Origin of the sequence: Victivallis vadensis (assembly GCF_003096415.1) — a bacterium.
Lineage (GTDB): Bacteria > Verrucomicrobiota > Lentisphaeria > Victivallales > Victivallaceae > Victivallis > Victivallis vadensis.
The window spans coordinates 1-43,324 of the sequence record NZ_QEKH01000038.1; the positions used below are offsets into that span (position 1 = coordinate 1).

Consider the following 43,324-nt stretch of genomic DNA (forward strand, 5'->3'; position numbering starts at 1 on the left):
AACCGCTTGATTTCGGCGACCGCGCCGAACGGCGTGACCACGAAATACGTGTATGACGAGGCCGGGCGCATCGCGAAAATGGCGCGTCTCGACGGTGAAGAGCTGCTGAGCAGCCTCGAAATCGCGTACAATGCGCAGGGGCTTCCGGCGCAGTACCGCGACCACAAGGGGCGGGTCAAGTCCGCTGAATACAACGAGTTGGGCAAGGTGGTCAAGGAGTTCCTGCCGAACGAAACCAGCGTCGAATATCTGTACGACAGCATCGGCCAGCTTGCGAAGGTGCTGGACCAGAACCGCCACGAGATCAACTTCAACTACAACGGCTTCGGACTCGCCGCCAAACGCACCGCCGAGAACCAGCTCACCAGTTACCTGCACGACAAAAACGGGATGCTGAGCGCGGTGATTTCGCGTTTCGCGGATCAGAAGCAGGCCGACCGCAAGATCGGTTACGAATACGACGACTGCGACCGGCTGGTCAAGGCGGACTACGGCAAAGGACAGGTCGAAACCTTCCAGTACAACAGCTGGGGCAAGCTGATCGCGAGCAGCAAGGTTGATGCAAGCACCAAGCGCAGCGCTACTTACGCCTACGATTACTTCGGCAGGATGACTGAAAAAGTCGAAACCGCCGTCGAAAACGGCAAGGAGAGCAAGACGGTCAGCCGCTATGCGTACAACAACTACGGCCAGCGCATCGGCCGCGTGACCACCGCCGACGGCGTGACCTTCAGCGAAAAGCGCGAATACGACGAGTTCGGCAGGCTTGCGAAGATCGTATCCGGTTCCGATATCGTGACTTATGCGTACAACACCAAGAACCAGCTCGTGACCCGCACCACCAACGGCATCGCCGTCCGGTACAGCTACACCAAGCTCGGACAGCTCGCCGCCAAGAGCATCGCGGGCATGGAGGATGCCGCGAATCTGAAATATTTCTACGACAAGGACGGCACGATCAGCGGCCGCGAAGTCGGCGGCGTAAAGCAGAGCTACCGCTACGACAAGATCGGCCAGCTGCTCGCGGTGGTTGATCCGGCGGGCAAGGAGGTCGAGAAATATGTGTACGATCCGGCGGGCAATATCCTGAGCAAGACTGTCGCGGGCAAAACCACAACCTACACCTACGACAAGGCGAACCAGCTGGTCAGCAGCAAGAACGCCGACGGCAAAGTCACGAAATACGAATACGACGCGGCAGGCCGCATGGTCAAGGAGGGCGAAAAGACCTTTGCCTACGGCTGGCTGGACAAAGTGATGCAGGTCGCCGAAAACGGCAAGACCACGCAGAGTTACAGCTACGACATCAGCGGCCAGCTCGCGACCGCCGACTACGGCGACAGCAAGGAAACCTTCCTGTGGGACGGCCTCGCGCTGTTGAGCCGCAACAATCTCAAATACGTGAACGAACCCGCCGTAACCGGAGGCAATCCGATCCTCGCCGGGGACAAGATGCTCTTCGACGACATGCTCGGCAACACCCTCGGCGTCAAGGATGGAGAGAAGTTCAGCGCCATCGACCGCGACGCCTTCGGAGAGCTGAAACCCGGCGAAAAGCCCAACCTCGCCGTAAACTTCTTCACCGGCAAGCCCGAAGTCGACGGCTTAGGGTACAGCTTCCTGTTCCGCAACTATCGCGCCGATCTCGGCAAGTGGCAGACCACCGACCCGCTCGGTTATCCCGATGGATGGAACAATCTGGCGTATGTCAACAACTGCGTGACCATGAAAGAGCCGGGAAAGGCGAAATGCCTTTCCCTCCGGGTAGGGGGAGCCCTGATGGAGACAGGCATGGTTGTACAGGAGCGGCACACCGCTCCGGTCGGTGACCGCGTCGGCTTTTTTGCCGACGCCGGGCACTCCCTACGCCTGCTGCCGCCGGAGTTCACGCGCGGAACGACCAGATGCTGACCGGATGATGTGAAGTTACCCTTATGGAGGCTGAACTCTCCCCTGCCTTTTCATGCAGGCAAGGTTCAGTAAGGCTCGTACTCAAAGATATGCTTGCCTGTGATATGGCAATTGTATTGTTGCCTGACCTCGCTTTGCATATATCGGCAGATAAACTCTTATCAGCCTCCATCAGAATATCTGTCTATTATCTTGTCAGCATCTGGAGGTTCCGCGCGTGATCTCCGGCGGCAGCAGGCGCAGGGAGTGCCTAAAGCCTGCAAAAAAGCAGGCTTTGCGCCGACCGGAGCGGTGTGCCGCTCCTGTACAACCATGCCTGTCTCTACCGGAGCCTCCCCCTCCCGGAGGGGAAACCGGAACGGTTTTCCCGGCTCTAAGTATTCGGCGCCGGCACCTTGCCGGTCGGGTTCCAAGGGCGAAGCGCCTTGGTCGCTCCGAAAGGAGCGAAATCCCCCATGCCGTTAAGGGGGGAGGTTTTAGAATTGAAGTCCGTAAACCATCAATGGTGCGCCGGAAAGCGTCAGGGTGACCTTGCCGTCGACCGCTTTGACCTGGGGGGCGCGTCCGATCGGATCAATGACCGTCACTTCGTCGGAGATGGCGGGGAGGGTCACTTCGCGGTGGGTTTTCCAGTGATCGACCCACGGTTCCAGATGGATGAAACCGGGAGATTTTTGGGACTGCACCATGCCGTCGGTACGGTCGTAGACCACAGCCAGCGGGCCGCGCGGCGTGTCGAAGCCGACGCCCTTTACCTGCGGATCCTTGAAGGTCAGGTACTTGCGGAATTTCGCGCCGTCGAGTTGCTCCGCGACTGCCGCATAGGCCAGCAGCGAGGGTTTGACGGCGCCGTCGCGCCGCAGCAGGCCGTAACTGTATTCGCTGTCCTTGTGGTTGACGCCGCCGATGTCGTGCCAGACCGCATCGTGAAGCTGGTAGAACTGGATTGACGCGACGCCTTCGGCGAGGCCGAGCGCGTAGGTCAGCACCACGTTTTCAGCGGCTTGCCGCTCGGAATCCTTCCACCAGTCGTTCGCGTGGGTGGCGGCGTAGACTTCGGAGAGATGGATCGGCTTTTCCCCGAGTTCGCCCATCACCTTTTTGAAACGGCGGATTGAACCAAGGTAGGACCACTGGTTTTTCTCGTAGTCGGGAGTGAAGTTGCCGCGCCCCGGATGCATCGCAATCCCGCCGTCGAAATACTCCCACGCTCCCGCCGCCGCGAGGGCGCGCACGAATTTCGGATCGTCTCCGGCGATGCCCATGCCGATGATTTTGATGTCGGAATTGCGCTCCTTGCAGAGCTGGCGGAACTGGCGGAGCAGCTTCGCATAACGCTCGGCGTACTTCCGGTGGAATTCCGGTTTGAGGCCCATGTTCCACTCGTTGCAGAATTCGATTTCCGGGTTCTCGAATTCCATCGCGCGCTTGAGAATCTGGTCGAGCCGCGCCTTGTCTTTGGACGGGGCCTGTGCTTTGGGGACATTGGCGTGGTCGAGGGCGAGCAGGCCGTATTTCGCGCATTCGCGGTTGTCGCCGTGGCGGAGGATACGCACGCCGATGCGCCGCATCAGCTTGTAGACCGACTCCATATCGGGAACGGGGAAGTAGGCGGACATGCCGAATCTGCTGTTCTCCCGGTCCTGAAACTCATGGGGCGGCAGCACCGCGAGACTGGTACGGGTGAACAGCAGCTCCTTCCCCCCCTGTTTGACGGAGGCTTCCGCGAACCAGATCATCCGCTCCGCTTCCGGCAACTGGAATTTCAGCGTTTCGGATTGGTGCGGAGCGAGCGTGAGAAGGCGTTTCTCATTCAGCACGCTCCTGCCGTCGTAGTCGCGGGCGGTGACGGCAAGTTCGACGCCGCTTTGCGTTTGGCTGCCGGGATTGGTGATGTTCACGGTAAATTCCGGCACGCCGGAGTCCCACAGGTTGAACGGCTTTCCCGTCGCCAGCGTCAGCGTCAGCGGGCGGTTGCGGAGCAGGGCCGCAGCTTCGGCGCCGGTCGCCCCCGGAGGGGTGAGCTGGAAAACGCAGGAAGCGGACTGCTTCCCGGATTCATTCTTTTTGTAGCTGAGATGCTCCGCCCAGCTGCTGGTATAGTTGGCGTTGCCGCCGAGCTGCAGCCAGACCGAAGCATGCTTGCCATGAAAACCGCGGAAGTAGCCGTCGCGTACCTCGTAAGGCACGCCGCCGTTGGCGTCGCGGGTCCAGAGCCCGGATTTGAAAAGCTCCGGCTGTTTTTTGACGCCGACTGGCTGAAGCTCCTGCATGATGCCGCCGGTTTTCATCCCTTCGGGGGCGGTCAGTTCATAGTCGGCGAAGATCGTTCCCTCCGGCGTGGCGCGGAAGGTGGCGGAAAGGGCGACCTGCCCGGACTTGTCCTTGTCGATGCGGTAATCGACCTTCAATGTGTCGGGGGCGATTTGGGTGACGGTTTCCGGATAGGCGACCGGAGGGGCCCAGCTGCAGAGCTGGCGGCCGATTTTCAGCAGCCGGCTGCCGGAGCCGTCCTTGATGACCAGTCCGCCTTTGTCGGCTTCCAGCGAATAACCGGGATAGGCGATCGCGGCTTTTTCGGCTGCGAAAATTCCGGCGGCGCAGAAAGCTGCGAGAGTGAGTGTCAGTTTTTTGAACATATACGGTTGGATCTTTTCAGTTGGCGGGAGCGTTTCCGGCTTCCGGCTGCGCGGCTTCTACCTTGCTGTCGAAGAGTGCGCCGACGGCCTCGCCGGTGACTTCGGGAGGCGCGAAACGGAACTCCAACGTGGTTTTGTATTCATCGCCGGACTTGCGGAATCCGGCGTGTTCCGCCCAACTGCTGGTCCAGTTGGGATTGCCTGGCAATGCCAGATAGTAGGTTCCGCGCCCTTCCTTGGTGAAGGGGCGCAGTTTTTTGCCGTTCGCCTTGAGCAGGTCGCCCTTGCCGCCCTTTTTGAATCTGGACCAGCAGTTGAATTCGATCATCGCCCCATCCGGCTTGTACTCCGGCGAGGTCAACGTGTATTCGATCTTCGCGCCGGCGTCGGTGGCGGTGCAGAGCGCGGTCAGTTTGATCGCCTCAATGCTCTTTTTCAACGCTTCGGCCTTTTCCGGGGTGTCCTTCGGATTGGCTTTCACGTCGATCTTGTAGTCGACTTTGAACGAATCAGGTGTAAGCTGTTCCGCGCCGATCGGCGTCGCGAAGTGCGGGGAACGGATGAACATGACCTTGCGGATCACCACCTCGTCCTGCCACTTCGGATTGGAGAGGACGATCTTGTCCTTTGCGAACCGAAGTACGAAATCCTTTGTCCTGACCGATGCCTTTTCCGCCGCGAAACTGATCGAACCGATGCAGAACGCCGCACACAAACCAAGTTCTTTCCACATGATGAATTCTCCGGAATTATTGATACTAAGGGGCGTAGTAGGTGGACCACAGCGGAGCCGCCCAGGAGTTGCTGGAGGTAGTGGGATAATACCAGCCCTTCAAGGCATTGAAGTTGATCTGATTGGGATTGCTGCCGTATTTCAGGGATTCCACATGGCCGTCCAGCGTGGCGAAATTGGAGGCCAGGCCGGAATGATCCCGCCGTTTTTTGTGTTCGCTCTGAAAGCGGCTCAGGCTCTTGTTGATATGCCACATGGAAGTTTCAGTGAAATTCGGGCTGGCGTATTCCATTACCATGATGCTGGTCGAGGGAGAATCGGCACGGCTGATTTTCCCTCTGATGCCTTTTACCCCGTTTTTGGTTGCATCGAGCAGCCAGCCGTTCAACGAATAATTGGTTGTGTTCGCTCCGTATTGGTCGCCTCCGAAACCGAGTCCCTGAATATATCCGGGAGTTGAGGTCGTATTGAATACCTCCGGATTGCCGGCGCAGTACCAGAGTTTATTTCCCAAAGAGTAATTATTGCGCAGGGTCTGCATCCAGTAGAGACTGTTCCAGACCGGCCCGGTTTTTCCGGGATGAAACGGCAGGGTGTCAGCCGAGTCTCCCGAATAGAGCAGCAAGCCCTGCGCCATGCTTTTCATATTGCCTTTGCAGGTCGCAACACGGGCTGTGGCACGTGCCTTGTTCAGCGCGGGCAGAAGCATTGCGGCGAGAATCGCGATGATCGCGATCACGACGAGCAGCTCGATTAAGGTAAAACAACGATTGGAAAAGTGTTTCATGGTTGAATTATTTCCTGTTTTATATGAAATTGGGGTAAAGAGTACATTATGAAATAACGCCGGAAAGGGATACCGGTTCGGCCCTGCGTATTTTTTTGTTTCTGACTGCGGACATTTTCACGGAGTTGCCCGGAATCAGTTCCAGCGGCAATACGATTTTGTAGGGCTGGTCTTCGATCTGCCGGGTGAAAATCTGCTGGTAAACCCGCTGGGCGGCTTTGATGCCGAGCTGGCGCGGATAGGTGCGCAGATGGGTGAAACTGATGTCGCCGGGGATGTTTTCGGGATTGTCGAAGGTCACGATGCTGCAATCCTGCGGGCAGTTCAGGCCGAGTTCTTTCAGGACCTCGACGGCGAGATAGGCCGCCATCGGATGGGTGGTGATCAGGGCCTCGGGACGGTCCGGCGAGGTGAACAGCTCCTGGAGCGCGGCTTTCACATCCTCATTGTCGCTGGTGGCGGAAACGCGGCTTACAAAACTTTCCGGGCCGAGTTCCTGCAAAGTTTCGATCATCGCGCCGTTCAGGCGGGCCCGGAACGAGTGGACCTTGGCGGAGCCGGACAGGAAACCGATCTTTTTGAATCCGTTCCGGATCAGGTGCCGCGCGGCGATCACGCCGCCGGTGAAATTGTCCGCCTCCACCGAATTGATTGAAATATCGTCGCGGTCGCTGGAGATCAGCACCGGCTTCATGCGGCTGGCGACCAGGCGGTCGACCACGTCGCAGGTCGGATTGCCGATCACGATGATGCCGTCGGCGGAGAGCAGACGGTTGAAAATCTGGTCGTTCTCCTCACTGTAGCCGGCCGGATCCCAGGTGCAGATATTCATCATCATATTGCCGTGGCGGCTGAAATAGGACTGGATGCCGCGCAGCATTTCGTCGAAATAATCCAGCATCAGCATGTTCTTCTGCTCCGCCAGCGGGCAGAGCAGCAGTTCCACCCGGTAAAGTTTGTTGTCCGCCTGTGAAATCGCGGCGGCTTTGCGCGCGATGGAACTGGCGTCGTAGCCGAGTTCATCGACGGTGTCGAGCACGCGCAGCTTGGTCTGCTCGTCGACCTGCCCGCGCCGGTTCAGCACCCGCGAGACCGTGGCGATCGAAACTCCGGCGGCTTCCGCCACCTGAGTCAGGGTCACCGGCTGCCTGACTGTTGTTTTCTTAATCATGGTTTTTCAGCTTTTTCATTGGAATTGCTGTAAATTTACATTTGTTTTCTGTAAATATTATGATCTATCTTACAGCAAAAGTCAAGTGGAAATCCCAAAAAAGTGGAAAAATATGGAAAAAAAGGGTGGAGCAGGATTTTTGCGGATTGCATTTTGCAACGGATGATGAAGGGGACGCGAAGCCGCGAAGCACTGTTCCGCCGTGCGCGATGGGGAAGGAGTTATCTTGGCACGAAGTTTGCTATAAAACACAAAAAACGGCAAAATCGTCGGAATCGGGCCTGCTTCGGAGTGGCGGCACTTGCGGAAAAGGCGATCCGGGCGTATAATTGGTAAGGGATATATTATGGAGAGACGACAATGCTGAATATACTTGTGATCGATGACGAGGCGAATATCCGCAAGACACTGGCGCTGTGGCTGAAATCCCACGGGCGGCAGGTCTGTCAGGCGGGAGACGTTCAGGCGGCGCTGGCGGAGAGCCGGGCGCGCATGTTCGAGATGGCTTTTCTGGACCTGCGGCTCGGCGCCGACAACGGGCTGGAGCTGATTCCGAAGCTGCTGGCGGATTCGCCTTGGATGAAAATCGTGGTGATGACGGCCTATTCCTCCATCGATACGGCGGTGCAGGCGATGCGGCTCGGGGCGTTCGACTACATCGCCAAGCCGTTCAATCCCGAACAGATCGAGCTGGTGGTCGGCCGGGTCGAGGCGATGCTGGCGATGCAGAACCGGATCGACTGCCTGAAAGCTGATTTGCAAAGCCTGCACCCGGAGGCGGTGTTCTCCTCCGCGAATCCGAAAATGCAGCGCACATTGGAGATGGCGCGGCAGGTCGCGGATTCCGAAGCCGTCGTTTTGCTGCGGGGCGAAAGCGGCACCGGTAAAACCATGCTGGCGCGGGCGATCCACAACTGGAGCCGCCGGGCGGAATTTCCGCTGGGGATCATCTCCTGCCCGACCCTGACGCCGGAGCTGCTGAGCAGCGAATTGTTCGGCCACATGAAGGGGGCGTTCACCGGGGCGGTCAGGGACAGTGCCGGGCGGGTGGCGGCCTGCGATCACGGCACGCTTTTTCTGGATGAGATCGGCGACCTGCCGCCGGCGATCCAGCCGCAGCTGCTGCGCTTCATTCAGGATCACGAATACGAACGGGTCGGGGGAACCGAAACTCTCCGCGCCGACGTGCGGATCATCGCCGCGACCAACATGGATCTGGAGGAGGCGGTGCGGCAGAAAAAATTCCGCGAGGATCTCTTCTACCGGTTGAACGTGTTTCAGTTGGAGATTCCGCCGCTGCGGGAGCGCCCGGAAGATATCGAAACGCTCGCGCTGGATATGCTGCTCTTTTTCGCGAAAAGCAATCACAAGGTGCTGAACGGCTTTTCGCCGGAGGCGATGGCGGCGATGCGCAGCTACGGATGGCCCGGAAATTTGCGCGAACTGCGTAACGCAGTCGAACGCGGCGCGATCCTCGCCACGGGGGAAACGGTTGAACTGGCACATTTGCCGGAGGCGCTGAAACAGGAGTCCGGCCCGCTGAGTTTCCGGGAAAACCTGACGCTGGAGGAGGTGGAGGAACGGTATATCCGGCATGTGGTGGCGACCGCCCCCTCTTTGCAGCAGGCCGCGGAAATTCTCGGAATCGACCAGGCGACGCTGTGGAGGAAGCGCAAAGCCTACGGAATCTGAATAGTAGGCCAAGTGGCCATTTACGCGGCGCCCAATAAGCGCGTGCGGCAAGGTGCCGCTGCCGGGTGCGCCTGCCAATGCCCCTTCGGGGGGCGTGCGGCGGCTGGTACATGCGAGCATTGGTTGGCCTCCATGACCATTTACGCGGCGCACAACAAGCGCGGTCAGCGCCGCGAACGAATGTGAGGGAATTATTTTGCGGCAGCAAAATAACGAGGAACAATAGTGACGAAGCCGAACGTAGAGAGCGAAGCCTCCCTGGCGTAGTGAGCGTAGCGAACGTTGAAGGGTTGGCCGCCGCAGGCGGACAAGTAAGCGGCGAAGCCGCGCCCGCGAGCGGAAGTGCTCCGCAACCAGACCGGCCTCTGCCACCGGCGAGGGGGGCCGGGGGACGTGCGCGACGTCCCCCGGAGCCATCCGCAGGCTGAAGGCGCGGTGCTCACTACCCTCCGGGCGGCTTGCCGGGTCTCTTGCGCCTAAGAAAAGCCGTACCTCCGGGCGGCCCCGCTTGTTCTTGTTACAATGTAAAGCCGGGTATAAACTGACGTGCGACTTGAAAGCGGAGCTGAAGCTTTCTCCCGCTCTGCGGGAGCAAGCCCTTCGGGCTCCGCACTCCAAAGTTGCCGATCGGACTGCGGGGGTATTGCAAAATACAATGCGGCGTAATTCGCCGAATATTGCATTTTGCAATGAAATAAGATGAAGGACGCCTTGATATTGAGGTTGACAGACGGCTGGCATGTATTTTGCTGAAAGTGTATAGAAAACAGAGTTAAGAGCTTATCCCTGAATAAGCTCTAAGGAGAAATGCGGATGCTGGATATTCGGAAAAAATTTCTGATCAGTTTCGGGGTGCTGGTAGTGCTGATTGCGACGGTCGGGGCTGTGATGATGAGGCAGGTGGACCGCCTTGGAGCGGCGATTGATGTGATTTTAAGGGAGAATTACCGGAGCGTGGTGATCTGCCGGAAGGTGGACGATATTCTGGAGGAGGTGAACGGCGGTTTGCTGCGCTCTTTCCGGGACGGGACGGCGGAGGAAAACGGCGACTGGAAGGAGGCGGTTCGGGAACTGCGGGCCGCATGGGATGCCGAGTTGCGGAATGTGACGGTGAAAGGGGAGCTTGAGCGGGCGGAACGGGTCAACCGGCTGCTGAAGGAGTATATCGCACTGCTGCCGGAGCTGGCGCAACCCCGGAAAGCGGAAACGGAACGCCGGACGCTTTACGATGAACGCATGGAGCCGCTGTTCCGGGAGATCAAAGAACTGACCGGCGAAATTCAGGCGTTGAACCAGCAGAATATGATTGACGCGAACAACCGGGCGCGGCAGGAGGCGGAGACGTTGCACCGGCGGGTGCTGATGATCCTGATCGGCTGCTGTCTGTTCGCGGTGATCCTGACGCTTCTGCTCAAGAATTGGATTCTGAATCCGATTGCCAGACTGCTGGCACTGACCAATGAGATCAGCAACGGCAATCTGGATATCGTGCTGGATGCGAAATCCGGTGACGAGATCGGGCAGTTGTCGCGCTCTTTCAATGCGATGGCCGCGGCGCTGCGGGAGGCGCGCCGGAATGAACGGATCAAACTGGAACGTTCCGAGCGGACCAACCGCGACGTGTTCAGCGAATTGCCGACGCCGATCGCCGTTTTCGACGCCCGCAGCGGTCGCGTGGAGATTGCCACGCGCAGCGCGGAACAGTATTTCGGCTTCCGGATCGGAGCCGAAGTCGGGGCGGTGAACGCGGTCTGGCTGCGGGAGATTTACGACCGGGTGCTGGCCGGGGGCGGCGTCTGTACCTGCCGGCAGAATGACGGGGTGATCCAGCACTTCATCGATAACAAGGAGTATTTTTTCCAGCCGACGGCGCTTCCGATTCCGGCGGACGCCCCGGCTGACCGTATTTCGGCGGTGGCGGTGATCCTGAAGGATGTGACCATGGCCCATGAACAGCAGGAGCTGAAGCGCAGCGTGATTTCGACGGTTTCGCACCAGTTGAAGACGCCGCTGACCTCGCTGCGCATGTCGATTTATCTGCTGCTGGATGAGAAGATCGGGCCGCTGAATCCGGGGCAGCTCGACCTGGTGATGTCGATGCGGGACGATGGCGACCGGCTGGCCGATATCATGAGCGACCTGCTGGACCTGAACCGGGTCTCCGGCCGGAACAATCTGCAACTGGAGCCGCGGCGTCCCGCCGATCTGATCCGGGCCGCCGAGGAGCGGTTCCGGGCGAAGTGCCTCGACCGCGAGATCAGGCTGGAAACGCAGGTCGCTCCCGACGTCCCCGACGTGCTGGTCGCGGTGAACCGGATCGACTATGTGTTCGACAATCTGATCGGCAATGCGTTGCGCTTTACCCCGGCGGGAGGCTCGATCACGGTTTCGGCGGTGCGGCGGGAGGATGCGGTGGAATTCACGGTGCGCGATACCGGCTGCGGAATGCCGCCGGAGGTGCAGGCCCATTTGTTCGAGCAGTTTTACCGCGCTCCGGGGCAGGAGCCGAACAGCGGCGTCGGCCTCGGATTGTCCATCGCCAAGGAGATCGTCACGGCGCTGGGCGGATCGATCCGGGTGGAGAGCGCGGCAGGGCAGGGGAGCTCTTTCATCTTTTCGATTCCGGTGACGGGGGCGAAGGAAAATCAGGAGAAGAACTCCGCGCAATGGGTGTGACCGGGCGGAGCCGGAAAGAAGGTGTGAAATGGAGATCGAACGTGCTGACCGTTTTCTGCGGCTGATCCGCAACTCCCGGCGCGGCAGGCTGAAGATTTATCTCGGATATTGCGCGGGAGTCGGCAAGACTACCCAGATGCTGAAGGAGGCGCAGCGGCTGAAGCACAGCGAAGGAGTGGATGTCGCGGTCGGATTGCTGGAAACGCATGGCCGGGCCGAAACCGCCGCCTGCCTGGGCGACTTGGAGGTGATTCCCTGCCGGGTGATGCGGCACCGGAACATCGAAATCGCCGAAATGGACGTGCCGGCCATTCTCGCCCGGCGGCCGCAGGTGGTGCTGGTGGACGAACTGGCGCATACCAACGTCCCCGGTTCGAAGCATGAGAAACGGTATCAGGATGTGGAGGAGATTCTCGATGCCGGAATCCATGTGATTTCGACGCTGAACATTCAGCATCTGGAAAGCCTGTACGAAATCGTTGAGAAAAGCACCGGCGTGAAGGTCCGGGAACGGATTCCGGACTGGGTGGTCACGGGAGCCGACGAGGTGGTCAACGTCGATGTTTCGGTGGACGACCTGCGCGAACGGATTCGCACCGGCCGGGTTTATCCTGCCGAACGGATCGGGAGCGCGCTCGACAATTTTTTTCGTGCGGGCAATCTTCAGCAGCTGCGGGAACTGACGCTGCGGGAACTTGCCGCGCAGCTCGACACCCGTTACCGGGAGAAAAACGAAGCCGGCGGGGATTCGGGCGACAGCGTCAGCCCCGATCAGGTGATGGTCTGCATGAGTTCGCTCAGCCCCAATGCCGACGCGCTGCTGCGTTACGGTTCGCGGCTCGCCGGGCGGCTGAACCGCAACTGGTATGTACTCTATGTGCAGACCTCCCGGGAGAGCGCGCTCAGGATCGACGCCGCGACCCAGCGGCGGCTCGCGGATACCCTCGAACTGGCCCGTCAGGTCGGAGCAAAGGTGTTCACCTATCAGGGGGATGACGTGGTCAAGACCATTCTGCAGTTTGCCCGGGAACACCGGGTCGGCCATATCATCATGGGCCCTTCCGGACGGCGCATCCCTTTCTGGCGGCGGCTCTTCGGCGAAACCAGCCTGTTGGAACGGCTCACCGTCAGCAACTATGATTTCAAGATTGTGGTGACTGAAAAGCGCCGCCCCGAATGAAGCTCCTACGCTTCGGCGAGGCGGGCCTGCAGGCCGGAGGCGCGGCGGGTGCGGCGCTCCAGCATCAGGCGCGTGACGGCGGGCGTGCTCCAGAGCACCACCTCCTTTGAGGCGCGGGTGATGCCGGTGTACAGGAGTTCGCGGGTCAGAACCGGTGAATCGCCGTCCGGCAGCACCAGCAGCGCCCGGCTGAACCCGGAGCCCTGTGACTTGTGGATGGTCATCGCGAAAACCGGTTCATGCTCCGGGAGTTCGGCGGCGAGGAAACTGCGCTCGAAGCCGGGGAAATAGATCCGGATCGCGCCGCTTCCGGCGAGGTCTTTCCAGAAGAGTCCGATGTCGCCGTTGCTGAGGCCGGTCAGCCGGTCGTTGGCGAGGATCATCACGGGCATGCCGGGCGTGTCGTCGCTTTTCCAGTGAAAGAGTTCGCGGATGAGCCGGTTCAGTTCCTCCACGCCGAAAGGGCCGCGCCGGACGGCGGCCAGCACCTTGAAGGCGTTCAACAACCCGAACGCCTCCGTGAGTGCTTCGGCGGTTCCGGCTTCGGCCAGCTCCGCGAGGCGGAGGAAACAGCCGCGTTTGCCGGGCAGCTCGCGCGCCAGTTCCTGCCTGAGCCGGGCGGAGAGCTGGTCGCGCGTGACGGCGATGGTGCGGAAATCATCATTCTGCTGATGGTGAATGAAGTCGGTCAATCCCTCGATTTTTTCCGGCGTCGCGCCGTCCTGAAGCAGTTTGATCGCGGAGCTGACTTCGCCGATTGCGGGCGCGGTGTCGAAACGGAAGTTGTGGGTCAGCTCCGCAAGCGCCCCGGTGAGCGGCCGCGCGTCGTCCGGTTCCGCAAGAAAGACGCCGGGCGACTGCCGCAGATAGGCTTCGCGGATCGCGCCGGAAAAGGCGTTGCGCTTCCCGGAGTCGCAGATGTCGGCCAGCACCGCGCCGGATTCGACCGAGGCGAGCTGGTTCGGGTCGCCGAGCAGGATCAGCCGGGTTTCGGGTGCGAGGGCCTGCATCAGCCGCGCCATCAGCGGCAGCGACACCATCGAACTTTCATCGACGATCACGAGGTCGAAGGGGAGCGGATTCCCGGCGTGGTATTTCGTCCGGTGCGTCAATGGCGCGGAACCGATCAGCCGGTCGATGGTCGAGGGGGCAAGCTCCAGAATCCGGCGGCGTATCGCTTCGGCCGTGCCGATTTTGAGGCCGTCCTCGCGCAGCGCCTCGCCGAGGCGGGCCTGCGCCTTGCCGGTCGGGGCGCACAGCGCGACCCGGAGTTCGGGGGCGCGGGCGAATTCCAGCGCGAGCAGCGCCGCGACCACCGTGGTCTTGCCGGTGCCGGGGCCGCCTGAAATCACCGTGAAGTCCCGGCTTGCCGCCGCCAGCGCCGCCAGCCGCTGGAAATCGGGCCGGTCTTCTGCCGCTCCGTTGCGGTAGTTGATGAAAAGTGCGTCGAATGCTCCCGGGGGCAGTTCCGGCGGATGTTCCGGGCGGCGGGCGCGGTGCATGACCGCCTGCGCAACCTGAAGCTCGTACACCAGATAGCGTTGCAGATAGAGCCGCCCGGCGTCGTCGATTGCCAGCGGAGTCGGGAAGCCCGCGTCGCGGCAGGCCGGATAACGGCTGACCGCGGCGGCGAGGGCGGGAGCGGACAGCCGTTCGAGCCAGGCATCGCAACCGGGAAGCCGGAACTGCCGCTGCCCCTCGGCGGGAGTTTCCGGAAACAGCATCCCGGCCAGCTCCCGCAGCGGGCAGCAACTGTGGCTCAGGCGGACCGCGCGGGAGGCGAACAGCGCCGCAAGATAAAGCTCCTCACACTCCGGCGCGCGGGCGAAACGGAGCATGAAGTCGGCGAACGCCAGATCGATCGGTTCAAATTCGCCGGTGGCGGCGCAACGTTCGGCAAATGGCTGTTTCATGATTCCTCCGGGCTGATCAACGCTTCGAGCGCGGTGACGAGTTCAAAATCGGGCCGGGTGAAGAATACGCCGTCGCCGTTGGGAGGCTGTCCGGCCCGGATGCCGCGCAGAAAAAGGTAGTAGACGCCGCCGAAGCGGTCGCGGTAATCCTCCGCATCGAACTTCCCGAAGGTGCGGCGCAGGAATTTGACCAGCGCGACCGTATAGAAGAGGTATTGCAGGAAGTAATAGCTGTGGCTCATCGCCGCCGGGAGCTGGGCGGGCGTGAAGTTGGCAGGTTCGCCGTCGAGCCGGTTGGTTTTCCAGTCGACGAGGCTGTAGCGGTCGCCGGAGGCGGTGCGGCGGCGGAAAACCAGATCGATAAAGCCGTTCAGGAAGCCGCCGTCCACCGGGGTGTTCCACTCCGGCCAGTCGGTGAAGCGGAACTCCCGCTCCGCATAGTCTCCGAGCAGTTCCGCGATCTCGCCGGTGCGGAATTTCCGCCCGAAGCCGAACAGGAACCTGAGTTCCGAGAGGCGGTCGGCGCGCCCGATCTGCGACAGGGTGAAGCCGTCGCCCTGCGCGTCGTGCAGCGGGGCGCGGCGGGTGCGTTCGACCATCGCGGCGACCGCGTCGAGCCGCTCGCGGTCCGCGCCGGAACCGTCGCCGGCCAGGAGTCCGTAGAAGCGCAATTTGCGCGCCGCCAGCTCCCGGAGCGTGTCGAAAGGGGCGGTAAAATCCAGCTCTTCAAGGATTTCATGCACCGCATTGCCGAAGGCCTTGCCGCCCGGAAGCGCGAGGGCCGGATTCTTCTCCGGCGCGGTTTCGGACAGGGCGGGAAGCTGTTCCTCGGGCTGGCTGTCGTCGTGGTCCGCGCCGTCGTCGGCGGGATCAAGCCGCCCGGAAGCCGCCGGGGAGAGCGAGGAAAAGCTGGCGATCCGGTAGTGGTCGCGCAGCACGCGATGATTCCACTCCCACGGCGCCAGCTGCCGGCTGCGGTCGAGTTCGGGGCGGTAAACCTGCGTGGAAACCGGCAGGGTTTTCTCTTCAAGCTCCACCGGCAGCAGCCGCGGCGCATCCTTTCGCATTTTCAGGAACCGGGTCGGATGGGCCGCTTCCTCCGGCGTCGCCTCGCGGAACTTGACGAGCCAGTCCAGCGGCGAATTGCAATAGCTGCTCGCACCGTCTTTGCCCCACAGCACGTGACAGCGGTATTTGGCGCGGGTCAGCGCGACGTAGGCGAGGCGGAGGTTTTCCATTGTCGCCTCATCGTGTTCGCGCTCGTTCATTGAACCTGCGGCGTGCAGTTCATAGACCAGATGCCCGTCCTCATGGAAGTTGCCTCCCGGCGAACGGCTTCCGGTCGCGAAGCGGAACAGCGAGGGCAGGATCACCACCGGGTACTCCAACCCCTTGCTGCTGTGGACGGTGGTGATTTTCACCGAGTCGCGGTCGCTTTCGAGAATCTGCTTGACTTCGTCGGAACTGTCGTCGATCCGCCCTTCGACCGCGTCGGAAAGGAAATTCAGCAGTGCATTGATGCTCAGCTTGCGGCGGCTGCTCTCCTGCTGGAGCAGGTCGCCGAGCTGGTGGAGGTTGGCCAGCTTGCGCTCGCCGCCCTCCTGACGCGCGAACCGGGCGGGAATGTCGAAGTATTTGAGAAGGCCGGAAAACATCACGATAAAGGTCTCCGGCCGCCACTCCCGGCGCAGCCGGGCGAAAGCGGTCTGATGCTCCGCAAGCTCGTTGCTCCCCTCCTCCGAACCGAGCCGCAGCAGTTCGGCAAGGCCGCACCCTCCCAGACCGGTCGCCAGCGCCGCCAGCACTTCGCCGCTGCGTTCCGGCGCGGCAATTGCCGCCAGCACGGTCAGGAGTTCGCGCGCCTCGTCGCTGCGGTAGACGCTTTCGCTGTTGGAAAAGACCGACGGGATCATCCGCGCCGCCAGCAGCGGCTTCAGGGCGTAGGCTTCGCTCCACTTCTTGACCAGAATCGCGATGTCGCCGGGGCGCAGCCGCCGTTCGGGAGTGTCGCTGCGCGGCGGAATATGCAGCGTGTCGTCACAGAGCAGCGCATTGGCGATTTCGACCGCCGCCGCAAGGCAGGCGTCGCCGTCGGAGTCGGGGAGGTCGGTGATCCGCAGCGGGCGGCGGTCCTCGCGTCCCGCGACCAGCAGCGCGGATTCCGGGCGGTTGCCCAGTTCCGGTTTGGCCGGAGCGGAAATCTCCGGCAGCGTGATCCGCTCCGACGCGAAGGGCGACGCATGACGGCTGAACAGCAGATTGACCGCTTCGATCATCCCCGCCGCCGAACGGAAATTGCGGGTCAAGGTGTATTTGGCTCCGCCGTAACGGAATACGTCGTCCGCGGCGCGGTTGTAGGTGTCGATGTCGCCGCCGCGGAAGCCGTAGATCGCCTGCCGCGGATCGCCGACCAGAAAGAGGGTCGCCGCCGGCACCGCGCCGCCGGGTTCGGCCGGATCGATGAATATCTTTTTGAAGATCGCATACTGGATCGGGTCGGTATCCTGAAACTCATCCACGATCCCCAGCGGATACTGCTGCTGAAGGCTCCGCTGCAACCGGCTTTCCGGCTCCATCAGCGCCCGGTGCACGTCGCGGATCATATCGTCGAAGGTCTGCAGGTTCGCCTGCTGCTTGGCGCGGTCGTAAGCGGCGAGCAGTTCCTCGACCGCCGCCAGCAGCACCGTGTCGCCGAACCGGGGCGCCAGTTCGGCAAGCTGGAAAATACGCTGCAATTCAGATTGTTCGAGTATTCCGGCAAGCGCCTCCTGCCGCTGTTCCAGAGCGGCGAACTGCGACGGCGCGCCGGATTTTTTGCGCGCGCAGAGAGCTTCGGTGAGCGCCTCCGGGGTGAAAGCGGCGAGCAGTTGCAGGAACTCCCCGGTCGGCACACCATCGGCCCGGAATTTCTCATACGCCGCGATGAACCGGTCAAAATCCTTGCCGCTGAATGGCTTGTTGAATAGATAAGGGAAATTGGCCAGACACTCCGGCAGCTCTTCCCGGCGCAGTTCGCCGAAGCCCTCCGCCAGTTCTTCGAGATCCGCCGCCGGATCGGTTCCGGCTTCGGCGTTGGAGCGGATCACAAGATCGGGGCGGGCGATCCGCCGCAGCGCCAGTTCGGCAAGACGTTCCGCCGTGTATCCGGCCTGACGCAACAGCGCCTGCCGCAGGGCGCTGTGCCGGGCGTCGTCGTCGGGGTAGAACTCCCGGCGGTAGAGGTCGTCGGCGAGTTTTTCGAGCAGTTCGGCGCAGTCGTTGTCCAGCTCTCGGCTGAACAGGATGCCGCTTTCAAAGGCGTTTTCGCGCAACACCTTCTGACAGAAGCCGTGGATGGTCGTGACCGTCGCGGCGTCGAAGTCGAAGAGCGCGGTGCGCAGCCGTTTCCGGCACTCTTCAGAAGTCAGCGTTTCAAGGGCGCGAGCGACGAGCTGCGCTTCGCGCCCCGACTCGGGCGGCAATCTCTTTTCGAGTGCGGCGAGCGTGCCGGAGAGCACCTGCCGGATGCGGCCGGCGAGTTCGGCCGCCGCGGCGCGGGTGTAGGTGACCACCAGCAGTTTTTCAATCGGGATATCCCGCTCCAGCACCGCGCGCACCACGAGATTCTGGATGTTGTAGGTCTTGCCGGTCCCGGCGGCCGCTTCGATCAGGAAGAGGCCCCGGAGCGGGCAGTTCAGCGAATCAAGCTCCTGTACCGGCGTCACTGCAGAACCTCCTGCGGCTGTTTTGGATAAATCAGATCGGCGCAACGGAACACCAGTTCGAGGAACGCCTCGTCGTTGAAATCCTCCGGCCGGAAACAGCGATGGAAACCTTCAAGGTTGTCCAGCGGGAAGTCGAAGGGGCCGGGATCGAACTTCGCCAGCGCCGCGCGGCGTTTCGCCTCCGGTTCATCCTTGGCCGAACAGGCGCTGGAGAAGTAAGCCGCCAGCGGCAGCGGACGGCTCAGGCCGTCGCGGAAAAGTTCCAGCAGCCGTCCCAGTTCCGCTTCCGCAACATCCGGTTCAAATTCCGGAAGTTCAACGACTTCTACGCTGTCCTTGATGAAGAAGCCGAGCGAGCGCGCCGGGATGTTTCCGGCATTGCGCACCGTCAGCAGCAAATGGCGCAGCCGCAGCCGCAGAAGGTGCTTCGGCGAGGAGCCGGAGCCATGCACGAAAAGCTGTGTCGTCCCGTCCGGCGACAGGAACATCGAACCGGTTACGGTGATCCCATTCGTTTCAACCGCAAAGGGTTCCGCATGGCGTTCGGTCAGCAGCGCGTATTGTTCCGGAGTCAGCGCGGCGACCTGGCGGCGGGCAGTTTCAAATTCATTCCTGCCCGCGCTGCCGAGTGGAAGCTGTCCTCCCGCCAGCATCAGCCGGTAGGCAAGCTCGCCTGACGGTCCTTCATCGGAGGAGAGCCGCCAGTCGAGCAGCCGGTCCCGCACCTGATAACTGCCTAAGCCGTCGAGGGTAAACGGTTCCTTGTCTTCGGGCGTGCAGCGGTCGGTGCGAAAACTCAGGCCGACACGGTTGCGCAGGAAGTATTCCGGGTGATTCAGGAATGCGCGTTCCAGTTCCGCAAGTTCGAGCACCGGCGGCAGCGGTTCGGGCCGGAGGGTGAAGGGGAGCCGGCTTTCCGGCTCCGCGCCGCCTGCCAGATAGCCGTGCAGCGAACGGGCGGCGCGGAAGTATTCCGGCGAATAGCAGCGCAGCTCCGCGCCGTTCGCCGGGTCGAAATAGCGGAAATTGAAGCTTTGCAGGGAGTGGCGGATCACTTCAAAATCGCGGAAACTCGCCTTCAATACGTCGATCAGGTCGGCCAGCGGCACCGCCGGAGGCCGTTCCTCAAGGGTCAGGGGATCGCTGCCGTGGTAGAACAGCATCAGAGTGCGGCGCGCCGCCAACAGGGCTTCGAGGAACAGATAGCGGTCCTCCATCTGGCGCGAGCGGTCGCCGAGCCGCCGGTCGCTCATGATGTTGAAGCCGAGCCGGATATCCCTTCGCGGGAACTCCCCCTCGTTGAGGCCAAGCAGCGCGACCGCCTGCATCGGGATGCTCCGCAGCGGCACCATCGAGCAGAAGGTGATCCCGCCGCGCAGGAAGGGCATATTGTTCTGTACGAGGCTGAAACTGTCGGACAACTGGTCGGTCACAGCCTCGAGGGGAAGCGGTTCATCGCAGTTCCCGTCGCGAGCCGCCGCCGCAAAGGCGTCGATCGTGCCGCGCAATGCGGTGATTTCCGGCAGCGACTCCTTGTCAGGGCGGAAGAAGGTATCCACGGCATTGTGAAAGAGTTGCGCCCACGCTTCGGCGGAGTGGGCGTTGCCGGTGCGTTCGCCGAGTTCCGCAAGCGAGCTTACAAACGACACGAACCGTCCGAGCAGTTCCGCATCGCTCCCCTCGGCATTGCCGCATGGCAGGTACTCCCCGTTGACCAGTTGGTCCTCCGGGGCGGTCATCGCAAAACCGAGCAGCAGCCGGTCGAAGCCGCAGCGCCAGCTGAATTCCCCGAATTCAAAGTCGCAGAAACGCCGCCGCGCCGCCGCGTCGTAGCCCCAGCGGATCGCGCTTTGCCCGACCAGTTCGCGCAAGGTTTCCATCTCCGCGTCGGCGATGCGGAACTTCTGCCGCAGGGCGGGCGTGTCGAGCAATGAAAGGATTTCGGAGGCTTCGAACCGCCCGGAAGCCTGCCGCAGCAGCTGCAGGAAAGTTTCCGCGATCAGGCTCTCCTGCCGCAGGCTGCGGTCGGAGATGCCGTAACGCCCTTCAAAGGTTTCGTCGTTGAACACCGCCCGGATGTACGGTTCATAGGCGTTGATGTCGGGAGCCATCACGATCACGTCGCGCGGCTGGACGGCGCCGTTGCTTTCGTCGAACAGGCGGATCAACTCATCTTTCAGCACTTCAAGTTCGCGCCGGATGGTGTGGCAGCTGTGGACCCGGATCGAGCGGTCGCGCCGGTAGTCGATTTTGCGGGTGCGGCCGACTTCGACATCGTCCCCGTCCGGACCGCGCCGTCGCATCCGCAGGATATCCTCCTGAATGGTCTGGAGCATGGTCGCGCCGGGGTAGGCGAGCGATTCGCTTTTCTCCGGCACGAAACTGCGGAAGAGTTCGGCCGAGCGCACCCGGGCCAGCTCCGGCAGCTCCAGCGTCTGCGCGAAGAAGCTCCGCCCCTGCGCGCCGAGGCTGGTGAGCAGCGGATTCTCCACATCGGTGTTTTCAAAGACGCCGCTGTTCTTGTCGGCGAGACGGTCGCGGAAACGCTTCTCATAGGTGTCCCAGAATTCGCGGCAGGGGTTCAGATAGAAAAGATTGACCTCGGTGATCGCGGAGAGGTGCCGCAGGAAATTCAGATAGAGCGGCGGCATGGTGCCGACCCCGAACACGCTGATCCGCACCGGCACGCGGCTCCACAGATCGCGCTCCGGCACCCGCTCGAAGAATTTGCGGAACCAGCCGTAGGGACCGGTGAACCCTTTCGCGATTTCCCGGTACAACTGCTGCTGCCACACATAACGCCCCGGTTCTTCGCCGCGCCGCCACGCTTCGAGCAGGTCGCCGCGGTAGACCTGGTACTGGTCGAACAGATCGGCGATGCGCCCGGCGAGCTGCCGCCGCTTGCGGACCGGTTCGGAGCCGGTGAGATAGCGATCCAATTCCGGCCAGCGTCCGGCGGATTCTCCGAGCAGCCGGAAGATCCGCCACGCGGCGACCTCCGGCGAAAAGATGCGGCACTCCCGGTTGAACGCCTCCAGCTCCTCGCGCGGCAGCAGTTGCCGCATGGTCTTTAAAATGAAACTCTGCAGGAACGGCATGTCGAAGTTGGCCATGATCGAGCCGTCGCGCGCCATCTCCTGCTCCAGCCAGGTGGCCATGCCCTGTGTCTGCACCACCACGGTTTCCGGCACGAAAGGATCGGGACCGGGGCGGTCGAAGATCATCCGGCGGAAGATTGCGGCGAGATCCTCAAGTTTGTTGCTGGAGTAGAGGTTGAAGTTCATTGCGTCTCCCGGAAGCGGAGCATTTCGCGGAAAGCGGCGAGCTTCTCTTCATAGCGGAGCCGCGCCGCCGCCGGGCTGGTGGAGGGAAGCGCGAGGATCGTCAGTCCGGTGCGCCCGAAAAGTTCGGGATAGTGCCGCTTCAGGAGCTTGTGCGAAGTCGAACCGTTGCAGCCGATCGCGCGAATGCCGGGACATCGCGCGAGGAGTCCGGGAATGTCGTTGGGGCGGTGTTCGCGGATTGCGGTGTCGAGGCTGCCGGGCCGCACGCCGGAGCCGACCACATCCCACAGCGCCACGCGGTTTCGCCGGAGTTCGGCAAGCCGTTCCCCGTAGGGAAGGAGGTGATCGAAGCCGAACAGCTCGCCCATGATCCGCCAGAACGCGTTGCGCGGATGCGCATAATACTGCGCCTGCCGCAGCGATTCGTCGCCCGGCAGCGAACCGAGAAACAGCAGCTCCGCATCGGGCGCCGCCGCCGGCGGAAACGAATGTTTGGTCTCTTCCATTTGGCTCCTGCTTTGCTTAACACGGTAACATACAGTCAAAGGGGATTTTTTTCAACGTTTTTCCCCGGTTTCCGGTTGAAAAAACAGGCGACGGATGGTAGAATGCAAACAGCAGGGGGAAAATCAGGAAAACGGCCAGAGGGCGACATGGTGAAAACCGGGCAGTGGAAAGTTACGGCACAGACGTTGTTTTTTCTGTTGACGCTGTCGGGGACGGGCGCTTATATTGTCGGTTCCGCCGCCGTGGCGCTTTGCGCATGGGGGATACCGGTTGACCGGGCCTTTTCCGGTGATTTTGAAGCAGCTCCACTGCTTTTGATTTTTGGGGGCGCTGGAACGGTGTTCTGCTTCCTGTGTCTGCTGGGGCTGTTTTTCCATCAGAAGTGCCGCGAAAGTCATGTCGGGCTTCTGATGCGGTGGTATGTGGTCTGGGCTTCGCTGCTGTTTCTGCTTGCGGAGGGGGGCGCATGGCTGGCGGAGTCCGGGCCGGGGATGGCAGGAGTGGCGCTTGTATTCCTTACTGTGGTTCTGCCGTTGGCGGCGCCCGGACGGCCGGATTGGAAGCACATTGCTCTGGTCTGCTGTAATTTTCTGGGATGGAGCGGGGGGATTCTGGTTCTGGCGGTGACCGGAGATTTTGCCCTTTCCGCCACAGATTTCGGTTTCATAAGCAGGATGAGCGTCTGTTACCGGTATCCGGCGGCATTCTGCTTCGGTATCCGGGATTTTTTACGGATTTCCGGCGGCGGCTGGGGTTGGTTCTTCCTGGCCGGGCTGCTGTTGCTGCAGGGCGGGTATCTGGCGAGTGCTGCGCTTTGGGCGGGGGCGGATCGGGTGAACATGCGGCGGTTGTTCGGGAAAGGTGTATTGACATTGTGGGGAGCGGTGGCTTTCTGCTGGCTGTTCTCGCTGGGAATGGCGGCGTATTCTGCACGGCAGGCGGAAGCGGCATGGCTGGCGTTGGAAAAGCGGTTCGGCAGGCCGCCGACGGTGGTGACACTGAAGCGGGAGTTTTACCGGGATAACATTCCTGATCCGGAGTTCTGGAATCGTGTGAAAAGGTTGGCAGGTGTGGCCCGCCAGTTGATTCAGGATGACAGGGAACCGTGGTATTTTATACCGGAACCGCGTTGGTTCCGGCTGTCGCCGGAAGAATTAAAGAAGCTCAGCAGCAATTTCGCCGCTTCAGAGGCATGGAACGAGTGGGTGCGGTTGTTTTCCGGAGAGCTTCCGGCGGAAGCGCTGAATTTTCAAACATCTGTACTATGCAATGAGTCCTCGGCCGCCCCGGAATTGATTCGTGCCTTTTGTAGTCTGGCACTGTGGAGAATTGCAAGTACTCCGGCAGGCGGGGATCGGGAAGGGGCATTGCAGTGTTATCGTTCCATGAAAAACGGCTGCCGATATCTTGAAAAGGCGCCGAATGTTATTTACCCGCTGGTCCGGTTTCGATGCGAAGCGCTTCGACTGGATGCGTTGGAACTGCTGTTGGAAGCGGGGACAGGTTCCGCCGATTGGCTGGAACAGGAGGCTGAGGAACTGCAGGAGCTGAGGGCGCGTAGCATTGTTGCTGAGGAACAGGGATTTTTTGCGTATGTGGCCGGGGAACTGGATGCAATGGATTCGGCGGCACATACCGGGATACCGCCGGTGACGCAACTCTCTTATCTGCCGCTTTGTCCGCGGGCTTTGAGATTTTTCTTCCCGCAGTTCCGGTGGTATTGCTCTGCGGACCGGATGGAACTGATGCGGATGTGCGATGTCCCGGCTTTCCGAAATATGCGGGGAGTGGAGGTGATTGGAAAGCCGTACATGTTCACCGGGCGGGCGGTCGTCGTAGGGGATTTCATCAGAAAGAGGTTTGCCGTATTGCAGGCTCGTTACCGGGCGATGGAAATATTGGCGGCGGCAGAGCTTCATAAACGTGAAACCGGCGTTTATCCGGAGAAAATCGAGCCGATGCCGCTTGACCCCTTTGGTGAAAAAACGTTGCGATACCGGATCGGTGATTGTCCCGTTCTGGAATCAAGCCGGCGGGCGGCCCCGGCTGACGCTGCCGGATATTCCGGTTATGAAATGCAGTATCGTAAAGTCCCCGCCGTACAGGTATGGAGCATCGGTCCCAACGGAATTGACGAGGATGGCTTGGGCGGTTACGATGAAGCTGCCCGCAGACAGTGTGATGATATCCGGGCGATTGTGAGGATCGGAAAATGAAGCGATGGTTGACAAGGTTGACTCAGTGGCGGGTATCGGCTCCGGCGGCTTTTTTCCTGCTGACTCTCTGGGGATTGGGATGGTATATCGTCTATTCGTTGTTTCTGTTTCTGCTGGTGCCGGGGTGGCTCGACTTTCTGCTGGACTGTGATGATTTGCGGCTGTTGTTGGCAGTTCCGTACTGGTGTTGGATCATTACCGGCCTGGGGGCAGTCGGGGCGATGCTGCTGTTTTTTCACAGGATTGCGCAACAGGTCTGTTCCGGTTGGCTGATGCGGTGGTGTGTGGCGTGGGGGACAGGAGTGCTGCTTGTGCTGTTGACGGCGGCGGAAAACTGGAGTACTGTTGAACCGACAGTGATCTGGCTGGCCCGCTGTTTGGTGACACTGGTGTTTCCGTTGTTGATTCAGAAAGAGTTGAACCGCCGGAGCGTTGGTCTGGTCTGCGGCAATTTCCTGTGCTGGAGCGGAGGCATGTTTCTGGTCGGTATCGTGTGGACCGGATTGTTGCTCCGGGGAGGATGGGTTTGGGAAGCGGTTGAAGTCCGGCAGAAACTTGGGACTTTCATTGAAATCGATCAGGCTGCCGCAGGTTTTCTGCGGCTTTCCGGTTCCGGATGGGCGTGGCTGCTGCTGGCCGGACTCCTGCTGCTCTTGGCCGGTTATGGATTTACTGCGGTGATTTGGGCGGAAGCGGAAGGGGTGAAGTTGCGCCGGATGTTCGGAAAAAAGGTGGTGGTGCCGTGGGGAATGGCGCTGTCCTGCTTTGTGTTTTCTCTGCTGTTGGCTTTATGGGCTTCACAGGAGAGCGAACGGGACAAAACGGCATTGGAACGGCGGTTCGGATATCCGCTGACCTCGGCCGGGTTGCGGGAAAGGTATTGCCGGAGCGGTTCTCCCGATCCGGAATTCTGGAGCAGACTGGCGATGGCGCGGGAGGAGGTCGCCCGGCAGACTGCCGGGCCGCTGGAGGAGTTCTGCAACCGGAGTCCGCGCTGGTTTCAACTGCATTCGGAGGAGTTGGAACGGCTCAGGGAGGGATTCGGCTTCTGTGAGAAACCGTTGCAGGAACTGGACCGGGCATTCGGCGGAGTCCTGCTCCGGGGGGAGCGGCGGCTCTCAGAAGAGGAGGCAGTGCAATTTGAAGATTGCTGCGGAGAAATCATCCAGTCTTATCTGCTCTGGGGCTTATGGCGGCTCCGGTCGGCGCTGGCGGAACAGGATGGTGAATCGGCGCTTGCAATTTACCGGAGAATGGAAAACTGCAATACTGTCGGTATTGTGAACTGGATATCCGGTGTGGGATGGATCAGTGGCGAGGAAAAACGGCTGGATGCTTTGGAGTTGTTGCTGGAATCCGGTTTGTGTTCTTCCGGCTGGTTGCGGCAGGAGGGGGAAAAGTTGGCGGCTTCGGAGAAGAAGATCGATGAAATAGAGGAGGAAGCGTTCTATGCCGACGTGGTTTTTATATTGGATGCTCTGGAAACGGAGGCAACTCGTGAAACAGTGAAAGCCGGATCGTTTTCATATCGAGTGGCGCAACCGGGAAAATTGCGGTTCCTTTTCCCACAGTTGTGGTGGTATTGCGCAGCGGACCGGCGGACTTTGCTGCAGGCATATAACGTTCCGGGACTGCGGGATGTGCCGGAGAAGGAGCTGGAACGAAAGCCCTATGTGATTTGCAGTATCGTACTGCCGGGGACAAACGGATACGGCAACCGGTTCCTGATGCTCAAGGCGCGCTGCCGGGCCATGCGGGCGCTGATTGCCGCCGAACTGAGCAGGCGGGAGAATGGAGCCTGGCCGGAGAAACTTGAGCCGATGCCGATTGACCCTTTCAGCGGCAAACCGTTGCTTTACCGTGCAGGAACGCAGGTATGGAGCGTCGGTCCCAACGGAATTGACGAGGATGGCTTGGGCGGTTACGATGAAGCTGTCCGCAGACAGTGTGATGATATCCGGGCGATTGTGAGGATCGGGGAATGAAGTGGCGGGTATCGGCTCCGGCGGTTTTTCTGGGGGTGACGCTGTGGGCGGTTGGCGGATATGTGGTTTTTTCCGGCATATCGTGGCTGTTTGCGCTGGGAGTACCGGTCTGGAAGATGGCCGGCTGGTGTGGCGGAGTGGTTCCGCAGCTCCTTTTCTGGTCAGGCTGCGGGCTGACGTTTTTGCTTCTTTACCTGATTCTGGCGTTTTATCAGCGGTTTTGCGGCAAAAGCAATGTGTTTCTGATCCGCTGGTGCGTATGGCTGCTGACACCGTTGTTCCTGCTGGTCGCTCTGCTGCCGGGAAAAGTGGAAACAGCGGCGGGAAGTTCGATTCTGTTTTTGGGGCTGATCCTGCCGCTGGCGGCAACGGAAAGTTTTGACAGGAAAAATATTGCGTTGATCATCGGCAATTTCCTGTGCTGGCTGTCCGGGGGAGTGATTTTGTATTGCATCTGGGATTTCATTATACAGACTGGCGGATTTCAGGAAATGTGCTTGCATGGCCCTGATGAACCGGACGTTTTCCATTGGTTCGGCATCCAGCGTTTCTGGCCGATTTACGGATATGGCTGGAGTCTGTTCGGGTTGGCCGGGCTGCTGTTCCCGGCGGGCGGATATTTCCTGACCGCTGTATTGTGGGCGAAACTGGATCAGGTGGAAGTGCGTTGCATGTTCGGCAGAGGAATATGGATGCTGTGGAGTGCGGCGTTCGGCTGCTGGCTGTTTTCGGCGGGAATGATGCTGTATGCGGAAAAGGGGGAGGCGCAGGCGCGGCAGGCGTTGGAACTGCGGTTCGGCAGGCCGCCGACTGCTGCATCGCTGAAAACGGGCTTTTACCGGGGACGTCAGCCCGATCCCGGATATTGGAAACAGATCAAGGCAATGGAAAAGCGGATCAGCGCGGAGCTTGAATGGGGTTTCGGCCGGTCGGCACGTCCGGAAACTTTGCCTACGGAAAAAAAGGAGAGGCTCAGAAAAATTTTCAGCTCTTCCGACTGGACCAGATGGGAACAGACATTTGCCGGTGCCATCCCTCTGGAAAAACTGGAGTTCAGAAAAGCCGAAGTCGGGGCTGAATATAATGATCTTGGGACTTTGTACACTTACAGCAGACTGGCTTTCCTGCGGATTCAGTCGGCAGCGGAGGAGGGAAAGGCGCAGGAGGCGCTGTACTCCTGTGAAACCATGCGGAATGTATGCCGCCATCTGGAAAATGTGGCAGGCCCCGCCTACGGCAACGCATGGATTACCTGCGGACAGCACCGGTTGGATGCGATGGAACTGCTGTTGAAGTCCGGCCTCTGCCCGGCGGAACAGCTCCGGCGGTGGGCGGTGGAACTGCGGAAGATGGAAACCTTGATTACCGTGATGGAGGAACGCCAATTATTTGCGGAAGCCGTCATCGCTCTGGATCTGTTTGATATGTTCACCGGAGAGGGCGGAATGATATCGGGGGCTGCCGGTGAGTACCGGCCGTTGCCGTACCGGACGTTGAAATTCTTTCTTCCGCAGCTCTGGTGGTATCTGACGGTGGATCGGACGATGATGCTGCAACTGTACAACGTTTCCGATCTGCGGGAGGTATCGGCGGAAAGAGTGCGGGGCGGAACGTATGTTTACAGCGGAATGTCCCTGACGCCCGGAGAAACCGTCAAGGAGAGATTTCTCCGGCTTGCGGCCCGCTGCCGGGCTGTGCGCGAGCTGACTGCCGCTGAACTGCCGCCGTTCAGCGGGCGGTGAGGATGCTGCGGGCGTGGATCAGCGCGGATTCGCCGCCGCCGAGCATCCGGGCGATTTCAAGTTCACGGCCGTTTTCGTCGAGGCGGATGCTTTCGGAGTAGGTGCGCCCCTTTTCGGTGTGCTTGACCACGCAGTAGTGGCGGTCGGCGCGCGCGGCGACCTGCGCCTGATGCGAAATGCACAGGATCTGCCGGTGGCGGCCCAGATTTTTCAGCTCGTCGCCGACCCGGTTGGCGGTTTCGCCGCCGATGTTGGAGTCGATCTCGTCGAAGACCACCACCGGGATCGCGTCGGCGTCGGCCAGCACGGTTTTCAGCGCCAGCATCAGGCGTGACAGCTCGCCGCTGGAGGCGATGCGGCGCAGCGGCTGGCTGTTCTCGCCCGCGTTGGCGGAGAACATGAATTCGATCCTGTCCATGCCGGAAGGGCAGGGCGGTATTTCCGAGAAATCGACCGCCAGGATACATCTGGCAAAACCGATCGCGCCGAGTTTGCCCTGAACTTCGCGGGCGAACTTTTCAGCGGCTTTTCTGCGGAGTTTCGACAGCGTTTCCGCTGCGGTTTTCAGCTCCGCTTCCAGCTCTTTTTCCCGCTGGTCGAACTCCTCGCGGTGTTTGCGCGCATCGGTGAAGTCTTTCAGCCGCTTCCGGGCCTCGTCGCGGGCGTCGAGCACCTGTTCGAGCGAGGGGCCGTAGCGCCGCTTCAATGTGAAGATGTCGCTCAGGCGGTTTTCGATCGCGGCGAGCGCCTCGGCGTCGAGGTCGACCCGGGACGCAAGATCGCTGATGTCGGAGGAGAGCGCATTGATCGACTCCTGAATCGTATCGCAGTCAAGCAGCAGTTTTTCGGTCAGTTTCTCGTCGATCCGCGACAGGTTCAGCAGTTGGCGGTATACGGAACCGAGCTGGTCGGCCAGAGAGTTTTCGCTTTCGGTCAGCGCGTTGGTCAGGTATCCGGCGGTTTCGAGCACCTGCCGGGAATTGGAACCGAGCTTGTGCTTGGCGGAAAGCTCCTCATCTTCGCCGGGAGCGGGATCGATCTTGTCGATATCCTCAAGCAGCAGTTCCAGGCGGCTTACTTCGGCTTCATCAGGGAGGTTGCGGTTGAATTCGTCGCGTTCCGCGCGCAGCGCCGCAAGGTCGTCACAGAGCTTCGCGCACAGTGCGCGCGGTTCATCGGTGCCCGCGTAACGGTCGAGCATGTCGAGCTGGCGGGCCGGCACCAGCAGCGAAAGCTGCTCATTGGCCCCGTGCAGGTCGATCAACTGTTCGCCGATGGAGCCGAGCAGCCGGGCGCTGACCGGAGTGTCGTTGATGAAGTTGCGCACCGAACTTGCGCCGATCACCCGGCGCAGCTGCAACTCCGGCTGGGCCGGATCGAAAGGGATCCCCGCCTCCATGAGCAGTCCGGCAATCACTTTGACCAGATGCGGGGGGACATCGAAGCAGCCGGTCACCTCGCAGCGGTCGGCTCCGGTCCGGACCACCGAACGGTCCACCCGGCCGCCGAGCAGCAGCTCGACCGCTCCCATCAGAATCGATTTGCCCGCGCCGGATTCGCCGGTGACGACGTTGAAGCCGGGGCCGAATTCGAGTTCGGCCCGTTCGATCAGGGCGTAGTTGCTGATTTTAATGAAGCTGAGCATCTTAAAACTCCGGCGCGGCCTTGCCGAACTCCTTGTTGTAGAGCTTGCGGGCGGCGCGGTCGACCGCAAGCCAGAAGGCGCGGTCGCGGTTCAGGGTGTCGCGAAGGTGCGGAACACCCGCGTAAATCTTCATGAAGCGGAACAGGTCTCGCCGGGAGATCCCGGTGTCCATCGCGGAAAAAAACAGCCCCGCCACATCCTTGACCAGATAGCGGAACGGCACCTCCTGCCGGATTTCGGCCCGGTGCAGGTCGATTACGTAGAGGTGCGGCAGCTCTTCGCCGAGTGTCGCGTTGTCGGCGAGGAAGTGGCACAAATAGCAGTCGCGGTGGTTCATCCCGTTGCGGTGCATGGTGCGCGCCATCGTCGCCAGACGGGTCAGCAATCCGAGCTTGAGCCGGAAGGCAGGCGGACGCTGCGGCCAGTCGCGGCAGAAATCTTCGAGGCTGGTCATGTTTTTGAGCTCGGCGGTGATCAGGAAGGAGTCCAGCCGGGCCGGGTCGGAACCGCGTTCGCCGAAGGCGCACGGCGTCATGGTGTCCACGCCCAGTTCGTGCAGCAGGTTCAGCGCCGCAAACTCGTTGCGCGCGCCCAGCACCGGCTGCTTGAATTGAAGCCAGTTCTTGAAAATTTCCTTCCAGCCGACGCCGTGGTGGATTTTCGCAAAATAGCCGCGTCCCTCCAGTTCGAAGCGGAAAGTGCGACGGGTTTTCACATGGCGGAACACCTCGCCCTCAATCTTCTCGACCTCTGCAAACGGATCGCGCCCCTGCCAGAGCTGTGTGAAAAACGGGTCCAGTTTAACGGTTACCGGCATGGGCGGCCTCCTCGATATAGTCGACGGCGGCTTCGGCGCGGCGGTAGAAGTCGGCTTTGGCCCCGTAGTCGATTGCAAGTTGTTTCAATTGTTCCAGCCGGCCGGGAGTGGAAAGCGCCGCCGCCAGCTCCCGGTCGAATGTTTCCTGCTCGAACGGATCGGCCGGAATCACGATGCCGCCCGATTCGGCGACGTAGTTCGCGAAACCGCAGTTGGCGGTCGCCATCACCGGAGTCCCGGCGGCAAGTGCCTCGATCAGCACGGTGCCGGTCGCCTCGTTGCGGGCCGGGTGGATCAGCAGGTCCGCCGCCAGCAGCAGCGCCCCGACGTCGTCACGCCCCCCCGCGAAGATCACCCGGTTTGAAATTCCGAGCGATGCGGCCAGTTTAGGGCAGGTATTGCCGGAGTCGCGTCCCGCGACCAGCAGCCGGGTGCGTTTTTTCAGCTCTTCCGGCAATGCGGCCACGGCGCGCAGCGACCGGTCCACCCCTTTGGTGCGGAAGCCGGAACCGACCTGAATCAGCAGAATTTCATCCGCGGAAATGCCGAATTCACGTCGCTTGGCTTCCCGGACCGGCTCCGGATGTTCCGGGCGTCTGCGGTCGGCGGGGATGCCCGGCGGCAGCAGCCGGAACCGTTCGGCGGGGGTGTGGTAAACTTGTTGAAAGTCGCGTAACTGGCCGGGCGTCAGGTAGAGGATCACGGTTTTCGCCTGCGGCGCGAAGATCGCCTCCTCGAAGGCGAGAAAGGTCCGGTAGCGCGGCAGCAGTTTGCGCACCAATGCCGGATGACGTTGCGCGGAGAGCGCGAAGCAGTTGTCGGCGGCGAAATAAAGGTCGGCGCCGGGCATCCGGTTGAAGGCGAAAAAGAGATCGGGCTTTTCTGCTTCGAACTTCCGGCGGAGCGCGGCGGCGAACCGCTTCGCACGGCCGTGGTTGCTCCAGCCGGAAACCGGCAGCAGTTCGAGCTTTACCCCGGCCGGGATCTCTCCTTCCGCCGAAATCGCGTAAACGGTGACCCGGTGGCCGCGCCGCACCGCTTCTGCGGCGATGCGCATCATATCGCGCTGGAGCCCCCCGTGCGGGAAATATTTGAAAATGCCGAATGCGAGTTTCACGGAACGCTCACTCCCCGTCAAGGTCGTCGAGCAGCAATACCCGCCGGTATTCAAACTGGTTGAGCTTGCGGCGCAGCCGCCGCCGGGCCGACAGCCGGACCGGTTTGTCGCTGCACAGCGGATTCAGTACGGTGGTCGCGTGCTGGAGGTGGCTGACGAACCGCCCCAGTTCTTCGGGGGTCACGAAACTCATCTCGTAGCCCTGTTCGACCAGCCTGCGGTGGATGGAGCGCCCGACCGGGCCGCCGTCGTCGAAGCCGCCGGGACACCGCTTCAGGAGTTCGGTGCGGTACAGCACGCAATGGGTGCGCAGATACCGCTCCTGCTTCGGTTTGATTTCCGCGCGGAACTTCTTGGCCAGCCCTTCGACGAAGCCGGCGAAACGGCGGTAATGGGTGGTGGTTTTGAGTTTCCAGCTGCCGAGTCCGGCAATCTGCGGCGAGGCGTTGATCCGGTTGACCAGGAAGTCGAGCCAGAGGTCGTTGCGGATCAGGGTATCGGTGTGCATCAGCAGCGTCAGCGGAGTGTCGACCTCCTTAAGCGCGAGATCGATCGCGCGCGCTTCCATCTGGTGGGGAGTTTCGCCGCCGACGTTGCGGCGCTCCAGCAGCCTGATCCAGCGGAGTCCGCGCAGGTATTCGAGCGATTCGTCCTGCGAATCGTTGTCCACGACGATCACCTTGTACCGTTCCGGAGCGGTGTGCATCCGGAGCAGGCGCAGACAGAGCCGCGTCAGCTCGGGAGTCTTGTAGTTCGCTATGATGACGGTAACTTCGGGTGTGCTCATGAACGCTCGCAGTTGTTGTTTTACTGTTATGCAGTTCAATATACACCCGTGAGCCCATTATTCAAGTTGCAGAAGTGTTTTCTTGCCGCGTAGTCTCCATACACTCAGGAGTGCTGCCGATCAGGCGGAGGGCGTTGGTGCGGCCGACTTTCAGCAGCTCCGCGTCGGAGAGCAGCTCCAGCGAGGCGAGGTGCTTCATGCAGAAGTCCAGCGTGACCGCCGCCGCGACCAGGCAGTTCTTGGCCGGGTTGTACAACTTTCCATCCGGCGTCAGGATCGCGTCGTTGCCGAGCACGCGGCAATGGCCGGGAGGATATCCGGCCGCCTCCGAAGCGTCGCTGGTCACGATCACCCGGTCCGCCCCCTTCACACGCAGGATCACCTTGATCAGGTCGGCGGGCAGGTGATGGCCGTCGGTGATGATCATCGCGCTCAGCCGGTCCTCGGCCAGTCCCGCCCAGATCGGGTTGCGGTGCCGGTCGAGCTGATTCGGCAGGCCGTTGCCGAGGTGGGTCAGCGCCTGCGCTCCCGCATCCGCCGCGTTCACGATGTCCGCGGTATTTGCCAGGTGGTGGCCCACGGAAACCGCGATTCCGAGTTTCCGGGCGCGGGCGATCGCCTCCGGCGCGCCCGGCGCATCGGCGCTGACGGTGATCAGCCTGACGAAGCCTTCCGCCTGTTGGTAAAGCCGTTCCACCGTTTCGGGGGAGGGGGCCTGCACCCACTCCGGGTTGTGCGAACCGATCGCGCCGCGTGCGATGAAAGGCCCTTCAAGATGGATGCCCGGAACCGCTCCGGCGAGGCCGTGCCGTTCGACCGCCCGCCGGATCAGCGGCAGGTTGCGGCGGTAGACTTCGGCCGGGGAGGTGATCAGCGTCGGCAGGAAAACGGCGGTTCCGGCGGCGAACAGCTCGTCCGCCGCCCGCAGGAACTCCGATTCGGTCAGTTCCGGATCGGAGAAGTTCACCCCGTTGTGTCCGTTGACCTGAAGATCGACCCAGCCCGGATTATTCATATTTCTTCTCCAGCAGCGACGCCGAATCGCGGTCGAGGAAGGTGGCCACGTCGGAGTGGGTGCGCAGGATCGACGACGGGCAGAGATTGGTCAGCGGCCCTTCGAGAGCGCCCCTGACCGCTTCGGCCTTGCGCTTGTCCGGCACGGTGTTGATGATCGCCTTGCTTTTCAGGATCTGGCGGCAGCTCATCGAAATCGCCCGTTCCGGCACGTCCGCCAGCGTCGGGAACCAGCCTTCGCCGAGCTGCTGCCTGCGGCACTTCTCATCGAGTTTGATCACCAGGTAGGGTTTTTCGGTATCGAAGTCCGCCGGCGGATCGTTGAACGCGATGTGACCGTTTTCGCCGATGCCGATGAACGCGACATCGATCGGATTTGCGGAAATAACCGCATCCAGTTCGGCGCAGGCCTGCTCCGGATCGGCGGCGCTGCCGTTGACCGGATGGAACGCTGCGGGCGGCACCGGCAGTTTCGACACGAAGCGGGTCCACAGATATTTGCGGAATCCCGCCGGGTGGTCCGCCGGAAGCCCGATGTATTCGTCGAGGTGGAAAATCCGGATTTTGCTCCAGTCGATTCCCGGCTCCTGCAACAGCGCCGCCAGCATTTCGAACTGACTGGCGCCGGTGGCGAGAATAATGTTCGCTTTGCCGTTGTCGGCGAGCGCCTTGCGGATTTTTTCCGCTCCCGCTTTCGCCGCCGCTGTTCCGAGTGAAACCTTGTCGTCAAAAATTTTTACCTGCATGTTTCATGTTCCTTTCAATATTAATTGTATAATCCCTTGTCAGGGGGGGAGAAGCCATGCCGCTTGGGCGGCTGGCGGGTCTGCAACCCTGCGGTTTGCAGACCTTGTGCGCTCCGGTGCCTGATTTTCAATCAGGCACCGGAGCTGGGCGCAGTAGCGTACAAGCGTCTCCGACGGGCAAGGCGCTTGCCCTTGCAACCCGACCGGCAACGTGCCGGTGCAGAGTTCCGCCGATAGAGCAAACAAACTCATAGATCCTACCCCCGGTTTTGAGATTTTTGCGCAGCAAAAAGCTCGAAACCGTACCCGGCGCCGGCACCTTGCCGGTCTGGGGGACCGGGGGGCGAAGCGCCCCCGGCCGCCGGAGGCAACCCAAAGTTGCCGGTTAGAGGTCGGCGAGGACGACGGGAACGCCGCCCCGGGCGCGGCTGCGGCTGGCGGCTTCGAGGAAGGCGATTACCTCAAGGCTTTCGGCCGGATCGATCGGGGAGACTCCGGTGCGGAAAAAGCGGTCGATCGACTGCGCCAGCGCGAACATATACGGGATGTCCGGGTTCTGCACGCTGACGATATGGCGCTTGTCGGTGGTCAGCCGTACTCCGAAGTTATTGGCTCCGACCCGGTTGCCGGCGACGAGGCCGAGGCGGCCGTCGTTCCAGCGGCCGACGACGAGATCGAACTTCCCGTTGCTTTCGGTATGGACTTCGGCACATCCTTTGCCGAGGTAGCTGTACACGATTTCGGCGGAGTGGATGCCGTACCAGAAGTAGTCCCGGTAGTCGTCGAGGATCGCCATCGGGCCGAAGCCTTCGGCGGCGGCGACGGTCTCATCCTGCGGCTTGAGTCCGGCGATCCCGGCGGCGAAGCGCATGCTCGATGCGGTCATGATCGGCACATTGTACTGTGCGGCAAGGTCGAAAAGCGTTCTGGCATCGCTGTAGGAGCAGGCGAGCGGCTTGTCGATGAAAACCGGTTTGCCGAATTTCGCAAGTACTTTGAATTGTTCAAGATGCTGTGCGCCGTCGACGCTTTCGAGCAGATAGGCGTCCAGCCCGGCGAGTTCTTCGATGGAGCTGACGATTTCGACGCCGTACTTGTCGCGGAGGTCGGCGGTGAAGCCGGCGACGCGGCTGCGGCTCAGCGAGAAGGTTTCACTGCCGCCGGGGAAGGCTTTGACGACCTTCACGCCGGGGACGTGGAATTGATCCGCCGGATCGTTGAAGCATCCGGCGAAACAGACGACATGGGAGGTGTCGAGGCCGACGAGGCCCACTTTGAGTTCCTGCATGATAAAAGTTCCTTCAGTTGAGTTCGATGCGGGGGAGGGGATTCTGGCGGTGCGCCTCTTCCATCACGTAAATCTGGCGGCGGACCTGATCGAGGGTGATGATCCGCTGTGCGCCGTTGACCAGTATGTCGTAAATGTTGTCGTAGACTCCGGCGGAAAGATCCGTGAATCCGTTGGCGTTGCTGCTCGGATCGGGGAAACTCCAGGTCTCTTCCTGCCAGTTCAGCGTTTCGGAACAGTATTGGCGGCGGTCGCTCCACGGCTTCCACAGCGTATGTTTCGGGGCGCGGGCCGGATCGAAGTATTTCCAGCGCAGCCCGGAGGGGCCTCCGGTCAGCCCGCCGAGCGTTCCCTGGATGTTGTACTGTTCGCCCTGCGGGTAAGCCTGAAAGGAGCTGACCTGAATTTCGATGGTCGGCGCACCGTCGCCGTAGAGGGTCAGCGCGCAGAAGTTGTTCGCGTCGCCGCCGAAGTCGAAGTGGTACGCCGCCATCCGGCAGAACACCTGAGGCGTGGCGTCCCCGAACAATACGAGCGCCTGATCCACCGGATGCGGGCCGGTGTTGAAGAGATTCCCGGCGCACTGGTCCTGCCGGGTCTGCCAGTCCCAGCGGCGGCCGTAGCCGGACCAGTTGCTGCGGATGCAGATGATCCGGCCCAGCACCCCCGAAGCGATCACTTCGCGGATTTTGCGGAAGTACGGATAGAAGCGGGAATTCTGGAAGGGGAAGAAAAGCTTGTCCGCTTTTTCGGCGGCTGCCGTGATCGCGTCGAATTCGGCCACTGTGGTCGCGGAGGGTTTCTCGCTGAGCACATGGAATCCCGCCTGCAATCCGGCGAGCGAGGTTTCGACGTGGAAACGGCTCGGCGTCGCGTTGACCAGCAGTTCGAAGCCGCCTGCGGCGATCAGCTCCTTTGCGTTATGGAATGTTTTGCAGCCGAAAGCCTTGACTGCGTCTTCCCGCCGGTCGTCCAGTTCGTCGGCCACCGCGACAACCTCGAATCTCGGATCAGTCTTCAGGTACCTGGCGTGGATGTCGCAGCCGCTGCGGCCGAAACCGGCGATGGCTGTTTTCACTTTCCGGTTCATGTCGTGTTCTCCTTAAGTAATTTAAGTATCCGCATCCCGGAATTCGGGATAAACCAGCAGTCCCGATTCGGCGTCCGGCGTACCGTCTAGCGTCCGTTTGAGCTTCGCCGCCGCTTCCTTGAAAAGCAGCTCCTGATCCTGCAGGAAACCGGTCACGCGAACGCCGAAGATGTCCGTGTCGAAATCATTGTCGAAGTCGCTGTAGAACAGGTTGCCGCGCCATTCGACCGGATGGAACGCGCTCCAGCGCATCAATGCGCCGGTGTGGGCGCGGGTATCGCTGACCACCAGCAGCGGACGTTCGTCCGAGAGTTTCAGGCGTTCTTCCAGCGTGGCGACCTTCTCTTTAAAGTCAGGCGGCATACGCACAACTTCGTAGAATTTGCCCGTTTCGCGGCAGGCGTCCACAAAACCCTCGCACCGGTAGCCGGTGACCAGCGAATCCGGGCGACTCTGCAGCAGTACCGGCAATGCTTCGGGATACGCCGCGATCCGGCTGCGGGTGATCTCGTAATAGGCACGGCGATGGTCGCTCGAAACATAGGGCAGGTCGGCCACCACGCGGTTGATCAATACGCTCGGCACCTGCGGCGCGATCGCCTCGATCGCCGGAAACAGCACCGCTTCGGGGCGGACCCATAGCAGGCCGTCGAATTCAAAAAGCCGCCGCCATGCGGAACGGTTTTCCAGTTCGGCGGGATTCAGAAAGACCGCATCGAATATGCTGCCGGCGTACTCCATGAATTCCGCTCCCGACACTACGCCGACCCTGAATTTCTTTTCCGCGATCGGCGCGGCGAAGGTGCCGGAACCGTGGCGGCTGACCAGAATTCCGGAACGGGTCAGTTCCTGGATCGCCCGGTCCAATGTGGCGCGGGCCACCCCGAATTCCTCCGCCAGCTCCGGACGGGAGGGCAGGGCGCTGTTTTCCGGATAGACGCCCTGCCGGATCCTGCGTTCAATCTCCCGGGCAATCTCCCGGAACGGTTGCTGTCTGACCATGGAACACTCCTCGGCGGTTAATTTTAATCTAGGTTTCTTTGTTATATTATAATTTGACTAGGCAACTATTTCAAGGGCGGAATTGGGAAAAAAGTTGTTTTTTTACAGGGAGGGGACATTCGGATTAGAAAAAAGCGGTATAACACGCTATGTTAGAGGAGTGTATTTCAGAAAGGCGGTCGCATGGCGGAGTTGGTGAATTGCCCGAATTGCGGGCTGGACTACGAAATCTATCCGGAACTGGTCGGCGTCACGCTTTGGTGTGAACGCTGCGGCTGCAGTTTTTGCGTGTCGCGCTGTCTGCCCGATTCAATCTACATGAATACCTCCGGCGGAGTGTTCCTCTACCCGGCGGCCCGGCTTGAAGAGATGCTTGAATCCGGGGAACTCTCCTGCGATGCCGTCTGCCTGTCGCCGGATTGTGTGAACTGGATGAGCTACACCGAGCTTTTCGACCGGATGCCGCTCGAAGTCGAGCTTTTGAACCTGCCGTTGCCCGTGCCGGAACCGGAGGCGGCTCCACCTGTGGCCGTTTCCCCGGAAGAACCGCCCGCCGTTGAAATGCCGGAACCGGAGGAAGAACCGGAAGAATACGCCGAACCGGAGGAGCCGCCGCGCCGCGCCTCGTCGTTCGCCGGTTTCTTTGTGCTGTTCAAGGGAGTCACTTCTCTGTTGATCCTGCTGGGACTGATCGCGGCGTTTGTGATTTTCATGCTTTACCATACCAGCGGCGAGGTGAACGACTTCATCACCAAAGAAGCCACCGTGCGCAGCATCATGGAGCGCGCCGGGCGCGAGCCGGACGGCAGGATGGTGAAGCTGCTGCTGAAGACCGCGGTGAAGGCCGATCCGGCGGAGGCGACCGCGGAATTGTTCCAGGCGGTTCGTTCGGAACGGGCCGACCTGGTGAAACTGCTGCTGGAGGCCGGCGTCACTCCGAATGCCCGCACCAAGGTCGGGATGACCGTATTGGTCGATGCGATCGGGCCGCCGCCGTCGGTGCTCGACCCGCTGACTGCTCCGGAGGGGAGCGAGGAGTGGGAAAAAAAACGCGGCGAGCTGCGGATCGGCGAATCCGAAGGCAAACTGGAGGTGATTCGCGCCCTGATCGCCGGAGGCGCCGACGTGAATCTGCAATCCTTCTATCAGAACGGGCGGCTGGTGACTCCGCTCGGCAATGCAAAAGAATTCCGGTACCGGAAAATTGAAATGATGCTCCGTGAAGCCGGAGCAAGAGAATGAAAAGGACAGGATATGGAATTGGATTACACGCTGGATGAACTCTCCAAGATGATCGATCACTCGCTGCTGCATCCGACCATGACCGATGAGGAATTGATCAAGGGGGCTGCACTGGCGGTTGATTACAACTGCGCTTCCGTCTGTATCAAACCGTATTTTGTGAAGATTATCTCCCAGTTGCTCGACGGCACCGGGATCAAAACCGGCACTGTGATCGGTTTCCCGCACGGCAACAGTTCCACCGCCGTCAAGGTCTTCGAGGCGAAGCAGGCGGTGGAGGACGGTGCCGACGAAGTGGACATGGTCATCAACATCGGCAAGGCTCGTTCGGCGGAGTGGGGATTCGTCAGCGATGAGATCGAAGCCGTGAACCGTGAAGTGACCTCCGGCGGCGCGATCCTGAAAGTGATTTTCGAAAACGATTTCCTCACCGATGCCCAGATCGAGCAGCTCTGTCTGGTCTGCAACCGGATCAGGCCCGCCTTCATCAAGACCTCCACCGGTTACGGCTTCACGAAGCGTGAAGACGGCAATTACAACTATACCGGGGCTACCGTCGAGCAACTCGCGCTGATGCGCCGCGTTTCCGATCCCGCGATCCAGATCAAGGCGGCCGGAGGCGTCCGCACGCTCGATGACCTGCTGACGGTGCGGAAGCTCGGTGTGACCCGAGTCGGAGCAACCGCAACCGCCGCGATTCTCGACGAAGCCGTCCGGCGCCTTTACGGGCAGGCCTGAAGCGGAACGCCGGGAAAACGCTGTTGCGGTGTTTGCCTGTTATTGCCAAATTGGGAGTCGGGTGGTTATTTGTAATATGTTCGTGGAAGTATTTCGGCAGAATAGTTGATTTATTTTTATTTTGGTTTATATTGAATGATAAGGCAACCAAATAAAGCAAGAGGAGGTTTTATTATGCCGTCATTCAGTAATCCGTTTGAAGGCCTTCATCATGACCGCAAGGTGACGGAGCCGGAGTTGATACGCGCGATTCGTTTTATGATTGCGTCGGAGTATGAAGCGACACAGCTTTACATGCAGCTGGCCGAATCGACCGACAACAAACTGGCCAAAGCAGTTCTGGTGGATGTGGCGGATGAGGAGCGCGTCCACGCCGGAGAATTCCTGCGGCTGTTGCATGAGCTTGCGCCTGATGAGTGCAAACACTACAAAGCCGGTGCAGGGGAGGTCGAGGAAATGATTGAGAAGTTAAAGAAGAAGTAGCCGGTTTTCAACCGGTATCTCGCCAGAGACGAACGGCGGGGAGTTCAAACTCCCTGCCGTTTTTTTCTGTCGACTAATTGCTTTCCGGAATTCGAGCCGCGGCAGGTCGGCATCAGGGCCGTCAGGATTGCCGTACCGGGACCGGAACGTGTTTCAGGCAGGGAACTTCTTGTTTCGCTATTTCAACAGTCCCGCAATGCCGGGCAGCCACATGGAGAGCGCCGGTATGAAGGTGATCAGCAGCACCGCGACGATCATCGCGATGAAAAAGGGAATCATCGGCTTCGTCACATTCGCGATCGAAGTTTTGCCGATGCCGCAGCCTAGGAAGAGACAGGAGCCCACCGGCGGAGTGCACAGCCCGATGCAGAGGTTTGCGATCATCATGATTCCGAACTGGATGTCGCTCATGCCGAGCTGACGCGCCACCGGCAGGAAAATCGGCGTGAAGATCAGCACCGCCGGAGTCATGTCCATGAAAGTTCCCACCGCCAGCAGCAACAGGTTGATGATGAGCAGCAGCACGAACCGGTTCTCCGAAACCGCCACCAGCGCCGAACTGATCGTCTGCGGAATGTTGGCGATGGTCATGATCCAGCTCATCGACGAACTTACCGCGATCAGCAGCATCACCACGGCGGTGGTGACGCCGGTCTGCCGCAGGATATCGGGAAGATCGCGCCATTTGACTTCCCGGTAGACCGCCATCGCCAGGATCAGCGAATACGCGACCGCCACCGCCGCCGCTTCCGTCGCGGTGAAGATGCCGCCGAGGATGCCGCCGATGATCACCACCATCAGGAACAAACTCAGGAAGGCGCGCCGGAAAGCGGTCCAGATCTGTCGCCGGCTGCATTTCACTCCGCCCTTGTCCCCCTTGCGGATCGCGTGGATCAGGCAGACCGTCATGATGCACAGCCCCATCACGATTCCGGGAATCACTCCGGCGATGAAGATTGCCGCGATCGAAACCGAGCCGCACGCGACCGCGTAGACAATCATGATGTTCGAGGGCGGGATGATCAGCCCCGTCGTCGCCGCCGCCGTGGTCACCGCTACACTGAAATCGCGGTCGTAGCCGTTGCGGGTCATCTCCGGCAGCATAAAGCCGCCTACGCTTGAAACCGCCGCCGTGGCGGAACCGGAAATGGAACCGAACATCATGCAGGTCAGGGTGTTCACATAGGAAAGCCCGCCCGGATAACGCCCCACGAGCGCATTGGCGAAGTCGATCAGCCGCCGCGCCATGCCGCCGCGCCCCATCAGGATGCCGGAAAGTACGAAGAACGGAATTGCCAGCAGTGAAAACGAACTCACGCCGTTCACCATCCGGTCAGCCACGATCGTTTCGCTCGAAGCCATTCCGCCGTTTGCGAAAACCGCCGCGAGCGAGGCGGTTCCGATCGCCACGCCGATCGGAACATTGCTCAGCAGCAACGCGACGAACACCAGGACAAGAACGATTGCCACTTCAGTCATGTTTCAGGTCCTCCCGGAGATTGCACACTTCAAACAACAGGATGAAAAGCCCGCTGACCGGCAGCGGCAGGTATTGAACCACGTCCGACACCTGAAGCGCCGGCAGCACATTCCAATGGTGAAGCGCCTGCATCACCAGCTTGACCCCGCCTATTTCAAAAACAATCAGGGTGAAGGCCAGCGTGACGAAATGGATGAAAAACGCCATTTTCAGCTTCATCCCGGCGGCAAAGCGATTGGTCAGAATATCGATCCCGAGGTGCGCCCGCGCTTCAAAGGCCGCTGCGATCCCGAGATAGCTGACCCAGATCAGCAGCACGCCGGCAAGCTCCTCGGTCCATTTGATCTGTGCTCCCCAAAGATAGCGCGACGCGACGCCGAGCAGCACGTCGATCACGAGGAGGGCGACAGCGGCGATCAGGCAGACGTTCAGCACGCGCAGAGCATGTTTTTTCAGGGTGTCGAGCATTATTTCACCTCCCGGATTTTGCGGATCAATTCTGCGGTTTTGCCGGTGTACGATGAATAGACCGGTTCCATTTTCGCCGCGAACTCCGCCTTGTCCACGACGATGAATTCAACTCCCAATTCTTCCGCCCGGGTCCGGGCACGCTTTTCGGCCTCCGCCCAGAGCTTGCGTTGGAAAAGGCCGGATTCGGCGGCGGCGATTTCCAGCCACTCGCGCTGCTGTTCCGACAGCGAATTCCAGGTGGCGGAGCTGACCACCAGCAGATCGGGTACCATCACATGGTCACTGAAGGTGAAAAATCTGCACACTTCCATGTGGCGGCCGGTCTCGAAGCTCGGCAGGTTGTTTTCCGCTCCGTCCACCGTGCCCTGAGACAGCGCGGTGTAAAGCTCTCCCCACGGGATCGGAGTCGGAGCGCCGCCGAAAGCGCTGACCATATCCATCGCGCTGCGGCTCTGCTGGGTGCGTATTTTCAGCCCCTTGAGATCGTCCGCCTTGCGGACGGGCTTCTTCGTCGTGTAGAAATTACGCGTCCCGGCGTCATAATAGACAAGGCCGCGCATTCCGGGGAGATGCTCGGCAAGGTCGCGGCCGATGGGGCCGTTCAGCACCTTCCAGAAGTGATCGCTGTCGCGGAACACATACGGCAGGCCGAGCACGGTGATCTCCGGTACGCTTGATTCCAGTACCGCCGTGGAGGTCTTGGAAATGTCGAGCTGCCCGTTCTGCACCTGCTTCAGACACTCCGCTTCGGAGCCGATCATGCCCGACGGGTAAATCTGTATTTCCAGCTTGCCGCCCGACAGCTTTTTGACCCGTTCCGCCATCATCACCATCGCTTCGTGCACCGGGTGGTCCGTCGGCAGCCCGTGTCCGAGCTTCAGGATCCGCGTGCCGTCCCCAGCGCCGCGCTGCGCGGAGCGCACGCACCAGGCGTACCCCAGCGACAGCACCAGCACGGCGATCAGGCCGCCGCCGAGCAGCCGCGATGTCCACTCTGAAAACAGTTTCAAGATGCTCCTCCTTATCCGGAAATTATAGAATGCAACATACAATGTTATTTAACATCATCATACTATATTAACGCCGTGTGCAAGTTTTATTGGTAAAAAACGAAAAAGAGCATGCTTGGGCTATTAATAGCCGAAATATCGATTAAGTTAGGTTAGCTACAACCAACTTAGAAAGGTATTCAAGCATGCTCACGGAAGACTATATCACCGAAGTGTATTGTTTCATAGACGACATGATGAAAGAATGTTGGAAA

The 43,324-nt window shown here is 60.7% G+C and carries 30 protein-coding genes; 10 read left to right on the forward strand and 20 right to left on the reverse strand.

From position 1 onward, the window contains the following. Positions 1-1,911, forward strand: a 1,911-nt coding sequence (locus C8D82_RS17590) for an RHS repeat protein (RefSeq protein WP_133245274.1), incomplete at its 5' end; no start/stop codon positions are given. 476 nt (positions 1,912-2,387) lie between these two features. Here the strand turns inward: C8D82_RS17590 and C8D82_RS17595 are convergent. Genes C8D82_RS17595 through C8D82_RS17610 form a run of 4 tightly spaced genes read right to left on the reverse strand, consistent with a single transcriptional unit; the run spans position 2,388 to position 7,241 of the window. Further along, the gene (locus C8D82_RS17595; protein WP_116885601.1) at positions 2,388-4,550 is read right to left on the reverse strand and encodes a hypothetical protein; all 2,163 of its coding nucleotides are present in this window, start codon (positions 4,548-4,550) and stop codon (positions 2,388-2,390) included. A 16-nt stretch (positions 4,551-4,566) separates the two neighbouring features. Next, complete coding sequence (locus tag C8D82_RS17600) at positions 4,567-5,283, reverse strand: hypothetical protein (protein ID WP_116885602.1); 717 nt, start codon at positions 5,281-5,283, stop codon at positions 4,567-4,569. 25 nt (positions 5,284-5,308) lie between these two features. After that, on the reverse strand, positions 5,309-6,070 hold the full coding sequence (locus C8D82_RS17605; RefSeq protein ID WP_116885603.1) for a prepilin-type N-terminal cleavage/methylation domain-containing protein: 762 nt from the start codon (positions 6,068-6,070) through the stop codon (positions 5,309-5,311). A gap of 46 nt (positions 6,071-6,116) precedes the next feature. After that, positions 6,117-7,241, reverse strand: coding sequence for a LacI family DNA-binding transcriptional regulator (locus tag C8D82_RS17610; protein WP_116885604.1), 1,125 nt, complete (start codon positions 7,239-7,241; stop codon positions 6,117-6,119). 360 nt (positions 7,242-7,601) lie between these two features. On the opposite strand from C8D82_RS17610, the gene C8D82_RS17615 reads away from it, so the two are divergent. The 3 genes from C8D82_RS17615 to C8D82_RS17625 all read left to right on the forward strand — a co-directional run bounded on the left by C8D82_RS17615 (position 7,602) and on the right by C8D82_RS17625 (position 12,789). Beyond that, on the forward strand, positions 7,602-8,933 hold the full coding sequence (locus tag C8D82_RS17615) for a sigma-54-dependent transcriptional regulator (RefSeq protein ID WP_187144117.1): 1,332 nt from the start codon (positions 7,602-7,604) through the stop codon (positions 8,931-8,933). Positions 8,934-9,746: 813 nt separating this feature from the next. Continuing rightward, on the forward strand, positions 9,747-11,609 hold the full coding sequence (locus C8D82_RS17620; protein WP_165833168.1) for a sensor histidine kinase: 1,863 nt from the start codon (positions 9,747-9,749) through the stop codon (positions 11,607-11,609). Positions 11,610-11,637: 28 nt separating this feature from the next. Continuing rightward, positions 11,638-12,789, forward strand: coding sequence for a universal stress protein (locus tag C8D82_RS17625; RefSeq protein WP_116885606.1), 1,152 nt, complete (start codon positions 11,638-11,640; stop codon positions 12,787-12,789). A 5-nt stretch (positions 12,790-12,794) separates the two neighbouring features. On the opposite strand, the gene recD is transcribed toward C8D82_RS17625, so the two are convergent. Genes recD through C8D82_RS17645 form a run of 4 tightly spaced genes read right to left on the reverse strand, consistent with a single transcriptional unit; the run spans position 12,795 to position 22,196 of the window. Next, the gene (gene recD / locus C8D82_RS17630) at positions 12,795-14,702 is read right to left on the reverse strand and encodes an exodeoxyribonuclease V subunit alpha (RefSeq protein WP_116885607.1); all 1,908 of its coding nucleotides are present in this window, start codon (positions 14,700-14,702) and stop codon (positions 12,795-12,797) included. Next, positions 14,699-18,406 carry an exodeoxyribonuclease V subunit beta gene (gene recB / locus C8D82_RS17635; protein WP_165833169.1) on the reverse strand — a complete coding sequence of 1,236 codons (3,708 nt, stop codon included), beginning with the start codon at positions 18,404-18,406 and terminating at the stop codon, positions 14,699-14,701. Before recB ends, recD begins: the two co-directional genes overlap by 4 nt. Continuing rightward, complete coding sequence (gene recC / locus C8D82_RS17640) at positions 18,403-21,690, reverse strand: exodeoxyribonuclease V subunit gamma (RefSeq protein WP_116885609.1); 3,288 nt, start codon at positions 21,688-21,690, stop codon at positions 18,403-18,405. The genes recB and recC overlap by 4 nt, the downstream gene beginning before the upstream one ends. Continuing rightward, positions 21,687-22,196 (reverse strand): DNA-deoxyinosine glycosylase, encoded by a 510-nt coding sequence (locus C8D82_RS17645; protein WP_116885610.1) that lies wholly within the window; start codon positions 22,194-22,196, stop codon positions 21,687-21,689. Before C8D82_RS17645 ends, recC begins: the two co-directional genes overlap by 4 nt. Before the next feature lie 147 nt (positions 22,197-22,343). Here C8D82_RS17645 and C8D82_RS17650 point away from each other — a divergent pair, with 147 nt between their 5' ends. The 3 genes from C8D82_RS17650 to C8D82_RS17660 are packed head-to-tail and all read left to right on the forward strand — an operon-like array spanning position 22,344 to position 28,140. After that, on the forward strand, positions 22,344-24,413 hold the full coding sequence (locus C8D82_RS17650; RefSeq protein WP_116885611.1) for a hypothetical protein: 2,070 nt from the start codon (positions 22,344-22,346) through the stop codon (positions 24,411-24,413). Then, complete coding sequence (locus C8D82_RS17655; RefSeq protein WP_133245275.1) at positions 24,410-26,398, forward strand: hypothetical protein; 1,989 nt, start codon at positions 24,410-24,412, stop codon at positions 26,396-26,398. Before C8D82_RS17650 ends, C8D82_RS17655 begins: the two co-directional genes overlap by 4 nt. Continuing rightward, positions 26,395-28,140 carry a hypothetical protein gene (locus tag C8D82_RS17660; RefSeq protein ID WP_116885613.1) on the forward strand — a complete coding sequence of 582 codons (1,746 nt, stop codon included), beginning with the start codon at positions 26,395-26,397 and terminating at the stop codon, positions 28,138-28,140. Before C8D82_RS17655 ends, C8D82_RS17660 begins: the two co-directional genes overlap by 4 nt. Here C8D82_RS17660 and recN read toward each other — a convergent pair. From recN to C8D82_RS17705, 9 genes are all read right to left on the reverse strand, one after another. After that, a complete protein-coding gene (gene recN / locus C8D82_RS17665) occupies positions 28,127-29,785 on the reverse strand; it encodes a DNA repair protein RecN (protein WP_116885614.1) in 1,659 nt (552 codons plus the stop codon). The genes C8D82_RS17660 and recN overlap by 14 nt on opposite strands. A gap of 1 nt (position 29,786) precedes the next feature. Further along, positions 29,787-30,602 (reverse strand): lipopolysaccharide core heptose(I) kinase RfaP, encoded by an 816-nt coding sequence (rfaP, locus tag C8D82_RS17670; protein ID WP_116885615.1) that lies wholly within the window; start codon positions 30,600-30,602, stop codon positions 29,787-29,789. Further along, a complete protein-coding gene (locus C8D82_RS17675) occupies positions 30,586-31,719 on the reverse strand; it encodes a glycosyltransferase family 4 protein (RefSeq protein ID WP_116885616.1) in 1,134 nt (377 codons plus the stop codon). The genes rfaP and C8D82_RS17675 overlap by 17 nt, the downstream gene beginning before the upstream one ends. A 7-nt stretch (positions 31,720-31,726) precedes the next feature. After that, positions 31,727-32,506: a glycosyltransferase family 2 protein gene (locus tag C8D82_RS17680; RefSeq protein ID WP_116885617.1), complete on the reverse strand. Its 780-nt coding sequence runs from the start codon at positions 32,504-32,506 to the stop codon at positions 31,727-31,729. Between the two features lie 61 nt (positions 32,507-32,567). Further along, positions 32,568-33,521, reverse strand: a complete 954-nt coding sequence (locus C8D82_RS17685) for an amidohydrolase family protein (RefSeq protein WP_116885618.1) — start codon at positions 33,519-33,521, stop codon at positions 32,568-32,570. After that, complete coding sequence (locus C8D82_RS17690) at positions 33,514-34,266, reverse strand: glucosamine-6-phosphate deaminase (protein WP_116885619.1); 753 nt, start codon at positions 34,264-34,266, stop codon at positions 33,514-33,516. Before C8D82_RS17690 ends, C8D82_RS17685 begins: the two co-directional genes overlap by 8 nt. Before the next feature lie 385 nt (positions 34,267-34,651). Then, a complete protein-coding gene (locus C8D82_RS17695; protein ID WP_116885620.1) occupies positions 34,652-35,554 on the reverse strand; it encodes a Gfo/Idh/MocA family oxidoreductase in 903 nt (300 codons plus the stop codon). Positions 35,555-35,567: 13 nt separating this feature from the next. Continuing rightward, the gene (locus C8D82_RS17700) at positions 35,568-36,644 is read right to left on the reverse strand and encodes a Gfo/Idh/MocA family protein (RefSeq protein ID WP_116885621.1); all 1,077 of its coding nucleotides are present in this window, start codon (positions 36,642-36,644) and stop codon (positions 35,568-35,570) included. 21 nt (positions 36,645-36,665) lie between these two features. After that, complete coding sequence (locus C8D82_RS17705) at positions 36,666-37,646, reverse strand: GntR family transcriptional regulator (protein ID WP_116885622.1); 981 nt, start codon at positions 37,644-37,646, stop codon at positions 36,666-36,668. Between the two features lie 183 nt (positions 37,647-37,829). Here C8D82_RS17705 and C8D82_RS17710 point away from each other — a divergent pair, with 183 nt between their 5' ends. The 3 genes from C8D82_RS17710 to C8D82_RS17720 all read left to right on the forward strand — a co-directional run bounded on the left by C8D82_RS17710 (position 37,830) and on the right by C8D82_RS17720 (position 40,109). Then, positions 37,830-38,888 carry an ankyrin repeat domain-containing protein gene (locus tag C8D82_RS17710; RefSeq protein ID WP_116885623.1) on the forward strand — a complete coding sequence of 353 codons (1,059 nt, stop codon included), beginning with the start codon at positions 37,830-37,832 and terminating at the stop codon, positions 38,886-38,888. A 12-nt stretch (positions 38,889-38,900) separates the two neighbouring features. Further along, positions 38,901-39,626, forward strand: coding sequence for a deoxyribose-phosphate aldolase (gene deoC, locus C8D82_RS17715; RefSeq protein WP_116885624.1), 726 nt, complete (start codon positions 38,901-38,903; stop codon positions 39,624-39,626). Positions 39,627-39,800: 174 nt separating this feature from the next. Next, complete coding sequence (locus tag C8D82_RS17720) at positions 39,801-40,109, forward strand: ferritin family protein (RefSeq protein ID WP_116885625.1); 309 nt, start codon at positions 39,801-39,803, stop codon at positions 40,107-40,109. 177 nt (positions 40,110-40,286) lie between these two features. On the opposite strand, the gene C8D82_RS17725 is transcribed toward C8D82_RS17720, so the two are convergent. From C8D82_RS17725 to C8D82_RS17735, 3 genes are read right to left on the reverse strand one after another with little or no spacing between them, the layout of a single operon-like run. Further along, positions 40,287-41,588 (reverse strand): TRAP transporter large permease, encoded by a 1,302-nt coding sequence (locus C8D82_RS17725; RefSeq protein WP_116885626.1) that lies wholly within the window; start codon positions 41,586-41,588, stop codon positions 40,287-40,289. Beyond that, entirely contained in the window at positions 41,581-42,057 is a 477-nt protein-coding gene (locus C8D82_RS17730; protein WP_116885627.1) for a TRAP transporter small permease, read from the reverse strand. Before C8D82_RS17730 ends, C8D82_RS17725 begins: the two co-directional genes overlap by 8 nt. Continuing rightward, positions 42,057-43,070, reverse strand: a complete 1,014-nt coding sequence (locus tag C8D82_RS17735; protein ID WP_165833170.1) for a TRAP transporter substrate-binding protein — start codon at positions 43,068-43,070, stop codon at positions 42,057-42,059. The genes C8D82_RS17730 and C8D82_RS17735 overlap by 1 nt, the downstream gene beginning before the upstream one ends. Between the last annotated feature and the right edge of the window lie 254 nt (positions 43,071-43,324).

Excerpts from the sequence above, each read along its gene's own strand:
- C8D82_RS17595 (WP_116885601.1), bottom strand. The coding sequence starts at position 4,550 with ATGTTCAAAAAACTGACACTCACTCTCGCAGCTTTCTGCGCCGCCGGA.
- C8D82_RS17600 (WP_116885602.1), bottom strand. The coding sequence starts at position 5,283 with ATGTGGAAAGAACTTGGTTTGTGTGCGGCGTTCTGCATCGGTTCGATC.
- C8D82_RS17605 (WP_116885603.1), bottom strand. The coding sequence starts at position 6,070 with ATGAAACACTTTTCCAATCGTTGTTTTACCTTAATCGAGCTGCTCGTC.
- C8D82_RS17610 (WP_116885604.1), bottom strand. The coding sequence starts at position 7,241 with ATGATTAAGAAAACAACAGTCAGGCAGCCGGTGACCCTGACTCAGGTG.
- C8D82_RS17615 (WP_187144117.1), top strand. The coding sequence starts at position 7,602 with ATGCTGAATATACTTGTGATCGATGACGAGGCGAATATCCGCAAGACA.
- C8D82_RS17620 (WP_165833168.1), top strand. The coding sequence starts at position 9,747 with ATGCTGGATATTCGGAAAAAATTTCTGATCAGTTTCGGGGTGCTGGTA.
- C8D82_RS17625 (WP_116885606.1), top strand. The coding sequence starts at position 11,638 with ATGGAGATCGAACGTGCTGACCGTTTTCTGCGGCTGATCCGCAACTCC.
- recD (WP_116885607.1), bottom strand. The coding sequence starts at position 14,702 with ATGAAACAGCCATTTGCCGAACGTTGCGCCGCCACCGGCGAATTTGAA.
- recC (WP_116885609.1), bottom strand. The coding sequence starts at position 21,690 with ATGAACTTCAACCTCTACTCCAGCAACAAACTTGAGGATCTCGCCGCA.
- C8D82_RS17645 (WP_116885610.1), bottom strand. The coding sequence starts at position 22,196 with ATGGAAGAGACCAAACATTCGTTTCCGCCGGCGGCGGCGCCCGATGCG.
- C8D82_RS17650 (WP_116885611.1), top strand. The coding sequence starts at position 22,344 with ATGGTGAAAACCGGGCAGTGGAAAGTTACGGCACAGACGTTGTTTTTT.
- C8D82_RS17655 (WP_133245275.1), top strand. The coding sequence starts at position 24,410 with ATGAAGCGATGGTTGACAAGGTTGACTCAGTGGCGGGTATCGGCTCCG.
- C8D82_RS17660 (WP_116885613.1), top strand. The coding sequence starts at position 26,395 with ATGAAGTGGCGGGTATCGGCTCCGGCGGTTTTTCTGGGGGTGACGCTG.
- recN (WP_116885614.1), bottom strand. The coding sequence starts at position 29,785 with ATGCTCAGCTTCATTAAAATCAGCAACTACGCCCTGATCGAACGGGCC.
- rfaP (WP_116885615.1), bottom strand. The coding sequence starts at position 30,602 with ATGCCGGTAACCGTTAAACTGGACCCGTTTTTCACACAGCTCTGGCAG.
- C8D82_RS17680 (WP_116885617.1), bottom strand. The coding sequence starts at position 32,506 with ATGAGCACACCCGAAGTTACCGTCATCATAGCGAACTACAAGACTCCC.
- C8D82_RS17685 (WP_116885618.1), bottom strand. The coding sequence starts at position 33,521 with ATGAATAATCCGGGCTGGGTCGATCTTCAGGTCAACGGACACAACGGG.
- C8D82_RS17690 (WP_116885619.1), bottom strand. The coding sequence starts at position 34,266 with ATGCAGGTAAAAATTTTTGACGACAAGGTTTCACTCGGAACAGCGGCG.
- C8D82_RS17695 (WP_116885620.1), bottom strand. The coding sequence starts at position 35,554 with ATGCAGGAACTCAAAGTGGGCCTCGTCGGCCTCGACACCTCCCATGTC.
- C8D82_RS17700 (WP_116885621.1), bottom strand. The coding sequence starts at position 36,644 with ATGAACCGGAAAGTGAAAACAGCCATCGCCGGTTTCGGCCGCAGCGGC.
- C8D82_RS17705 (WP_116885622.1), bottom strand. The coding sequence starts at position 37,646 with ATGGTCAGACAGCAACCGTTCCGGGAGATTGCCCGGGAGATTGAACGC.
- C8D82_RS17710 (WP_116885623.1), top strand. The coding sequence starts at position 37,830 with ATGGCGGAGTTGGTGAATTGCCCGAATTGCGGGCTGGACTACGAAATC.
- deoC (WP_116885624.1), top strand. The coding sequence starts at position 38,901 with ATGGAATTGGATTACACGCTGGATGAACTCTCCAAGATGATCGATCAC.
- C8D82_RS17720 (WP_116885625.1), top strand. The coding sequence starts at position 39,801 with ATGCCGTCATTCAGTAATCCGTTTGAAGGCCTTCATCATGACCGCAAG.
- C8D82_RS17725 (WP_116885626.1), bottom strand. The coding sequence starts at position 41,588 with ATGACTGAAGTGGCAATCGTTCTTGTCCTGGTGTTCGTCGCGTTGCTG.
- C8D82_RS17730 (WP_116885627.1), bottom strand. The coding sequence starts at position 42,057 with ATGCTCGACACCCTGAAAAAACATGCTCTGCGCGTGCTGAACGTCTGC.